Below are 53,937 nucleotides of genomic sequence, written 5' to 3'. Positions count from 1 at the left end.
TTCGCGAAGATATCGATATTCACAACAACGTCTTCGACGACCTGTCACAGGCGGCGCTGAAGGTCGACAGGCCGGCATCCGGCTCGTTCCACGACAATGTCATCGCCAGCGATGTCACGCCCTACAGCATCTCCCCCACCATCATCGCCGCGAACACCTTTCCCGTCAGCAACAACACGACGCTCGACGAGGCCCAGGCGACGATGCTTGCGAGCAGCGATAGTCTCGCGGTCGGCGATGTGACGCACACGGACACGGCGCCTGCGCTTGTCGCAACCCATGACAGCCTGAAAATCTCGTCCGATCTGGACGCCGCCCATTACGGCAATCTCCTCGAAAACGACAGCTCGGCCAACGGAACCCTGCTGCTTCGCCGCTTCGAGGGCGAATACGTCGACAAGGACGGCGTGACGCTCACCGGCCATTACGGCACCATCCATGTCGATAGTGATGGCGATTACACCTATACGGCCGACGCGGCGAAACTCGCCGGGCTCAGCGGAGAGGTGAGCGACACCTTCCACTACAAGATCTCGGATGGGACTTCGCTGCATTTCGACACGGATACGCTGAGCATCTCCATCCATGTGGATGACCTGCTGACCTGATGGGGCGTATCGCCCCGTTCGATGCCGCGGTGGGCGGCCATAACCTTATCGGCGGCGCTGAATCATCACGGCGATCCGCGCCGGCGCTTGCGAAGTCTCATTGATCGCCGAGCAGGATCCTGATGACGTCGACTTCGATTTCCGCGCAGATGATCTCGTATTCGGTGATGATTGCAGGATCGGCCGATCTATCCCGGCGCATGCGATCGAGGACCGCGCAGGCTTCGCCATAGGCGCCGCATAATTCGTAAAAATGGGGCTGGCTCGCCGCGGCCGATCTGATGGTTCCCCGCGTCGCAGGCAGCCTCATCATCAGCCTGGCCAGCCCCTGTTCCGCGGCTTGCCGGGTGATATGGGCTACGCCTTCTTTCCTGACCATGCCGTCATTCCTCGCTGCCTGTGTTTTCCCATTCAGGGGTACGCAAGACCCATCCCCTGAGTAGTACGCAGGAATGCTGCATCTGGTTTCATGCCGGATGAAGGATTAGCGTCGCAGTGCTGCGCATCTTCGACCGAGCTCGGCATTGCGGGACAATCGGCACGGCAATCCGACAGCCGGTGCTACCAGCGCAGGAGGCGGGGGCCGAGCAGCGCGCCGATCGCACCGGTCAGGAGGATGCCGAGCGAATACCAGAGGGTGACGAAGGGCAGGCCGTTTTCCGTGCAGAACCAGGAATAGACCCAGGCGCCGGATGCGCCGGCGGCAATGCCGGCGATGAAGCCTGTCACCCCGAGGTTGCTCGGCGCGCCGCCACGCAGCACCCAGGTATTTGCGATCAGGATCGGCATGGCAAAGGCAAAGATCAGCAGCGGGCAATGCAGGGCGGAGGAGCCGAGCACCAGCACGGGGTAGCTTGCGGCCGGCGACAAAGCGAGCTGGATGACCGCCATGACGGCGAGGGCGAGTACGATAGCCGCGGCAACCCCGAAAAAGCGGCCTTCCGAGCCATCCGGCCGGTATAGCCGGTAAACGGCTGCGAAGGCGGCGATTGCTAGTAGGGCGTTGTAGGCGGACTTGATCCAGAAGACCGGCAGCATCAGCGCCTGCGCCATGTCGGTGCGAAGGCCGACGACGACCAGCATAAGCAGCAGCGAGATTGCCAGAGCAGGCAGGATGGCGAGCGCGAAGCGGCGTTCGAGTGCATGCCTCGGCACCGGCTTCAGATCCCGGACAAGGCTGTCGATCACGTCCTCAGTCTCTCTCACATTCCACCTCGCAATCTTGCCGCCAGCGCCTTGATGCCTCTGTGAACACTGACCTTGACCGCCGATTCCGACTGTCCGGTGCGGCTTGCCGTATCGGCCACCGACTGCCCCTCGAGCTTGACCTGACGGATCAGATCCTGCTGGTGCTGCGGCAGGCCGCTCAACAGCCGTTCGACATCCATGCGCGCTGCAATCGCATCCTCCCTGAAATCGTCTTCGATCTCCTCGTCCAACTCCATTTCCGCCTTGTACCGGCCGCCATGCTTTCGGTGGTGGTCGATCAGCTTGTAGCGGGCAATCGAGAAGAACCACGCGGTGAACGGCCGCTCCCTGTCATAGGTCGCCCGGCGCGAATGCAGCGCCAGCAACGTCTCCTGCACGAGATCTTCCGTGTCGGATTTCGCGGTAGTGCCGATGCGTCCGCCGTAATAACCGACGAGCAGGGCCCGCAACGTCACGAGCAGACGTCGATAGGCCGCCTCGTCCCCGTCAAGGGAAAGAAGCATCAGCATCTTCAGTGCTTGTTCCGAATGGGCGCTCGTCATGTCGTCTGCAATGTCATTCGCGTGGATGACGCTTTGGTTACAGGTCGATTCAAAAATCTTCCGGCGGCAATTCAAAGTGTACAGCGTCCTTTGCGCGTCTCTAAAAGACGCGCGGCCCTGTAGCGCTATCACATAAGCGTGAGGGCTGTAACCGCCTTCGCAAGGGGATCGAATTCAGGACTGTGAGCCGTCGGCGGGTGCTGGCGGATATGTCAATCGATCGGAGGAGACCCTCATGACCAAGATCCTTTCCAGCCTTGCCGCCTGCACCTTCGTCATCGGCCTGTCGCTTGTCGGCGTCGCCAGCGCCCAAAGCAGCGATGCCATGAAGAAAGACAGCATGAAGACCGACACGATGTCGAAGGATGCGATGTCGAAGGATGCGATGAAGAAGGACAACATGGCGACCGGCAGCACTAAGGCCGACTGCATGCACAATGCGGGCATGGAGAAGGACACGATGAAGAAGGACACGATGATGAAGGCCTGCGATGCGATGAAGTAAGTTTAGCCGCGGCCGCTGAAACTTTATCGCCGGCGGCCGCGTCTTTTCTCGCGAAGACCTTTCACGCCGATCCGGAGGAATTACGATGGCCACGACCGATGCCGGCATGGCGAGCGGACGCACGCTCTTCTACCGCCATAGCCTGCTGGTGCGTCTGTCGCACTGGGTGAATGTGCTGTGCATGACGGTGCTGCTTTACAGCGGCCTGCAGATCTTCAACGCGCATCCGGCGCTCTATTGGGGCCAGTACGGCGCCGACGACGATCCGTCCTTCATTTCCATGGAGGCGGAGCAGGAAGGCGATGTGCTGAAGGGTGTGACGCACTTGGGCGGATTGAGCTTCGATACGACGGGTATTCTCGGGGTTTCGAATGTCGACGGCGAGGCTGCGGTACGCGGTTTTCCGAACTGGCTGACCTTGCCGAGTTACCAGGATCTGGCTTCTGGCCGGCGCTGGCATTTCTTCTTTGCCTGGCTGTTCGTCATCAATGGCTTCATCTATCTCGCCTATGGTTTTATCAGTCGGCATTTCCGCCGCGATCTGCTGCCGGCGGCCGAAGAGCTGAAGCCTTCGCATCTCGGCCATGAGATCGTCAGTCACGCCCGGCTGCGCTTTCCCAAGGGGCCCGAGGCACGCCACTACAATACACTGCAGAAACTCGCCTATGTCGCCGTAATCTTCGTGCTGCTGCCGCTGATGGTTGGAACCGGGCTTACCATGTCGCCGGGCTTCAATGCGGTTGCGCCCTGGCTGCTCGATCTGTTCGGCGGCCGGCAATCGGCCCGCACGCTGCATTTCCTGACCGCTTTCTCGCTCGTCGCCTTCGTCGCCGTGCATGTGGCGATGGTGCTGGTTTCGGGCGTGTTCAACAATCTGCGCTCGATGGTCACCGGAAATTACGACATCGGGCAGGGAGGAAACTCATGAGCCGCATCATTTCCAGGCGTCGTTTCCTGATCGGCGCGAGCATGACGGCATCGGCGCTGGGGCTTGCCGGCTGCGATGACCTCGTCGAAAGCGATCGGACGAAATCGGTGCTGAAGATCGCCGAAGGCTTGAGCATGAAGACGCAGCGCTTCCTGCTCGGCGACGACGCGCTTGCCCGCGAGTTCACGGAAGCCGATATCTCGCCGACCTTCCGCGCCAATGGCACGAGCATGCCTGATAATGCCCGGTATATCGACTGGATGAACCAGCGATTTTCAAGCTGGAAGCTCGATGTTGGCGGGCTGGTCGACAAGCCGATGCAGCTGTCGCTGGCGGAGCTGAGAGCGCTGCCGACGCGCACACAGATCACCAGGCATGACTGCGTGGAGGGCTGGAGCGCGATCGGCAAATGGACCGGCGTGCCGCTCGGCGCGCTGCTGCAGGCGGCCGGTCTGAAGCCCGAAGCCCGCTACATCGTCTTCCACTGCGCCGACGAATACGAAAAGACGCTGGATGGCAGTGGCTGGTACTATGAAAGCATTGATCTCGTCGATGCGTTCCACCCCCAGACGATCCTTGCCCACACCATGAACGGCCGCGATCTCGAAGTCGCCCATGGTGCGCCGCTCCGGCTCCGGGTCGAACGCCAACTCGGCTACAAGCAGGCAAAATACCTGACCGGCATCGAAGCGGTCGCCGATCTCGGCCAGCTTTACGGCGGCAATGGCGGCTTCTGGGAGGATCGCGGTTATGAATGGTATGCGGGCATATAGGTGGCGGTCACAGCGCCTGTCCCAGTTTTGTCGGGTTGAGAGCGAAAGCTTCTGTCTCGCACCGCCAGTGCTCGAAGTGGCCGCCGAGGTGCAGGCCCGGGCGGCAGCCGACGCGCACGACGGCGGCATTGAAGTTGCCGCCATCCAGGGCGATCTCGGGATCCAGCAAGGTCGTCATCCCCTCAAAAGATTCATTTGGACCCTGAGTTCAATATCTGCCGAACAATATCTGCATCAGTGCTGGTGCTTTCGAAAAAGAACGCAGCGGAACATGGCGCCCGCAGGACAGACAGGGAAGCCGGATCCGGGTCCGGAAGAATAGTGGCGGTGGCTCCTCGAAGTGGCGGCAGCGGTGAGCCTGAACTGCGCAAGGCTATAAGGTAGGAGGTAGGCGGCATAGTCTCGCTGAATGCGGTGTTATCCCAGGTCACGGTGACGGTATGAGGCGCCGTGCCACGCAGAACTTCCTCGACCGCGATCTGCAAGCGCGCATAATCAGTCATAAAACTGTTCGCCTTCCCGAGAAGTTCGCGGACTTTGCCACTACTGTGGGCGAGGAATTCCTGATGTCGTTTCCACGCCTCGGAGTCGAGAACCAACGTGTATTTCGTCACGCGACCAACGACCACGACGTCTGCATATGAAACATCGTGAAGGTCCATGGGAGCAATATCAATACAGGCACTGGTCGGCCCGGCTGCCAGCATGGCTCCGAGATTGAAGAGCGCAACAAACGCAAAGCCTCGCATGCTCATCCTCCACCGCTCAACACCTTAGTCTGAACCGGGGAAGCACCGATATCCCGCTTGACGCGAAGATTTTGTATCTTGTCTTAGTTAAATTGCAATGCGGCCTTCGCGGATGGCGATCTACAGCTCCGGCCATGCATTCCCGGCGTTATTTGCGCTCAGGCAGAGAGGCCGATCGTGATGGTGGCGGAAAGCACGCCGCCATCGAGCTTCTCGAAATCGAAGATGTGATCGGCGGCATCCTCGGGGATGATGCCGTCATCGTCATTGCGCGTATCGCGGGCAGGGCGTCCAATATAGTCCGGATGCTCGCCATAGATGATATCGCTCAGCGTATCGTCCAAATAGATCTGGCTGACGAGAAGCTCCTTGCCCTCGACAAGGATGCGGCAGTGAACATGCGGCGTGCGGCCCTGATACCATCCGGGATAGCCCGTCAGGAAGCTTGCCTGCCCGTTTTCATTCGTCAGCTGGCGGCCGCGAAAGGCAAGCCCGCTGATCGCCTCGGCATCGCCAAGTGTACACATCTGCGCAGCCTCGCGGCCGGAATAGATGCCGCGGTGATCGGTATGCCAGATTTCGATATCGGCGTTTTCGACCGGTCGGCAATCGGCCGCATGGACGATACGAACGGCCAGCCGCAGGGGCAGCCCAGCCTTTCCTTCCGAGACGTCCTGACGGGTCGGAATATTGTTGACATGGCAGGGGCCAACGGTCTGGACGACGGTCACGACGCAATTCGGACGGGTGCGAAAGAGCGGCGCTGGCAGCTTTTCCACGGCGATCGACTTTGTGCCGCCGCTTACGAAATCCGTTCCCTTCCAGTCGAATGTCCTGGCGGCAACAGTGATATGCCGCCGTGGCCAGATTGCCGCCGCAGTCACCGATGATGCGACAATGGCCGCACCTCCAAGCACAAGGGTTCGCCTTTTCATCTATCTTCCTTTGCCTCAAGACGCAGGATTTAAGGAGGGTAAACCAGAGATTCCAATTAAATCTGAGCAGAAGAGCTTTATGCCTGTCAGCTCAGCGAGCTTGTCCATGGGCCGGTCCTGGAAGGCCGGGTCCAGAACGTCGGCGGCGGGCCTGTGCCGTTCGCGGTGATACCAGTAGCCGCCGCTGGTTCTGGCGTGCGGTATCGTCGCTGACCGCGAGCCATGGGATCTTCCTTTCCTGTGGCCCTTGCTCCGGAGACTGAGGCCGGGAGGGCATGGCATCCATGTCTACGCGCTTCTACGGCCTTGGTCACTGACGCGTGCCGAGGATGATCGGCCTGCGACGGGGCGTGGCGATCTCGGACAGCGGGCATATTGATTGTTCCCGGACCGATTTTCATTGAACGTTATTGCTTCGAAATTTTTGGCACAGCCTGCTCGGCCTGACACCTGCTGTAGTTATCGAACCTGTAGGAAAGCAATATAACGGACCGATCTGGACCTGCGGCCGCAGCTCGAAGCACAATTTGGGCGATTCCGGCGCCGACCTTGCCACCCGACAAGCTTGGCCATCTCAATTCGTATTCACGTTCTCCTTGCTGAACCGCCATAAGCCAATCGTCGGGACGGGTCCAAAGAGCGTTCTTTCGCATGACGTCGTGCTTGACAAATGCCCCGTAAATATCGCGCAGACGCGAGCCCATAACGTCCATCTTTTCCCGAACGACGATGCCTTTGGGATCGTTTTCAAATTGGGGCGTTGCTGCCGAAATCATGCAGAGACCCGTTTGCTCTCCTACGGTCGCATAGTATCGAGTGAAATCTGAATCGGGCTTTGGCACCGATAGCACGGAATAATATTGAGAGCCCAGTAAATTCAACGGCAAGTTCATAGAACTTCTGGTCTGGCCTTCATGTAGGCCAAACGGTTCAGAGTTCATCCGCGCTTCTCTGAAATGGCTGCAAAGACTGAGTATGAACAAAAACAGAAGGGTCATTTGAAAAGTTAATTTGGGTTGTTAGCGTGAACTATTTTACGTTTTGCCTGCGTTTGCATTCGTGAATTCAATCATAGACCATGGTATTGGGAGACGCCACAGCTAAACTGCGCCAAGGACGGCGCGACGCGGCGTTGGTGACGTCGATGACGACGTCGGCTCCTGATATGGCCGACCTCAGGCCTTCTCCCGTCACGCTGTCGACTCCTGTGAGAGACGGGGATGCGCTGACCACTTCGATACCTGCCTGTGGAAGATCCTCGACGAGCCGCGTCCCGATGCGCCCGCTCGCTCCCATGACCGTGATTTTCATCTGCTTGCTCCATTTATTGTGCTGACCTGCGATCTGGACGCTTTGGCTGCCAAGGACGCCTCGGGGTTGCCGACAACCTCGCTCTTTACTCGACGTCATGCTCGGCCTTGTGCCTGACATTTGCTGCGCGGACAGCAGATGCTCAGGACAAGCCCGAGCATGACGAAAGAGCAGTTGGTCGCCTCAAGGACATCCGGGTTCGTCGCCACCCATCTGAATGTCACTTCACCGGCATGACAACCGGAGCGTCCTTCTTCTTCAGCAGCACGACGATGAACTTCGCCGGTTTGGACTTGCTCGCATTGCGGCTGACCAGGTGAATGTCGGAGGGACCTTCGTAAAAGGTCTCTCCCGGCGACAAAGTGACTTCCTTTTCGCCCTTGACCTGCATCACGATCGAGCCCTCCAGAACGTAGACGAATGCATTCGCCTCATGTTTGTGAATAGGCGAGGAGCCTCCCGGCCCATACTCGACCGATATCATCAGCCCTTCCTTGCCGGGATAATTCGGAAGGTCCTTTTTCATGAGCGGTGTGACGGCAGCGCCGTCTTCGGCGGCAACCGCCAAAGTGCCAAAAAGGCAAACCGTGGCCGACACGCATAGCGATAACAAAGCTGAATTCATTGTCGTAATCCCTCTGCTTGTTGAATGCCGATGTGGATTTGCCTGGACTTACGTCGGCCGTTGGGACTGTCGAAACCAATCCGCAAAGTCGATCTTGCCGAGCCTCGCGCCCTCGCCGGGCACAAGCGAGCGATCGTCCAGTTCAGACCCGAAGTAGCGCGCATGAGCGTCTGCCTGGACTCTCCTCGGATCGTTGATGGCCTTCAGATACCGGGCAACGATCTCGTGCATGTGACCGCGCTCAGGCCCGGCAATCTCGATCGTGCCGTTAAGCGGCTTTGAAAGCGCGACATCCGCCATCGCATCGGCAACATCATCCGATGCGATGGGCTGGAAAGCTGCGGGAGAAAGACGAGCGACGGTGCCGACGGTCGCTTCATCAGCGATGCCCTTCAGGAATTCCAGGAACTGCGTCGAATGGACGATCGTGTAGGGGATCGGCGATGACTTGATGAGTTTCTCCTGGGCGAGTTTGGCACGGAAGTAGCCGTTCTCAGGCAGGCGCTCCGTTCCGACGATGGAGAGCGCAATATGGTGCTTGACGCCGGCCTTGGCTTCCGCGGCGAGCAGATTGCGGCTCGAGGTTTCGAAGAATTCGAGAACCGCCTTGTCCTCCCACGATGGAGAGTTTGCAAGGTCGACGACGACATCGGCGCCGGCCAGCGCTTGCGCCAGGCCCTCGCCGGTGATGGTGTTGACGCCGGTGCTTGGCGAGACGGCCAGCACCTCGTGGCCTTTAGCGCGCAGACGCGCCGCGGTCTTGGACCCGATGAGCCCGGTGCCGCCGATAAGAACGATTTTCATGACGAACCTCCCTGTTGACGCCCCTTCGGGCCAGATGTCTCAGATCTAGATCACGCAAGTCGGAATGAGCCGCGAAAGACGTTTGAGGCTGGACAAGTCGAAGTCGCCTTAGATCGTCGCCATGGCTGAGGTCAGCCGAGACCGAACCTGGCATCGCGGTGCCGGGCAGAATCCTCCTTAATGCGATCAGGTGCAACTCAAATGGCGAGGGCGTGGAGATTCAGCGTCGCCACGTGACATGCGCCGGGCGGGTCATTGAGGCGTGATTGAGGTGAGGGTGGTTCCAAGCAAGATCAATACGGCTAGCCCTCAAGGAAATCGCTAGGTGCAGCCCCAGCGTTGATGACACAAAGCGAAAATTGTCTCCGGCTGCCTCTGGAGCAGCCGTTGCCAGGCCGGCGGCGTTTGCAGCGCCACGCGTCTGTTCAGATGTGCAAGAACGCTGTAACACTTTGAATTGCTGCATTCTTCCCTAGATCGATTTCGATTTAAGGAAGAATGCCGTAGGCATCCAAGATTAGTTTCCGAGCCGGGGCAGAGGCATATGGAACCAACCCACTTGTTCGAGCTCGTCATCGCGATGTTTCTTGCGATCATCGCGCTGCACTATGCGGCCCACAGGCTCGGATTGCCGCCGTCCGTGGCGTTGCTGACGGGTGGTGCTTCGCTGGCGTTTGTGCCGGGGCTGCCGGCGATATCAATTGATCCCGGGCTGGTGCTGGTCATCTTCCTGCCGCCGCTGTTGATGGATGGCGCCTGGTCCATTGCCGCCGGGCGGTTGCGGCGGCATGTGATCGGCATCGCCTCGCTTGCCGTCGGCGCGGTGTTCTTCACCTGCGCGGTCGTCGCCGTTGTGGCCCACCTCATCTTTCCGTCGCTTCCCTGGGCGGCGTGCGCTGCCCTTGGCGCGATCGTTGCGCCGCCTGATGCGGTTGCGGCGCGCGCTGTGCTGCAGCGGGTCAGGCTGCCGCGGCGGCTTCAGATTCTGCTGGAAGGCGAGAGCTTGCTCAACGATGCCAGCGGACTGGTTCTCTTCCGCTTTGCCGTTGCCGCTGCCGCAACGGGCGCCTTCAGCGCGGGGGAGGCGGCCGGCAGCTTCCTCGTGCTGGCGCTCGGCGGCGCGGTCGTCGGCATCGTTGTGGGAACGGCATGGTACAAACTTGTCCGGCGTCTCGGCGACGAATATCTCATCATCGCAGCCTCGGTGCTGCTCGGCTGGATTGCCTATCTGCTCGGCGAGCAGCTGCATGTTTCCGGCGTCATCGCCACGGTTACCGCCGGCCTGATCATGAGCTGGCACCAGCACACCGTGCTTTCAGCCGCAATGCGCATGCGCGGCATCTCGTTCTGGACGGTGATGATCTTCCTGATGGAAGCGGCGGTGTTCATCCTGATCGGGCTGTCGCTCCGGGATGTCGTCGAACGCGGCGGCGGCTTTGCCACCGTGATCGCGACCATGGGATTGCCGATGCTGGCGATCCTCGTGGCGCTCGTGCTCGCGCGTTTTGCCTGGGTCTTCGCCGCCGATTTCGTCATCAGGTTATGCACTGCCCTGGGGTTCACACGCGCCGCGCCGCTCGGCGTCGGCGGCGCCACCGTTCTCAGCTGGGCGGGCGTGCGCGGCGTGGTGACGCTTGCTTTGGCGCTGAGCTTGCCGGAAGGATTTCCCGGCCGCGACTTCATCCTCGTGACGGCCTTCGCCGTCATTCTCGGAACTGTGCTCATACAGGGCACGACATTGGGGCGGGTGATTGCCTGGGCGCGGCTGGTGGAGCCGGAGTCGGAAAGAGCGCGCCTGACGATGAGCCAGGCCGAAGCCGCCATGGCGCAGGCGCAGTTCGGGATCGTCCAGAGCCTGGCATATGATGCGGAGGGGAAACTCATCCATCCGCAATTGCTGGAGCGCTACCAGCGCCGGGCTACGTCGATCGTCGACTATGCCGAGAGAACCGAGCACTACATACCGGTGCTGCATGCGCACTTCGACGTCGTTCTCGAAGCAGTTGCCACGGGACGCCGGGAACTCATCCGCCTCCACCGCGCCGGCGAGATCGATGATGAGACGTTGCGCGAGCTGGAACGGGATCTCGATCTTGAGGAATTGAGCGCGATCTCGGCCAAAGCCTGATGTTCAGCGCCTCGCGCTTTCGCCATCATCGTCAACGCATTGCGATACCGGGGCTGATACCGGCGCGATCCTTATGTCGCCGAGCGGCGTCCTGACCTAAATGGCGATCTGTTCGCCGAGTTCGACGACGCGATTGGACGGCAAGTTGAAATAGTCGGAAGGATCAATCGCCAAGCCTTCCAGCGCCATGAATATGCGCTCCTGCCAGGCGGGCAGCCCGGTGTTCGGCGTCCTGACGAGGTTCCGGCGGCCGAGATAGAAGGAAGTCCTCATGATCTCGAACTTGAAGCCGCCCTCACGGCAGAGAGCCAGCGCCCTGGTGACATCAGGGTCGTCCATGAAGCCGAAGGTGATGTCGAGGCGGACGAAACGCGGCGAGAGCTGGCTGATCTTGATGCGGCGGCTGTCGGGGACATAAGGTTCGTCCTCGGTCCACACGGTGAGGATGACGTTCTGTTCGTGGAGCACGTGGTTGTGCTTGAGATTGTGGAGCAGCACGTTCGGCGTCCGGTCCGGAACGCTGGTCAGGAACACTGCCGTTCCCGGGACGGTGACCGGCGAATGGTCCGACTTTCGCTCGATCGACCTGATGAAGGAATCGAGCGGGATCTCGTTGTTGGCTCGCAGTCTCTTCAGATAGGCCTGGCCTCGTGTCCATGTCCACATCAGGATCATGATTGCCAGCGCAAGGGCGACCGGAACCCAGCCGCCATCGTAGATCTTCAGCAGATTGGCCGCCAGGAACATGACTTCGATGGTGAAGAGCGGCAGCAGCCAGGCGGCGGCGAGCACGAGGGAGTAGCCCCAGACGACCCGAAGGAACTGGAAGACCAGCATGGTCGAGATGACCATGGTTCCAGTCACGGAGATGCCATAGGCGGTCGCCAGCGACTCGGAGTCGCCGAAGGAAAAGATCAGCATCAGCACGCCGACCAGCAGGAGAAGATTGACGGCCGGCACGTAGATCTGGCCGGTGTTGGTCTCCGAGGTGAACTTGATCCTGAGCCTCGGCAGGAAGCCGAGGTGAACCGCCGAGCGGGACAGCGAAAATGCGCCTGTTATTACCGCCTGGCTGGCGATGATCGTCGCCATCGTCGCCAGGAGAACCATCGGCGGCAAGGCCCAGTCGGGATACATCAGAAAGAACGGGTTGCCGGCCGTTTCGGGATGGGCGAGAACCAGCGCACCTTGCCCGAGGTAGTTCAGCAACAATGCGGGAAAGACGAGTACGAACCATGCCATCTGGATCGGGCGGCGTCCGAAATGCCCGAGATCGGCATAGAGCGCCTCGGCACCCGTCACCGTCAGAAAAACGGCGCCGAGCACGATGAGGCCGACGCTGCCGGCATGGGTGAGGAACAGGAATGCATTGGCCGGATTGAGCGCAGCCAGAATCCTCCAGTCGTCGCCGATATGGATGAGGCCGCCGGCCGCCATGGCCAGAAACCACAACACCGTGATCGGTCCGAAAAGCCTGGAGACGGCGGCTGTTCCCCTCGACTGGACGGCAAAGAGGACGACCATGATCGCTGCCGACGCAAGCGGGACGTATTCGGCAAAGGCGGGTGTGATCAATTTCAGGCCCTCGAGCGCCGACATCACCGACAGGGCCGGCGTGATCATCGCATCGCCGATGAAGAGGGCAGCGCCGATCAGGCCGGCGAAGAAGAGCACCGGCACGTTACGTCCCATCTTCTTCATCAGGAGGGCAAGGAGCGAAAGCGCGCCGCCTTCGCCGTCATTGTCCGCCCTGAGAAGGAAGAGCACATATTTGAAGGTCACGATGATCGTCAGCGTCCAGACCATCAGCGAAATCAGACCGATGACCTCGGTCTCATGCACGCCATCGGCGGCAAAGGGCCTCAACGCCTCGCGAAAGGCATAGAGCGGGCTAGTGCCGATATCGCCATAGACGACGCCGACCGCGCCGATGACCAGTCCGACAAAGCCCTTCCGGCCGACGCCATCCCCCGTCTTATCCATATGCGTCGACGTCATGGTTCCCCGCTCATGCCACTTGCCTATGAGAACAAACATATGCCGCATTGCAGAACGGCAAGCAAATTGATGCGGGTGCGAGTATTTTTGTGGTGGGCGGATGCGGGGATGGGAGCGTTGCGATCCGTTCAATGTCGTCAGTTCGCATCCCCTTGCGATTGCGCTGTCGCATGGTAAAAAGGATGCATGACCTGCGCCCTGAACCTTTCGAGCTTCTATTACACGCTGCTCCCATAGAGCGGCGCAAGGTCATATTCCTGACACTCGAGACGCCGCACGGTCGGCGGCACGTGTGTCAACAGTAGGTCTCCGGCCTGATCGGCCCAAATGGAGACCCTCGTGATACTATCCTCTCAGCCCGCCGGACCTAGATCCGACTTTCTTCGCACTTTGAGCGAGCGCGGCTTCCTGCATCAATGCACCGACTTGGAAGCACTCGACAGCTGGCTTTGTTCAGGAGCCGGCACAGCCTATAACGGCTTCGATCTCACCGCCGACAGCCTTCATGTCGGGCATCTCATTCCGATCATGATGCTGCGATGGTTCCAGAAGACCGGCAACAAACCCATTGCGTTGCTCGGCGGTGCGACAAGCCGCCTGGGCGATCCGAGCTTCCGCGACACGTCGCGTCCCTTTCTCAGCGAAGAGCAGATCACGAAAAACCTGATCGGCATCCGGCGTGTCTTCGAGCGGTTCCTCGCTTTCGGGGACGGTCCGACAGATGCTGTCATGGTCAACAATGCCGACTGGTTGGGCGGGCTCAACTATCTCGATTTCCTGCGCGATATCGGGCCGCATTTTTCAGTCAACCGGATGCTTACATCGGAGAGTGTGCGCCAACGGTTGGAACGGGAGCAATCGCTGACATTACTGGAATTCAACTACATGGTCATGCAGGCCTACGACTTTCATGTCCTCGCAGAAAGCCGCGGCTGCCTGCTTCAACTTGGTGGCTCCGACCAGTGGGGCAATATCGTCAGCGGCGTCGAATTTGGACGGCGGATTGGCGGACGCGCCCTGTTTGGATTGACTGCCCCGCTGCTGACGACGTCGTCGGGCGCGAAGATGGGCAAGAGCGTTTCGGGGGCGGTTTGGCTAAACGCAGGCCGGTTGTCGCCCTATGAGTTCTGGCAATTCTGGAGAAACACCGGGGATGCGGATGTGGGTCGTTTTCTCAGGCTGTTCACCGAGTTACCCTTAGGTGAAATTGCACGCCTCGATGTGCTTCGGGATTCCGAGATCAACGAAGCGAAAAAGATCCTTGCCGACCAAATCACCAGCCTCTGCCACGGGGCAGATGCGGCAGCGCAAGCTTCCGAAACCTCCCGGCGCGCCTTCGAGGCGGGCGAGGTGCCGGCCGGTCTCCCGACGGTTAGGCTGCCGGATAGCCTTCGCGGCAATTTTCCGCTTGTCGACGCCATGGTTGTTGCCGGGCTCGCCAAGTCGAAAAGCGAAGCACGGCGGTTGATCGTCGGCGGCGGGGTTCGGGTGAACGGTGGCGGTGTAAACGACGAGGCAATGCGGCTTTGCGACTCCGACATCCAGGACGGCGTGATCCGGCTATCAGTTGGCAAGAAGCGACACGTCCTCCTTCAGTCGGTTTAGTGTGGTGTCTTCAACTCGGGGAGCGGGCCAAGTCGACCACTTCGTCGCGCTCCCCATTGTTACAAGCTTGATGTGGCAAGCGGTCTTCATGCAACGAGAAAGAAATGTCCGGCAGCAGGACACCTGAGACGTGGGGCGTTCATTATTTCGGAGAACGCCCTCTTCACCCGGACGACCACGAACCGTCTGTTCAAACCGCTCCAGGCTGTTTCAGCACTTCGTAGCGAGCCCGGCTCAGGCTGACCAGGCTCGCTATTGCTGCGCAGCCGCCCGCCGTGACGACCGCAAATTCGAGCGCGTTCGACAACGGCAATGTTGCGAAGATGATCGACATGCAGATTCCACCCAGGGTTTGGCCGAGAAGCCGCGCGGTGCCCTGCATGGCGCCGGCGGCGCCGCTTCTGGCTTTCGGTGCCGACAGAAGGAGAATTCGGTTGTTCGGCGTCTGGAACAGTCCGAAACCGAGGCCGGCGATCACAGTACCGACGAGAAACGCGATGCCTCTCGGGTCGGGCGGGGTGAATCCGACCATCAGGAGGCCTAGGGCGAGCAGCGCGCCGCCGATGGCGCAAAGCCATGCCGTCTTGACGCGGTTTGCCAAACGTCCCGAAATGGGCGCGATGATCGCGGTCGCGGCAGGCCAGGGCATCATGTACAGACCGGCCAAAACCGGCGTCATGTGCAACGTGTGTTGAAGGTAAAAGGGTAGCGCGATGTAGCTCAGCATCTGGCCGCAGAAGCACGATATCGAGGCGATGATCGCCACGCGGAATGCCGGTTCCGCCAGCAGGTCCGTGGGAACGATTGGTGCGTCACTGGTCCGTTCAAGGCGCAGCAGGACGAAAAGGCAGGCCAGCGAGGCGGCGATGAGGACGGCACCGCTTATCGGCGCGATCGCTATCCGGTCGGCGCCGCAGAAGAAAAGGATGAACATCAGCGTGTTGGCCAGCATCACTTTTGCGTTCAGCTTTCGCTTTGCACCCTGAATTTGCCCGAGCAGACCGCCGCCGAGCAGAACGATGGCGCCGAGTGGTATATTGACTGCAAACAGCCAAGGCCAGGTCGTGACGGAAAGGATGGCGCCGGCAATGCCGGGGCCGGCAGCGGAAGAAATGGCGATGACCATGGCGTTGATGCCGATGATCGGACCCAGCATGTGCTGCGGGACGGCCGAGCGCAGGTTCATCATGGCAAGCGCCATGATCGCGCCACCTCCCAAGCCCTGCGCGAAACGAGCAAGGATCAGTAAGGGAAGGTCGCCCGCGAAGGCGCAGGCTGCGGAAGCCGCGGTGAACAGCGCGACGCCGATCAGGAAGACCCGCCGCGCGCCGTAGATTTCACCCAGCGCACCACATGGAAGAATGGCAACAAGCACGGCCAGCTGATAGGCCGAGACGACCCATACGGTGTTACCCGCCTCCGCGTGCAGCGAGACCGCGATCGAGGGTAAGGCGACATTGGCAATGGCTCCGTCCAAAACGACAAGAACAAGCGTAAGGAGCAACATGGCAATAGCCAGGTACCGTCGAGGCGACGCCAGGCCGTCCTGAGAAATTGGTGCGGTGTAGGTGAGGGACATGAGAACTCCTCGATGTTTGTTGGACGGTCGACTACTTAGGCTTTGCTGATTGCCCGCGCCAGACGCAACAAAATCAATCGACCGTTGCGTAATGCGCCATGCCTGAATAGAATTGAGCCATGTCTGATCTCGATCTTAACCTCTTGGTGGCACTGGATGCGTTGCTGCGCGAGCAGAGCGTATCGGCCGCCGCCCGTCGGCTTGGCCTCAGCACGTCCGCCATGAGCCGGACGCTGTCACGGTTGAGGACCGCGCTGGGTGATCCGATTCTTGTGCCGGCCGGGCGCGGCATGGTTGCGACGCCTCATGCCCTGGCGATTGGTGCCCAGGTACATTTGTTGAAAGAAGCCGTGCAAGCCGTCCTTAGTCCGCCATCGACCGTGGAGATTCGGGAGGTGCGGCGCCACTTCACGATCCGTGCCAATGAAGCATTCGTGCTTCTCTACGCCGCGGGTCTGAGCGCCGCTGTGACGAACGCTGCGCCGGGGATAAGGCTTCGCTTTGCGCCGAGATCGGACAAGGACGTTCAGGCTTTGAGGGACGCGGCGATAGATTTGGACATCGGTGTCCTCCCGCGAGATAGCGGGGAGCTGCGTTGCCAAACTCTTTTCGAGGATCAGTATGTCGGTCTCGCAAGGGTAGGGCACCCGATCTTCGATGCTGATCGGATAACGGCCGAGCGCTATGCCGCCTGGGGTCACGTGCTCTTCTCGATGCAAGCGGATTTCGCCGGTCCGATCGACAGGGCGCTCGCCGAATTGGGCCATTCCCGTGATGTCAGACTGATCGTGCCAAGCTTTCCGGCGGTGATAGCAGTTGCGGCGGCATCCGATTTGGTCGGCTCGATTCCGAAATCATATTGCAAGTCCGCCGCGATAAGCCATATCAAAACCTTTGACCTGCCCGTGGCCGTGTCGGGTTTCAACATCGTGCAGGCGTGGCACCCCCGCATGGACGCAGATCCCGTGCATCGCTGGCTGAGGGCGCTGATTTTTGAGACGTTCCACTCGATGAATTGAGTGCGTGGCCCGTCAAATCAAGCGCTTCGTTCCCATTCCGCAGACGTGATCCGCGATCTTATGCAGTGCAGCCTCTCGTTGATGCAGGGAGCGAGAATTGCTGCTCGGCACCGCCGAATGGTGATCGCTGATGGCGCCAATAAGCGGACACCAGTCTTGAGCGGCTGCTGTGAAATTACCAGCGGCTGCATCATGCTGACACTGGCTGTCAGCAATGGTGGTCGATAATCCTGAGACCGCGGGTGTCCGAGCCAGTCGCCATTTCGTCGGAATGTCCGACTATGCCGTCGGATCCCTGGGCTTCAATCCCGCCCCAATCGGAGCAGAGTCCCCGAGATGAAGCCGCACCACCGTATTTTCTTCATTCAGTTTGCCGTGGCCCTTTCCCTGGGGGCGTTTGTTTCGCGGCTGCCCGACCTTCAGCTTAAGTTCAGCCTTACGGAAGGGGAGCTTGGCCTGCTGCTCGCCGTCATGTCCTCCGGGGTTCTCTGCGGGTTGACGTTCTCGGTGAGGTTCATCGAGAGGCTCGGTGCGCGCACCACCGCTTTCGTCACCGTCTTCGGTGCGTCGTTGTTTTTCGCGCTGATCCCCTGGATGCCTTCAGCTCTTCTGGCGGTGCCATTGTTCTTCATTGCCGGCGTTTTCACCGGAGCATTCGAGATCAACGCCAATATCGAAACCGATCGCCATGAGGCGCTGCTTGGGTACCGCATCATGAGCCGGGCTCACGGTATGTGGAGCCTCGGCTTCTGCATCACCGCCCTTGTTGCCGCCGGCATGCGGCAGGCTGCCGTCTCCATCGAACTCCATACCTTCATCGTCCTCGTGACGGTCTTGATTGCCGGGTCGATCGTCTTCGCCGGGATCGAGAATGCGCCCCGGCGGCAGGACGCTCACTCCGGAGATACGCCGATCATCGCTTTTCCCACGATCGGACTGCTCCCCCTTTGCCTTGTCGCCGCAGCTCCGCTTCTTGCCGAAGGCGCAAGCGTCGATTGGTCGGCTATCTATATGCGGGACGTGTTCGCGGTCGAACCCTTCGTCGGCGGGCTCAGCGTGACCATTTTCTCCTCGTTCATCGCCATCGGGCGGCTCGGCATGGACCCTGTCATCGACCGCTTCAATCCGCGCCCTGTCGCAATCACTCTGCTTGGGATCGCGGCCATCGGTGTTGTCATGGTTGCGACGGCGACACACCCTGTTGTCGCGCTCGCAGGCTTTGGCCTGACAGGTATCGGCTGCTCTTCAGTTTATCCGCTTGCCATCTCGGCTGCGGCCCGACGCACCGATCGACCCGCACCCGTCAACGTTGCAGCGCTTGGGCAGACGACGTTCCTTGTGTTTTTCGCCGGGCCGCCACTGCTCGGTTTCGTTGCCGAACACTTCGGCATCCGCTTTTCGTACTGGGCGGTCGTCCCTGTTCTCGCCGCAGCATTGCTGGTCACCAGGGCACTTGCCGCTGATCCTGCCCCGGTCACAGGCCAACCCGAACCGGCGCAACCACACGGTTGACACGCCACGCTGGCCTCCGCTGTCCTAAGCTCGTTCACGTCCGCACCGGAGGGGCAACCTCCGGCTTTCGCTGGTGAATTGGGCGAGGGCAATGTATTTCCCGTCACGTTTAAGTATTATGAGCAGCCATCGGAAATATAGCTCGTATAGGTGAGGAGCTAATTCCGCGCGCTGTCGTCAACTCTTGGCGAATGGTTTTGCTGCTCAAGCATTGCGGACACCGTCCATCTCGTCTGAATGGACCTGATTGGGATGGCGAAACTCCAGCCTTTCGGCCCCGAAAAACATATGTTTTGCGGGGTTTGTGATGGCCGTGTCCGGCCCCAAAGGGAGGCTCGCCGACAGAGTTCTGCGCCTCGCTTCGGACAAATTTCCGCCGCCAAAATGCCAGTATTAGTTGTTTCTAAATCACGCCATAATTCGCATCTACGTTGCCGCGCCTGTTTTATTCTTCGCCACATTTCGGAATTTCCAACATTATACAAACAATGGTGGGTAACTATGAAGGTTATTCTCGTCATCGTCCTCACGGTGCTTGCCGTGCCCTGTGAGGCGGACATGCTCGGCACGGCGTCCAAGTACAAGAGCATGCATGAACGCTCCATCTCATTCCTCAGCATCAATCCGCGCAGGGTGTCGTGGTGCGGGGCGTTTCTGGCCTTTGTCGCCAAGCGATCTTCGCGGGAACCGCCGCCCAACCCCAATATGGCGGCGTCTTGGAGAAAGTTCGGCAAGCCGGTGTTCTTCCGCGCCGCCAGGCGAGGGGATGTCGTGGTGATCCGCACCGGTCGACGCTTTCATGTCAGCCTGTTCGATCACATCGACCAGCGCCGGCAGTACGTCTACCTGTTTGGCGGCAATCAATCCAACCGGGTGCAGCTGTCGCGCTATCGCGCCAGCTCGGTGGTCGCCGTGCGACGATGATGTCGGGTGAGAACTCACCCTCCTTCCAAACCTAGATGGCGGCGGGAAAACAGGCCTTACGCCTTGCGCGCCCTGACGTGGAGGAAGATCGGTGCGATGCGGGTATCTGCGACCATTGGCTCGGCGAGAGCCACCTCGACTGACGCCATGGGCTCGCCGAAAGCTTCGATCATCAGTCCCGCTTCGACGATCATCGACACCCAGGTCGACAGCGTCCGGTGAAAGCGCGGGACGGCAAACGGCGTCAGCGTCGCCCGTTCGGCCTCGGGATGGAGGAGAAGATCCAGCGATCGATCCGGCCGTCGCTCTCGTCGAAATAATCGGCGATCTCCACCGCGACGGGCTCGCCGGCCTGATTGCGGATATTGCGGCGTGTCGGCGGCACGAAACAGGGGTGCAGGATCGAAAACTGCAGGAAGCCGCCCGGCTTCAGGACCCGGTGGATGCCCTTCAGCACTCCGCGCTGGTCGGCCATGTCCATCATCGACATGAAGGCGGTGACGAAATCGAAGCTCGCCTCCGGGAAATCGATGCTCTGGCCGTCGCCGAGCACATAGTCGATGCCGAGCGGCGCTTCTGCCTCGCTCTCGCCGGCATAGCGAATGAAGGTCGGGGCTATGTCGAGCCCGGTCATGCGGGCGCCGAGGCGGGCGACGGCGCGAGTATTGGAGCCTTCGCCGCAGCCTAGGTCGAGCCCCGCTAAGCCGGTGACCGGCGGCAGCATCTCCAGAAAGGCCGGCGTGTTCAGCGCGTCGCGGTATTTGTCGTAGCCGGCGCGGCTGTAGATCGTCCAGGTCTCGGCATTGCTCTCCCAATGGGCGGCGACATCATTGGCGTTCATGGCTGTCCTCCAATGAAAGAACGCAAGGGGTAGAACACCAGCATTTGGCGGCTTTTCCTTGGGTTCGGTTAAGTTTTGACCGGCATTCGTACCGATCGGCAAAGTCTCTCTTTCCGCCGGACAGATCGCTTTGCTGTCCTTCGGTTCTTGAACCAGTCTCCAATGCGTGACCTGATGCCTGGGGCTTCGGTCACAGAGTGGCGTTCGGCTCCCGGTTTCCCATTCTCCTTGAGAAGCGCAACCCAGTTCTACCGGGCTCGCTAGACTGCCATCAGGACAACCGGGATATCGTCGACGCGCCTTCCATGGTGGCGGTGCCGCGCGGCTCGTAGGCGCGCTGGTCACGCAGGATCTGGAAGGCGATCGTCAGAAGCTTGCGCGCGATGGCAACCCGCGCCTTGTTTATTCCTTTGATCTTCAGATGCTCGTATTGGGCGCGCAGCTGTGGATCGCTGGCGATGGCAGGTGTTACCGCCTCGACGAAGGCCCAGCGCAGCCACTTGTTGCCCTGCTTGATGATCTTGCCGTGGAAGGTCTTGCCGCCGGAGGAATAGGTCGAGGGCACAAGCCCGGCATAGGCGGCAAGCTTCTTCGGTTGGCGGAACCGCGATATGTCGTCGATCTCCGCATCGATCAGCCGGGCGAAGAACTCGCCGATGCCGGGGATCGTCTTCAACAGCTTGACGTTGGCATTGGCCTTGGTCATCGCCCGGATCGTTGCTTCCGACTGTTTGATCCGCATGTCGATGTCGCCGATGAAGGCGAGACCACGGTCAATCTGGATCTCAGAGACGTTCACTTGAGCCAGCTGGACGCGGCCGGCCTTGCCAAACAGGTCGCCAAGCTTCTTCAATTGCGCCGTCTGCTCCGGATAGCGGTCGAACACCGTGGCGATCCGGTTCTTCGTCATCGTGCGCAGCCGCACGTAAAACATCCGTTCGCGTAGCGCGACGCGAAGGTCCCGCGATCTCTCGCTTGGCGCCCAGGCTTCGGGTACCAGATCGGCTCTGAGCAGATGTGCCAGCACCGTCGCGTCGATCTTGTCGGTCTTGATCTTGGCGTCGGCGATCGCCTTAACCTTCAGCGGATGGGCGAGAACGACATCATCACAAATGTCGTCGAGCCAGTCGTACATCACCATCCAGTTGCGCGTCGCCTCGACAACCGCATGCGAGTTCTCTCGATAGCGTTCGAGAAACCCGCCGAGCGACTGTCGGTCGTTCTTCACCCGGCCGGATCTCAGCGTCTTGCCGCTGCTGTCCTGAACCACCAGGTGGCTGTAGGATTTGTGGTAGTCGACCCCGATATGGTATTCATAAGAGGCAGTCATGCTTCCAACTCCCTTATTGAGATCTTCGAAACCCCAATAAGATAAGCCGAAAGGCTGGAAGTGTGACTGTCCCTCGATCATCATCTGCATCTCAGTGATCCGTTCTCTCAACGGCCGCGGCCTCTTTCATGCCACCTCCTTGTGCGATCGGAACGGGCGGGGAGCTATAAGCGGAGCGTGTGGCAATGGGAAGACGGGCGGGTCCACTGTAGGCGGTTCACGCCTATGGATCATGACCAAGTTCGCGTGCACTATCATTCGATCGAGAGGATAGGGGGCTGCTGTGTCCGACGAAGTGATCATCCGCGAGCTGGTCGGCCTCGATCAGACGATGACAATTTTCCCGCTGTACAGCCAGGTTAGTCGTCTGAGTGAGGCCGTGGTTTGCCAACGACTTTCAGCCATGTTTGCACAGAGCAACTACCGCTGCATAGCAGCATACATCGACGAACGGATGGTGGGTGCGTCGGGTTTCTGGACCGGCACTCAGTTGTGGTGCGGCAAGTATGTCGAGGCGGACAACGTGGTGGTAGACAGCGCCCTGCGCAGTCAGGGCATCGGCGGCAAGATGATGGCGTGGATCGAGGCGGAGGCGGAGCGGACTGAATGCGCGGTGATCCGTATCGCCATGGTGCTGGGCAGGGAGCGTACGCACCAGTTCTACGCCAGAAACGGCTACTTCGACGACGGCCTGTTGATGGTGAAAGCTCTAAGTCGCGGTGCGGCCGAGTTTCCCGAATATGTCTCTCAACAAGTTTAACCACCGGCCCCGCAGCTTGGCCGCAAGTGCAACGGTCGCATGAACAGGCTTAGAGATGCCGGGGCACCTTTGCCTTCAGCAGCTGCACGAGCGCGGGGTCCATGAAATCGTAATCATCAGGAATATGAAGGCAGATCAACCGCTTGTCCTTGAGAGCTGACCGGTACTTGCCCTGGACTTTCGCACGGTGAGCCTTCTCCATGACAAAGACGATATCGGCCCATTCGACCAGCTCGTTCGATAACGGATTTTCGGCATCCTTGTTCGTACCTGCCGAGGAGACTTCGATTTCAGGCCAGTTCGCGAAGACCTGTTCGGCCGTCGGGCTGCGAAGGTTGTTCTGACTGCAGACGAACAGCACGTTTTTCACGTTTCTATCTCTCTTCAAGTGAATAGGGCCGGCGATAGCACAATTCCGTGTCCGGGCGAACCAAGGGAGTTGATGCATCACCCTCGGCTGACACTCTTGAACGCAGCGATGATGCTTTGTGCGGCGAGTTGCGCCTCATCTGACGTCGTCTGGAAATTGGTGACGGAGAGGCGCAGGACGTCGCGGCCGCGCCATTTGGCGCCGCCGGCGAAGATCATGCCGTCCGCCTGGATCTTTTCGATCGTCTTTCGCGTCAGCGCGTCGCCTTCTTCGGAGGGCGGGTCCGTTCCGAAGCGGATGACGAGCTGGTTCAGCACGACGTCGTTCAATATGCCGATGCCCGGTTGCAGCGACAGGAGATCTGCGATCAGCCGCGCTGAGGTGCAGCACTGATCGATGAGGGTGGTGATGCCGTCGCGGCCGAGATGTTTCAGCATCGCCCAGGTGGCAAAGCCGCGTGCTCTTCTCGAAAGCTCGGGCACGTAATGGGAGGGATCGCGTTCGCCTTGGCCGGCGAGCGGCAGATAGCTCGCGGCAATCGTCATGGCGCGGCGATGAGCGAGTTCGTCGCGGACGATGGCATAGCCGCAATCATAGGGCGTCTGCAGCCATTTGTGGCCGTCGGTCGCCCAGCTGTCGGCCGCTTCGATGCCGCGGCTGAGGTGGCTGGTCTTCATCGATGCCTGCGCCCAGAGGCCAAAGGCACCATCGACATGCACCCAGGCGCCTTTTGCCTTCAACAGCGGGATGATGGCGGCGAAATCGTCGAAGGCGCCAGTATTGATCTGCCCCGCCTGGAGAATGGCGATGGCGGGACCGGAGACCGTATCGAGCGCGCCCGCCAGCGCGGCCGGGTCTATCCGGCCTACCGGATCGGTACGCACGCGCAGCACGCGATCGTGGCCGAGGCCTAGGAATTGCAGCGCGGAGAATACCGTCGTGTGGGCATCGTCGCCAATCAGCACGGTAATCTCGGGCGCGCCGAACAGGCCGTTGGCATCGGCATCCCAGCCCACCTGGCGCAGCACCTCGCCGCGCGCGGCGGCAAGGCAGGTGAAGTTCGCCACCGTCGCACCCGTGACAAAACCGACCGAGCTTTCGGCCGGCAGCTGCAAGAGATCGAGAAGCCATCTCGCCGCGATGGTCTCGACGGCGGACGCGGCCGGGGCAACGGCATGGTTTCCGGCATTCTGGCCCCAGGCGCTGGTGAGGAAATCAGCCGCGACGCCGACCGGATGGGAGCCGCCGATGACCCAGCCGAAAAAGCGCGGCCCTGTGGTTGCATGCAGCCCGGGTTCGGCGCCGTCCGACAGACGCCTGATGACATCAAGCATATCGGAACCGGCCGGCGGCAGCGGTTCGTCGAAACAGGCAAGCGAGGCTGCGTAGTCGTGGGTGGGCACGTGGCGGGCGGGCGCTGCCTGCCGGAATCCCGCCGCAAGGCGGGCGGCTTCCTGAAACAGAGATGCAATTGCCGTCATGCGGATCCCCCCTGCCGCCATCGATCCTGGAGGGGCACACCCTCGAAAGCAGGCTGCCGGCACACGCAATCTAGCCGATATCGCCGGGGCTGTCTTCGCCGTGGGCGATCCCGGATATGGGCTCCGGGGCCTTCCTTGGGCTTGCCGAGACCTCAAGATAAATTGAGCATCGGGGATGCGCTTCCTAAATATCTACAATAACTACCTTATCCCGTTCTGTCCATTTTTGAAATTTCGTGGCTCTTGTTGAAAATGATTGCCTTTTTTGAAGTATCGTTCAATAATGAGGAAATATCATTTGCACCATTGTCAAGTTGGTGCTGCCAATTAGTGGGGGATGTGCACTGAAATATTTCCTTCTCTACGCGCTGACGTGCACGTTGGTCGGGATAGTTCTTCTCTTCATTATCCGTGAAGTTGTGCCATTCGCGATCGACAAGCCAACCGAGCAATCAGCGGCCGGACCAACCGGTGAGCCGTTGAACGCGGCAACCGGCGAGCCGGCGCCCGCGGCAACCGGGGAGTCGGTGCCCGGGCCAACAACCGATCAATCCGCCGTCCAGCCAGCCGATCCCTTGGTCGTCCGGTCTACCGGCCAGCCGGTCGACGGGCCAGCCCGTGAACCGGTGGTCGGGCCAACCGGTGAACCGGCTACGGGGCCGACCGATCAATTGAGGGGCGGTCCAAGCGGTGAACCGGCCGTCCGGAAGGGCGGTCGGCTGGGGAGCCCGGCGCAGTGATCGGCGCTTGAGATGATTGATTTCCGTTCGATCTCGTAACTCCGAGCATTGGCTGAAGTACGAAGCTTGCTGACACCGGTTGACGGCTGGAGCCATCTGTATTGAGAGTAGCTCTCATCTTGCAGGAGGTCCCGATGGATGGAAGCGGCACGATCAGGCATATCCAGGCAGACGAAGTGGAGGCTTTCCGGCGCATCCGTCTGGAAGCGCTTCGCACCGAACCGTCTCTCTTTGCAAGCCGCTACGAAGACTGGGCGGCTCTTTCTCTCGAGGAGTGGCGCAACCGCCTGAACGAACCGGTTTTCATCGCCTTTCAGGATGGCGAACCCGTCGGCATAACAGGCCTGCTCCGGCAGCGGTCGAGCAAGATGGCTCATCGCGCGACGATCATCATGGTCTACGTCAGACGGAGCCTGCGTGGAACGGGGCTTGCCGCGAGGCTGCTCAGCGCGGCTGCCCACCATGCGCGCGATATCGGCATCCTGCAGCTGGAGCTCTTTGTCAGCGCGGAGAACCCGGCGGCAATACGGTTCTATCAGCGGGAAGGCTTTTCCGAGATCGGCAGAATTCCCGGCGGGGTTCTGGAGGAGGGCAGGGAGATCGACGACGTTATGATGGCTCGGCGTCTGGTCGGTTAGCTCTCACGCGATGTTTCGGCGCATATCGGTTTGCCTGAGCTATTGACCTCAAGCGGGGTTGGGGTTGCAGGATGCCGGTATGGGCTGGAGGGTTGGCTGTGACGAAAATCCTGAAAGACGAGGATCTGGTCGGCAGCGGGTTGATGGCGGTCGCGATCGATGCGCTCGAGACCGCTTTTCTCGCGAGAGCCGGCAATCGGCTGATCTCTCCGCCCCGGCATCATGTCTCGTTTCCCGATCGGGGCGATCTCGTCTTCACCGTCGGTGGCATCCTTGGCGAGAAACCGCTCGCGGGCTTTCGGGTCTATGAAACATTCGACGGGGTGGAGCATTCGCAGATCGTCGCTGTGTGGTCGGCCGACGACGCCAGGCTCAAAGGCATCGTTCTCGGAGAGCGCCTCGGTAGCCTCAGAACCGGTGCGATCGGAGGTCTCGCCATCCGCCACCTCAGCGCGCCGGATGCCAGGACCGTCGGGATCCTCGGTAGCGGAGCCCAAGCGCGAACCCAGCTTGCCGCCGCTGCCACCGTTCGGAAACTGGACCGCGCTCGCGTCTATAGCCGCGACGCAAAAAAACGAACCGCCTTCGCAGCTGAGATGCAGCGGGCCTTGGGCATTGAGGTGGAGCCTGCCGGCAGCGCCTCTGAAGCCGTTGATGACGCCGACATCGTCATCTGCGCGACGACGAGCCAAACACCAATCATCCATGCGCGGGATTTGAAGCCCGGGATGCACGTCAACACCGTTGGCCCGAAAACACATCAGGGATACGAACTGGGCCTGGATATCGCCGATGTCGCAGCCGTGATCGCGACGGACTCTCCCGAACAGACGCGCGCCTATGCTTCGCCCTTTTTCCTCGCCGGCTCCGGCAATGAGCATCGCATGGCCGATCTTGCCGATATCATTGCCGGGAAAGCGGCCGGTCGGGGATCGCCTGGCGATACGACCCTGTTCTGCTCCGTCGGGCTGGCCGGAACCGAAGTCGTCGTCGCCTCGGCAATCCTTGATAGCTTATAGGCCAGTTTCTCAGGCCAGCCCGAGAACATCTCCCATTGTGTATTCGCCGGGTGCGCGCCCTGCGACCCAGCGGGCGGCGGCAAGTGCGCCGCGGGCGAACATGCCGCGATCGAGAGCCGAATGGGAGAGCGTCACGACTTCCTCGGCGGCGGCAAACAGGACGCTGTGTTCTCCGACGATCCCGCCGGCGCGCAAGACGGCGAAGCCAATTTCGCCGGTCGGGCGCTCACCGGTGATGCCGTCACGCCCGCGCCGCTCGACGGATGCGAGGGAAACCCCGCGGCCCTCGGCGGCGGCTTCGCCGAGCATCAGCGCCGTACCGGACGGCGCGTCGATCTTCCTGTTGTGATGGGCTTCGAGGATTTCGATATCCCAGGCATGCGCGGGAAGGGCGCGGGCCGCCTGGGCGACGAGGCCGACCAGCATGTTGACGCCGATGGAGAAATTGCCGGAGCGCAGGATCGGAATCGTGCGAGCAGCCTCTGCGATCCGTTCGAGTTCATCCGGTTCGAAACCCGTCGCCCCGATCACCAGGGCCGGTCCACCGGCCAAAGCGCACAAGCCGGCAAGTTCGGCGGCAGCGTTTCCCGTCGTGAAATCCAGGATCACGTCGGCCGCTCCGATCGCGGCCGACCGGTCGATCAGCCCGGCGCCGATGGCGCCCTCACGGCCGATGCCGCCGACGAACGCAAAATCCGGATCGGCCGCCAGCAGCGGCAGGATGGCGCGCCCCATGCGACCGTTCGCGCCGGCGACGGCTATATTGATTGGTGATATCACGGTCTTTCCTTGGCTCGCGATGTTTTCGGCTGAGCGGCTATTTACATCCAGCATTCGTGCCGGAGAAGGCGACCTGCAACTATTGCATTCCGCTCCCGGCGCAAAACCGTATCTCCTGTGGTCCGTTTGGTCGTCTGCCGCTTACCAGTTGCCGGGATCGGCTGTGTGATCGATGCTGGCGAATTCGTCGGCCTTGTGCCGGTCCAGCTTCACCTCCGTTGTCGCCTTCGTCTCGTCGGTGACGGAGTAGCGGTCAGGGATCGGTCCCGTTGATAGTTCCTGATACATGAGCAAGGCGGCCTCCTCGGCGGTATCGGCCTCGATCTCTCGAGTGATTGATACGGTGAACTTGTGCATGGCTTCAGCCCTCTCGATCGATGCGGCGGCGTGCGCAGTTTGCATAGTCTGACACGAGTTTTGTGTCGATGACACTAAAACTGCTCGCTTAGAATTTGATTCATGCGATGGCTTCAGGTCTTTGTTTTTATGAATGTCGTGGTGCCCGGCCGCCAGACAGTTTCGGGCGAAGTCAGCTGAGGGGGGGATAGGTCATGCGCCTAAATCAAGTAACCGTTACGATGCCTGACCTTGATGCGGGCTGGAACTTCTACTGCATTCTCGGTCTCAGGCCCGTCGTCGACGCCCGTCCCCGGTATGCGCGCTTTGTCTGCCCGGACGGAAACAGCACCTTCTCCTTGCATCAGGGCGTAAGTGGTGGTGGCGGAACCACGGTGTATTTCGAGTGCGAGAACCTGGACGAGACGGTCGGCAGTCTCAGCGAAGCCGGTCTTCGTTTCGTGAGCGGGCCGGAGGACAAGAGTTGGCTCTGGCGTGAAGCGGAGCTGTTCGACCCCGGCGGCAACCGCATCATTCTCTATTTCGCCGGTTCGAACCGCCTCGATCCGCCGTGGCGGGTGGATCAAGGTCGGCCCGCTTGAGGTAGTGCTCGGCCGCCGATTCCGGCCATTCCCCGAATTGACGAATCGCGGCCGCCTCGGCATCTTTGCATCGGCGTGGCCCACCGCCGAACCTCTCCAGACCTTCCCCAGCAGGGTCTTCAACCGGAGGCAAAGGGACTTTCGTCTCGGGTCGTGATCTTGGTCCTGATGTTTTGGGCTGTTGCTGGGGAACGATGTCCGGAACGTGAGAGGCCCTGATATGACTGAGAATGGAAATTTCAAACGGCGGGTGCGCGCGCGCGCCGCCAAGACGGGTGAATCCTACACCACCGCCCGCATGCATGTTCTCCCCAAGTCGACGAACGACGCAGCGCCTGAGGCAAGACGCCTGCGTCTGGCCGTGGCGCAGACTACCTATGCGGACGATCCCCGCGATATCGACAAGCTTCGCCAAAGCGGACAGGAGATGCGCCTGCTGATGCGGCAGGCGCGGGAGGCAGGCGCGCGGCTCGTCCATTTTCCCGAAGGGGCGACATCATCTCCGAACAAACGCATCATGTCGGAAATCGGGCCGCGGGAGATCGGGCCCTCCGATTGGCGGCGGTTCGAATGGGCCGTGCTTCGCGAGGAGTTGGATTCAACGCGCAGGCTGGCGCACGAGTTGGGGCTCTGGGCGGTCATCGGCTCGGTGCATCCGCTGACGGCGCCGCACCGGCCGCACAACAGCCTCTATGTCGTCTCCGACCGCGGCGAACTGGTGACGCGCTACGACGAGCGCCTACTGTCGAACACCAAGATCTCCTTCATGTACACGCCGGGTTCGATCCCCGTGACCTTCGAGGTCGACGGCATCCGCTTTGGTTGCTCGCTCGGTATGGAGTGCCACTATCCGGAGATTTTTAGCGAATATGAGCGGCTCGACGTCCATTGCGTGCTGTTCTCGACAACGGGCGGTTCGCCGGCCAACGAGCCGTCCTTCGCCGCCGAGGCACAAGGGCATGCGGCGAGCAACAGCTACTGGGTCAGTTTCTCGATCCTTGCTCATCCCGGTCAGGCTGATCCGGCCTCTTCCGGGATCGTCGCGCCCGGCGGCCGATGGGCGGCGCAATGCCCTGCGGAAGGAACGGCGGCGATATCGCTCGCCGATATCGACGATAATCCCGGCGATCTTTCCCGGCCGTGGCGGCGCAAGGCGCGGAGCGGCCTCTACGAGCCGCACCGCGTGGCCGGCGACCCGCGCAGCGATGCGCGGGATAGGTTTTAGAGCCGTATCAAACCTCATCCATGCGACGCGTTTGCCCAATGATTTTCCTGTGACACAGGCGCGTTAAATTTTATCACCGGTGGCTCGACTCCATCGGTGATGCAGCACCAAAAGAGCCTTGTTCTGAGGGCGTAGAGGTTGATGGTCGCAAGTCGAGGTGTCAATCTCTGGCATTGAGCCGCGTTATAATCAGCAATGACGTTTGGCGACCGGAGCCGTCACTCAGGGATGTACCCTTCCTAAGCGACAACGTCGGATATTATATCAGCCGAAGCGCTTACCAGGCTGAACTCACCGTCGGAAAGACGATAAAACCCGTCTTGGGGAACGGGCAGTTCCAACATTTCCAGCTTCGATAGGCCGGCATATACACCACGAACCAATCTGCCGAACAGCCCATGAGAAATCGCAATTGTCGGTTCATGAATGTCTGCGATCCAGTTCTTTGCTCGCGCACAGGCAGCATCGAAGCTCTCCCCGTCTGGAGATTTGAAATACCAATCAAAAGCGTTGGACCCGTCCAGCGTTCCTGGAAACTCGTTGTCGATCTCGAACTTGGTCATGCCGTCCCAAGAACCGACGGTCACCTCCATTAGCCGCGATTCCGGACGAGTCGTCAGCGGTAATACACGTTCGATGCGAGCCGCAGTCTCCTGCGTTCTGCCGAGGGGGCTGACGTGAAGTTGGAACGATCGCTCGCTGTCCGCAATTTCCTTCTTCAGAAGTTTTGCCATTTGTTCGGCTTGTACGATGCCGCGCTCCGTCAGCGGTGAATCCATTTGGCCCTGGAACCGACCTAAGGTGTTCCAAATGGTCTCGCCGTGGCGAAGCAGGTAAATCATTGGTGTGTCCTAGATGTATGCAACAATTCGATGAACTACGGGCCGAAGGGGTGCTTGTAGCAGCTAAGTGATGCGACAGATTAATGATGACCGCAATTGATGCGATTCAGATGAGCCTGGTCTTCTGCTGCCGGCCGAAGCGGGCACTTCGACCACTTAGCAGCGTTCGGCAGTGCCGGCGTGAAATCGCTCGGACTGGGCTGGAGAAAGACGGTTTGCCTCTTATTTCATTGAGAAATGCGAAACGAAGAGCGAGAGGACCGCGCAATGGCAAAGAACACGATCTGCGTATGGTACGACAAGGATGCTGAGGCGGCTGCCCGCTTCTATGCCGCGACTTTTCCCGATAGCGCCGTGGGTGCCGTTATTCGTGCACCGGGAGATTATCCTGACGGCAAGCAGGGAGACGTACTGGTCGTGGAATTCACCGTTGCGGGCATTCCTTGCATCGGCCTGAATGGCGGCCCTGTATTCAAACACAACGAAGCCTTCTCATTTCAGATCGCGACCGACGATCAGGAGGAAACCGATCGCTATTGGAACGCCATCGTCGGCAATGGCGGCCAGGAAAGTGAGTGCGGCTGGTGTAAAGACAAGTGGGGCGTGTCCTGGCAGATTACGCCGCGGGTCCTCTCCGAAGCCCTCTCGGCAGGCGGTGGCCAGGCAAAGCGCGCTTTTGACGCGATGATGACCATGAGGAAGATCGACATTGCGGCGATCGAGGCGGCGCGGCATGGCTGAGGTGGTCTTGCGCAGAACGATCCTTTGCCAGGGCTCGGATCTGGTGTGATCCGGCCCGATGGCGATCTTCGCAGTCGGCTCAGAACCAGAGATCGCGTACGCAGCGCCCTTTGGAAGGCAGGTCCTCAAACGTGTCCAGGCCGTCGAAATGATCGATTGGCAGATCGTGAACGAGATCCGGCGGCGCAAGCCGCATGTTGACGGCCATGCGCCGACGGCCATCCTTTCGAAGCCGCAGGCCGCGCCAGCTCAAGACACAGGCGCAGGATGGGCAGAACAAGATCTCGAGAGACGGCTCGTCCCTGTCTGTGCGGGTGTAGGAGGCGGTCTCACCGGTGAGAGCGATGCGCTCTCCTTCGTAGTCATAAGCCCACAGTGTGCCGTATCGTCTGCAGAGCGTGCAGTTGCAGGCGGTGATCGAGCCGGGATCACCCTCAAGTGTCCAGCCCGCCTTGCCGCAATGACATGAGCCCGTCAGCATGAGCGTAGGTTCCGTCCTGTACCATACAACGATCGCAATCTGCCCCAATCCCTTGACGACCGCAATTGGCGCTTTTCGCCGCCGCCTGCTTCCTGCGCTTGCGACCGATACCTCCTGGCGGCAGATTTTCTGAAATTTCTAATTGAGATGGCAGCCGGAAGATGGTTTTCTGCGACCCAGCGTAGCTGAGTCCACGCCTCCTCCCGATTTTTGATCCGAGCGGCCCATGTCGATTTCAGATGCGATCTATCGTCCCTTCGAAACCTTGATCCGGCCGCTCGACATCCCCTACCGGCCGATGCCCACCAAGGGGCCCGTGGCAGTCCTCATACACTTCATCGCGATGTTTCGGGGCGTCATCATCACCATGGCGCTGACCTCGATGGCCATCGAAGCCATCAACCTTACGATCATCTGGGGTCTTTCAGTCATTGTCGACGGAGTGACGACACAAGGCGTAGAACTCTTCGTCGACAGTAATTTCCGGCTGCTGGCAGTCCTTGCCTTTCTGCTTTTTCCGGTGATGCCCATTCTCTTCTACATCACCAATATTCTCAATTCGCACACGATCGGCATCAGCCTGCCCGTTGCGATTCAATGGCAGGGGCACAAGGCCGTCGAGCGGCAGGACCTCGCCTTCTTCCATGATCTTTTCGCCGGCCAGGTCGCATCCCGGCTCGGTCAGGTCGCCAATGCCGTTCAGCAACAGATCCTGATCGCATTCCAGACGGCACCGCGCTTTCTGCTTCAGATCATCGGCTCCGTTGTTCTTCTGCTCGCGCTCTCCTGGCAGCTTGCGCTGCCAGTCATCGTCTGGGTTGCCTTCAACGTGCTCTTTGCGATCAAGGTCGTTCCGGATTTTACGGAGCGCGCCCGCCGCTCGGCAAAGCAGAACGGCCTCATCTCCGGTGCCCTGACGGACATCTACGGCAACATCCAGATGGTCAAGCAGTTTGCAGCTGAAGACAGCGAGGCAGGTGCGCTAAGAAAGATCATGTCCAAGGGGGTCGATACGCTTCACCACGAACAGCGCATCTACCGGACAACCGAACTCGTCGTCATCAGCCTCAACATGGTGCTCTGGCTCGTCATGCTCGGCATTGGTTTCTGGGGGCTGTTTGACCGATTCCTGACCGTGGGCGATTTCGCCGCAACGGTTTACATCCTCCAACGCCTCTCGGCTGGGTCCTTCACCTTCCTGCAAATGGGACAGCAGATCTTCCGCGCGCTCGGCACGATCAAGGATGCCATGCCGGTCATGACAACACCGCCCACCATCACCGATCGGCCGGATGCGGCCGAACTGACGGTCAGCCGTGGGGAAATCCATTTCGAGAACGTCCGCTTCGCCTACAAGTCCGGCAAACCTGTCATCGATGACCTGTCGCTGACGGTTCGGCCCGGCGAAAAGGTAGGGCTCGTCGGCCTCTCAGGTGCCGGCAAGACGACGCTGGTCAGCCTGCTGCTGCGTTTTTACGACATAGAGGACGGCGCGATCCTGATCGACGGGCAGGACATCCGCGCGGTCACACAGGCAAGCCTTCGCCGCGCCATCGGCGTCATCGCGCAGGACGTCGCGCTGCTGCATCGTTCGGTCGGCGACAATATCCGCTACGGCCGGCCGGAGGCGACGACGGACGAGATCGAAGCGGTGGCGAAGATGGCCAGCGCCGATGCCTTCATAGCCGATCTCTCCGACGGCGAAGGCCGCAGGGGCTATGATGCCTTCGTCGGCGACCGCGGCATAAAACTTTCCGGCGGCCAGCGCCAGCGTGTGGCGATCGCCCGCGTTCTCCTGAAGGACGCGCCGATCCTCGTGCTGGACGAGGCGACCTCTGCCCTCGACAGCGAATCCGAAGCCGCCATCCAGGAAAGGCTGAACCTCGTCATGGAGGGAAAGACGGTGATCGCCATCGCCCACCGCCTGTCGACCATTGCCAGGATGGACCGGATCGTCGTGCTCGATCACGGGCGCATCGTGGAGGAGGGCAGCCCGGACGAACTGGTCGAACGCGACGGCTTGTTTGCCCGCCTGTGGAAACGCCAGACCGGCGGCTTCATTCCAGAAGATATCGACGAACCCTTGCCGGTCTCGCCTGCGACCTGACCGAGTGGCTGGCCCTCCCGTAAGCTGGGGTGACGTCAGCGAACTAAGAGCAGGCGGCCGCCGATCAAGATGAGGCCGGCGCCCATCACGCATTTGATGTTAGCCTTGAACCGCAGGAAGCTGGCGGATACGCGCCGCCCCTCCTTAGCGAAGGCGCATGCCGACGAGATCGCCCATTTTGCGCGGCCGACTGAACAGGCCGGCGCCGAAAGCGTACGGGATCGTCACTTTATCGGTCGCCGCACCCTTGACGACCGCGGCGAGCGTCCTGCCTATTGCCGGCAAGGGAACCGAGGGGCAGGGTGGTCGTGAGCAATCCGTCGAGCAGGTCGGGCAGACGCGACCCCGATGTCACCATCCGTCGCATTCTCAAGGTCAACCATGCGGGCGAGTTCGGCGCTATCAGGATCTATGGTGCCCAGATCCTGGTGGCCCGGCGGCTGTTCCCGGACATCGTGCCGACGCTTGAAGAGATGCGTAAGGACGAGATCGACCATTGCCGCCTGTTTCGCGAGGCCATGCCTGCAAGGGGTGCCAAGCCTTGTCGCGTCATGTCATTCTGGAGCCTCGGCGGTTCTGTGCTCGGCCTAATGACGGCGCTTAGTGGGCGCAACATGATCTGGATCTGTACCGAGGCGGTCGAAAGCACGGTCCAGCGCCATCTCGAAGACCAATTGGCTTTCCTTCAGAAGCGCGATCCCGAGCTTCATGCCCTCATCGGGTCAATTCAGGAACAGGAACTGGCGCACCTCAGGAAGGCCGAAAACAGCCAGACAAGGCGGGGCTTGAGCCACGCCCTGTTCCTGCCCGTCGTTGGTGTCCTTACCGACGTGATGATCTGGCTCTCGGCTTGGGGAGACTCGAGCTGGATGCGCGCCGAAATGGCGCGTGTGAGGAGAGGCTAGTCTCGCCGTGCAAACGACGATTGCTGCTGTCGGGCCTTTGGCCAAATGCGAGTGCGCTACTCGACAAGCCCAAAGATAGGGCCGTAGCCGCCGTGCCAGGACCAGTCGTTGCGGCCCATTGCCGGATTGTAAAGTCCGACGCCTCGTCCGCCGTCGAGAAATAAGGCATCCGCGCATTTCAGGTGGTCGCGGAAGAGCCGTGCGAAATCGTGGAAGTTCACACCGTCTTCGCTGATCGCGAAACGAACCGCGCCGCGCTCGCAGGTTCCGACACCGCTGCGGCGGGTCCGGTCTGTCGAGCCGACGATGAGGATCGGGTTCAGCTTGTTGGCGATGACAAGCATTGGGCCGGATTGGGTGGCGAACCGCGCCTTGGGCCGGCGTTTCAGAAATTCATCGGTCGGGAGTATTCCAGCACCTGCTTGACCCAGAAAGAACACGCCGTTCGGCTTCTTATAAAAATTCGGCACCTGACCCGAGGAGCTTTCGGCCTCTGTCATATTGGCGGGCTGCAATTCCCTGCCGTTCTCGACATAAAGTCCCATCGGCGAAAAATCGGCCCGATACATCCCGGCGTTGACGGCGAAAGTCAGCGTTCGCCCTTCGGCGCGAACGGCTTCGGCTAGGCTTGAAAAAGCGCGGTATGGCGCGCCATCGACGTTCTTCCAGAACAATTGCAGGTCGGCGTTGCCCGGTTCCAGAGTGCAAATGACGTATTTCGCCTCTTCGAAGCTTTCCTGCTCGCATGGTTGCGCATGCGCCTGATGCAGGGATGTCATCGTTGCTGCCAGCATGATGACGGCGGCGAGCACGCTGTGTTTGAGACAGGTCATTGGTGCTACGTCCTCGAGCTGCTCACCATGTGCCTGACAAAGCCGTGCAGGCGAGCAGCACCCCGGTCAGGATATTCGCCAGGAACAGGCGATAATTCATGTCCGGGCGGGCAAGATCGATCCGCCGGGTCTGCCAGGCAAGATGGACGGCGATCACCAGCATTCCGACAGCATAAGGCGGCGACATTTCCAACAGCCAGCCCCCGAGCGACCACGCGCCGACCGCCAGAGCATAGAATAGGCCGATAAAGGTCTTGCCGTGCCGGCCGAACAGAATTGCCGTCGATTTCAGGCCAAGACGGGTGTCATCCTTCAGATCGACATAGGCATAGATCGTATCATAGCCGATCTGCCAGGCGATGGCCCCGGCCCACATCAGCACGGCGCCGACAGGGATATGTCCGGCAGCCTCGGCCCATGCCATCAGCATCCCCCAATTGAACGCCGCGCCCAGGACGGCCTGCGGCCAGTGGGTGAAGCGCTTGCAGAGCGGATAGACAAAGACGAGCGGCAGCACATATATCGCGATGAGGCGGGTGTGAGGCGTCAGGAAAAACAGAAGCGAAGCTGCCAGTGCGAGTTCAACGGTCAGGAAGATAAAGGCCGGCAGCGTGGCGATCTCTCCGCTTGCCAAGGGCCGAAAGCGGGTCCGCTCGACATGGCCGTCAAACTTCCGATCAGCGATGTCGTTGACCGTGGAACCGGCGCTTCTCATCAGAAGAGCGCCGAGAGAGAAGATCGCCAATTGCCTGAGGTCTGGGAGACCGTGGGATGCTTGGATAAGGGCGGCCCAGCACGGGAAGAGCGTCAGCCATATTCCGACCGGGCGATCCAGCCGCGCCAACCGCGTATATGGCCGCCATGCGATGGGCAGCCGGCGATCCACCCAGTCGCCACGGTGGATATCGCTGAGATCGGGGCGGCTCAGAGTCGTCATGATGTGATCCAAATTTCCTGTCGCAAATAGCCGTGAAGCCTCAGGTTTTAGTCGCCATCGGCGTTGCCCGGAATAGGAATTTTTGCAGACTCGGCAATAACCGTCCGTTTGCGATTGGTCGCTGACCTTCTGCGGAAAACGCAGCTATATGTTCTTGTTGTGTTCACATGCTTGCGATATGAATTCTCCCGATCTTGGAGCAGCGAAAGGGAAGATCATGAGTGTCTACGCAACCGTCGGCGCAATCGATTCCGTCAAATCGAATGGCTTCTATGATGCGAGCTTGGCAACGATCGGATGGAGCAAACATCGAGAGTTTCCCGGGTGGAGCGCCTATTCCGAAGGCGGGAAGGGTGAAGGTTTCGTTCTATGGGTTTGCACGCCGTTCGACGGCGAACCGGCGAGCGCCGGAAATGGCTCGATGGTTGGTTTCATGGCCAAGTCACGCGCCGAGGTGGACGCTTTTTACGACGCTGCCATGACCAACGGCGGAACGGACGAGGGCGCGCCTGGTCTACGTCCGCACTACGGACCGAACTGGTATTCCGCTTACGTGCGTGACCCCGCCGGAAACAAGATTGCTGTCGTCTACGACGGCTGAGGCCAGCTCGATTGCCGTAACTCGACATCTCGGGGATTTCCCTATTTCCCGGCGAATATGACGTGGGGACCGGCGCCGCGACCCGGCGCATCCCTGGGGAGGCCGAAGAAGCGTTTTGCCATTTCGGTCGGACCGATATCCTCCAGGGATGTGAAGCCCAAGCTCAGCAATCGGTTCGCAAGGTCCTCGGGATCGAAGTGCGTCAGCCATGGCTCGCCGGCCGCGGCTGTGCGCGCTCCCATTTCCGCGGCGCGGGCACGGCGTTCGGGCGAATAGTTTTCGAGGGGTTCGCTATAGTCGAAGACGATGGATGCGCTCGGCAGGCCGACGACGAAGCGTAGCAAGGCAAAGACCGACGCCTCCCTGAGATAGGGCACGACGCCAAGCCAGATGAAGAAGGACGGCGTCACGGGCTCGAGGCCGGAATCGATGAGACGCGCTTTCAAATCCTCATGTTCGAAATCGACAGGAACGAATGTTGGTAGGCTCTGCGTCAGTCCGGTCTCGTCAAGCCGCATCTGCTTCCAGCTTTGCGTGGCGGGATGATCGACTTCGAAGACCTTCAGGCCGGCATGGGGATTGCGCAGCGCAAAGGTGTCGAGCCCGGCGCCGAGGATGACGGCTTGCCTGACTCCCCTTGTAAAGGAGAGGGCAAGGCAATCTTCGGCATATCGGCTTCGCGCCGCCATAAACAGGCGAAAGGATCGTGTAGAGGGGTCCTGGGCTTTCAGGTCTGCCTCGGCGCAGGCCTCCTCGCCGAGGATCCGGCGGGCATAGGGGTCTAAGAAGATGGCGCCGCCATCCACGCTCTGGTGCGCTGCTCGATAGGCGGCCGCGCCGATCGCGGTGCGGCTTGGTTCCGATGCTCGCATGAAAGCCTCTTTCTCTGTAAATCTGCCGCTGGCGCGGGCAGGAAGCTTGCCGGAACCCGAACCGCGGCGGATACCTTGTCATCGCGGGAAGGCTAGGGCATGATTTTAACGATGTAAAGATTAGATCGAGACATGGCCACGCACGACGGATCGACCCGCTACCATCATGGCAACCTACGCCCCACGCTGCTGTCCGTGGCGAGGGCGCTGCTGGAGGAGGGAGGCCCGGCTGCGCTGAGCATACGGGAGATCGGTCGCCGCTCCGGCGTCTCGGCTCCGGCGGCGTATCACTATTTCAACAGCCTGGATGCCATCGCGGCAGCACTCGCCGAACAAGGGTTTGTCGAACTCAGCGAAAGCATCGATGCCGCCCTAGCCGGTCCTCGGCGCAATCTGCTTGCCGGCGGCATCGCCTATGTCGCCTTTGCCCGCGCGAATCCCGGTCTCTACCGGCTGATGTTCGGGGAGGGTTTTCAGGCCTATTCCAAGGGAAACGAGGCAATACGCGCCCTGCGAATGCAGGTCTACCGGCAGATGAAGGACGACCTGGAAGAGCGCCTGACGCCCGAGGACGTGCCGAACGCCGCGCTCTTTCTCTGGTCTCTGACGCATGGCCTTGCCTTGCTGATGATAGACGGCCAGGTCGAACCCGGCGCCGATCCCGACGCAAAGGTCGAGGATATCCTGAAGCTCGCCGGCATGGGGCTGCCTGCCGCGAGATAAGCTGTCGACGCGCTCGGCTTCATCCATCTCCGCGTGGGCGATCCAGCCAGGATTGCTTCGATCCTATTGTCGACGGCGATGCGGCGACATTAATCCCTACCAGGCGGTACGGGCGGTGCCGAGCGCTGTTGTATGAGAGGATGAGACCTGGGCGACGTGCGCCTTGAGCGACACGACGCAGTTTCCCGGAAAGCTGAGATTGTGCAACGTCAAGTGTTTCAGCAATGTCTCCGCATCGCGCTTTTCGGTTAGCGGAAATGTCACAGTCATGTGAGTTCTCCAACGAATAAACTGAGCATCCGAAAAAATTAATGTCTAAATTCTTGTGCGCCGCAACAAGAAAATTTTAACGATAAAATTAAAATCGATTAGCTTGCCGAGCTGCTTTTTTAAAATCGTTTGAAATTGGATTCGCGCTTCTCCGTGGATGCCTTGACTGCCCGGTCAGCCACGAAAGGAAGGTGCCGTCAATGGGGGCATTAGTCGTGAGCGTTAGTGCGCTGAAGATCGAGCGGTCATCTGCTGTTGCGGGCCGCCCAGCTCCTGAGCCGCAATCCGTTGAGCCTGATGAAGCCTTCGGCATCATGATGATCGTAGGCGATGGCGCTTTCCTCGAAGGTGACGAGGTCGGCGGAGTAGAGTGACAAGGGGGAGGTGCGCGAGATGACCGAAGCGCTTCCCTTGTAGAGCCTTACCATCACTTCGCCGCTGACGAAGGTTTGGCTTTGGTCGATCAAGGCTTGCAGCATTTCCCGCTCGGGCGCGAACCAGAAGCCGTTATAGATCAGCTCGGCGTAGCGGGGCATGATCTCGTCCTTTAGATGCGCTGCGGCACGATCGAGCGTGATCGATTCAATGCCGCGATGCGCAGCGAGCAGGATCGTCCCTCCCGGCGTTTCGTAAATTCCCCTCGACTTCATGCCGATGAAACGGTTTTCGACCAGATCGAGCCGCCCGATGCCATGCCGGCCGCCCAGTCCATTGAGTTCGGTCAGCAATGCGGCCGGTGTCATGGACTTGCCGTTCACCGAAACCGGATCGCCCCTCTCGAAACCGATGGTGATGATCTCGGGCGTGTCGGGAGCGTCGACGGGATCGACCGTGCGCTGATACACATGATCGGGCACGACCTCCGCCGGATTTTCGAGAATCTTGCCCTCGGTCGAGGTATGCAGCAGGTTGGCGTCGATCGAGAACGGCGCCTCGCCGCGCTTGTCACTCGGCACCGGGATATGATGCTTCTCGGCATATTCCAGAAGCTGCATGCGGGAGCGGATGTTCCATTGGCGCCATGGAGCAATGATCTTAATCGACGGGTCGAGCGCATTGACGGCCAGCTCGAACCGGACCTGATCATTGCCCTTGCCTGTCGCACCGTGGGCAACTGCATGCGCGCCAACCTCCCGGGCTATGCCGACCAGATGCTTGGCAATTAGCGGCCGTGCGATGGAACTGCCCAGCAGATATTGCCCCTCATAGAGCGCGTTCGCCCGCAGCATTGGAAAGACGAAATCGCTGACGAACTCCTCACGCAGATCAACGATACGGATGTCCTTGACCCCTGACATCTCCGCTTTGGCGCGTGCCGGCTCGAGCTCCTCGCCCTGGCCGAGATCGGCGGTGAAAGTCACCACCTCGCATCCGTAGGTTTCCTGCAACCATTTGAGGATGATCGAGGTATCCAGCCCGCCCGAATAAGAAAGCACAATTTTTTCTATTTTCGTCATTTACCCATCTCCATCTCAATGCTGGAACGATAGGCCAAGTCCTGCGCAATGAGCTTGCGAAGCATCCGTAAAATTGCGAAAGTTTGGCATATTATGCCATTGTGGAATCAATCGGAGCTATAAAATGCCAGTCATCCTGGACCCGATCGACCGTCATATCCTGCGCGTGCTTCAGCGTGACGGACGTATTTCGAACGTCGATCTGGCGAAGGAGGTAGGCCTATCGCCTTCGCCCTGCCTGCGTCGCGTCCGGCTGCTGGAAGAGGCCGGAATCATCGATCGCTACGTCGCCGTGCTGGATCCTGCAAAGGTCGGGGCGGGGCTGACGGTTTTTGCTCGCGTGTGGTTCAAGACCCAGGACGCCGAGGTGACGCTCCGGTTCGCCGAAGCCGTCAGGCGGTTTCCCGAGGTGATGGAATGCTACCTGACGACAGGGGAATGCGATGCCGTGCTTCGGATTGTCACCGCCGACCTGCACAGCTACTGGCGTTTTCAGGCCGATCACCTGACGCGCATCCCGAGCGTCCTCAGCGTCAAGACCGACGTGCCGATGGAAACGCTGAAGCGAAGCTTCGAGCTGCCGTTGGGATAGGCGTCGTGGCTTGATCCCTATCCTAGGGGAGAGGCGTTCCGGTTCCTTGCCAGCCAGGCGAGGCTGGTGACCAGGAGCAGGATCATCACGGCATGGGTTATATAGTCGAGCGTGGTTCGCGGGCCGACGCCGACGGCGATGGTGAAGGCGCCAACGAGGGTGCCGAGGAGGGCGAAGGACTGGGCCGAGATCGCAGCCATTCGGCTCCACGGTCGGTCAAGATTGAGCGAGATCAGGCCGAGGAGAAGGACGGCTGATATCACCGCTTCGGCGATCATCGCCTGCCGATGTTCGTGGCCTTCGAGGACGAACCCGGCATGGGTGAGGGAGGCAACGGCATAAAGACAGGTTTCGATCAGGAAGAGGATCGCGATGGCTGAACGCATGGCATGGCTCCTTAGCAAGGTGGAAGCGCAATGGGCTTTCCGGGGGAAGTCGCCAATAAGATTTGATTGATACGATAATTTGAGTAATAAAACTACTTTTCAAGTGCGCTTACGAGGATATTTGATGCCTTCCGCCCCCGACCGTCATGCCAGAGCCGCCGCCTCGGTGTGGCGGATGATGTTCGATCTGTTGATGAAATCGGCGCCGCAGCGGCTGGAAAGCCTTCAGAGAAGGGGGCTGACGCCAAACGATTCCAGGGCGCTGTTCACTTTGCACGACGAGGGGGAGCCGATCAGCGCGCTTGCCCGCCGATGGGGGTGCGACGCCTCGACCGCGACGTGGCTGGTCGATCGACTGGAGCGGGCGGGCCTTGCCGAACGGGTGACGCCGGCACGCGACCGCCGCGTCAAGTTGGTGCGACTGACCGGGAAGGGTGCGGCCACCAAGGACGAGCTGTTGACGGAGCATTATCGCCCGCCGGCCGAACTTCGGCACCTTTCGGCCGGAGAGCTCGAAGAGCTGGCCAGGCTGCTTGCCAAGACCGAAGGAGAGGGGTGACGGGGTTTTCGGGACCGATTGCCGTTTCCCGTGCTCTGGACGATCGCATAGAGATGAGGGCTGTTCATTGGAGTGCTTTGAATTGACAGGATCAATTATCTGACTAAAGTCAGACAATATGACTTGCGATCCTATCTCTCGTGTCCGTCGCTTCAACCGTGCCGTCACCTCCGAAGTCGGCGCTCTCGATACGTCTTTTCTCGGACGCGGCCGTCCGCTGGGTGCTGCGCGCGTCCTCAATTCGATCGGCCGGGGGCAATCGGATGTTGCGGTGATCCGCGATTATCTCGGTCTCGACTCTGGCTTGATGAGCCGTCTGCTGCGCAGTCTGGAAGAGGAGGGGCTCATCGAGACGGTGTCGAACGCTCAGGACGCGCGTCGCCGCGTTGCCAGGCTGACTGAAACCGGCCGTTCCGAGTTTCAGGCTTATGAAGCGCTTTCCAATGCGCAGGCGAAATCGCTTCTGGCGCGCCATCGTCGCCCGGACGAACTGCTGCGCGCCATGGATATCGTCGCTTCCTCGCTGAGACGTGAGCAGATCGTGCTCGAGGAGAAAGACCCTCGGCACGAGGACGCCAGCTATTGTCTTAACGAATACTACGGCGAACTTGCACGCCGCTTCGAGAAGGGTTTCGATGTGGCGCTTTCTCGCGATCCCGACGCCAAGGATATGATCCGTCCGCACGGTGCGTTCCTGGTGGCCATGTCGGATGGCCTGCCGATCGGCTGTGTCGGGCTGAAGGGCAATGGCGGTGAAGTCGCGGAGATCAAAAGGCTCTGGGTCGCCCCATCCGCGCGTGGCCTTGAGCTCGCAACGCGCCTTATGACGGCCGCCGAGAACATCGCGCGCGAGCTGTCCATCAAGCTCCTGCGTCTGGATACGAATAGCGCTCTGCCCGAGGCAACACGGCTTTATCGCGGAACTGGCTGGAGCGAGATCGACCGTTTCAATGATGACCCATACCCGGACACGTTCTTTGAGAAGCGCCTTTAAGCGAAGGTCACTTTGTGCTGCCCAAATGTCGATCGTGCGAACATCCGTGTTTTTGGCCCTTCGGCAATTTGAAACGGAACACCAGTCAAGGTGATAGCAGATGTTCCCCATTCTCCTCCCTCCTTCCTGTCGCGAGCACAGGAAGGAGGGAGGAAGGCGCCGCTGCCTGGCCCTTCGCATGGCTCAGGGCGTTCGGCTCTGCGATCGATTCACTGGATCGATCGCTCCTGCTTCGCAGGACCGGGCCTCGCCCCCTGAGGATCAGGCGGCGAAGCGCTCTGTTATCGGGCGGCGGCGCAGGTTGGGCTGCGTTACCGCAGGCGGGTTGTAGGCTGCCTCCAGCGGGCCGGTGTCGGTGCCGGGCGGGACGATCGCGTCGATCCGGTCGAGGATTTCGTCCGTCAGGCTCACCCCGGCGCCGGCAAGCAGATCGTCGAAGTGCTCCATCGTGCGCGGGCCGATGATTGCCGAGGTGACGGCGGGATGGGCGATAGCGAAGGCCATCGCCATGTGTGCCAGCGAAAGCCCTGCCTGCTGCGCGAGCGGGATGAGCCGTTCGACCGCGTCCAGCCGGCGCTCGTCGTTCATCTGCCTGGGGAAGCGTTTGGCGCGGGCGCTTTCGGGTTGCGGTGCACCCTTGCGATACTTGCCGGTGAGCATGCCCATCGCCAGCGGGCTCCACACCATCGCACCCATTCCGTAACGCTCGCAGGCGGGCAGAACCTCGCGTTCGATACCGCGGTTGAGGATCGAATAGGGCGGCTGCTCGACGCGGAAGCGGGCCAGCCCGCGGCGCTCGGAAACCCATTGCGCCTCGACGATTTCCGAAACGGGAAAGGTCGACGATCCCAGCGCCCGCACCTTTCCCGCCCGCATGAGGTCGGTGAGTGCAGACAGCGTCTCCTCGATGTCGGTATCGGGGGCTGGCCGGTGGATCAGGTAGAGATCGATATGGTCGGTCTGCAGGCGGCGGAGCGAATCCTCGACCGCGCGAGTCAGCCAGCGGCGTGAATTGCCCTGCCGGTTCGGGTCGTCGCCCATCGGCAGATGCGCCTTGGTGGCGAGCACAACGTCGTCGCGCCGTCCCTTGAGCGCCTTGCCGACGATCTCCTCGGATTCGCCGCGGCTGTAGATATCGGCGGTGTCGATGAAGTTTATGCCGGCATCGAGCGCCTTGTGGATGATCCGGATCGAATCCTCGTGGTCGGGATTGCCAGCGGCGCCGAACATCATCGCGCCGAGGCAATAGGGGCTGACCTTGATGCCGGTTCTTCCAAGCGTGCGGTATTGCATGGTCTGTTCCTTTTATTGGGGAGGCGGACTTCGTGCGCGTCGATGTGGCCAACACCGTCACGCCATGTTACATAAGCGGAACCGCATTCCGTTTATATACGGAACAATGTTCCGTTTCGCAAGTGAGTGAATGATGAGCGACGAGAGAAAAGAGCAGGAGGACGGCCGGCGAGCTGGGGAAAGAGCGGAGAAGCCCGTGCGCGCCGACGCCAAACGCAATCTCGACGGACTGCTTCAGGCGGCAATGGCGGTATTTGCGACCTCTGGCGTCGACGCCCCAGTGCGCGAGATTGCGGAGAAGGCCGGCGTCGGCATCGGCACCGTCTACCGGCATTTCCCCGAGCGTTCCGATCTTGTCGTCGCTGTCTTCCGCCGCGAAATCGATGCCTGCGCCGACGCCGCGCCGATCCTTGCAGCCGAACATGCGCCGGGCGAGGCACTGGCCAGATGGATGCAGCGGTTCGTGGATTTCATCGCGGCCAAGCGCGGGCTTGCGGCGGCCCTGCACTCCGGCAACCCGGCCTTCGATCCCTTACCCGCCTACTTCCAGCAGCGACTGCATCCCGCCCTTCGCTCGCTTCTCGACGCCGCCGCTGCCGCCGGCGAGGTGCGCACCGATATCGCTGCCGAGGATCTTCTGAATGCGGCTGCGAGCCTCAGCATGCACGCCTACGCCCAAGGGCCTGAACATGCCCGGCTCATGGTTTCCCTGCTGGTCGATGGGCTGCGCTACGGCGCGGTTCCGAGATGAAGATGCGCCGATGAAACGGGCTGTCGCCCGCCGCCGCTATGCGTTGGGGCGGGCGACAGCCTGGGATCATCAGGTCCGCATCGACAGCTCAATATCTTCTTCGAATGGCGTCGAGAGGTAGCCGGCTGCGGGCGAGCGTACGCGGGCGAGGTATTCCGGGCAGAGGTCGGCATTGTCGGCGACGATAAGGGCGCCTGGCCTCAGGCGGTCTTCGACCAGTTCCAGGATATCGCGATAGAGCGCCTTGGCGCCATCGAGGAAGAGCAGGTCGATCGTCTCCGGGAGATCGGTGCTCAGGGTCTTAAGGGCATCGCCTTCGCGGATCTCGACGAGGTCGATGAGGCCGCCCGCCGTCAGGTTGGCGCGGGCGCGGACCAGCTTCGACGGCTCGAACTCGCTGGTGATCAGCCGGCCGCCGCCATTGTCGCGCAGCGCGGCTGCGAGATGGAGGGTCGAGATGCCGAAGGATGTGCCGAATTCGACGATCGTACGTGCGCGGCTGCTTCGCGCCAGCATGTAGAGCAGCGCGCCGGCCTCCCTGGAGACGGGAAGCCAGAGATCCCTGAGGCGCCCGTAAAGGTCGAGATATTCGGTCTTGCTGCCGATCAGGCGCATTCGCTCATCACCTGACAGGGCCGACATTGCCGGGCTCGTCGCCGTGGCGGCCTCTTCGAATAGGCCATCGAGCAGGGGCGCCAGCGGGGCGGTGGTCAGTGTCGTCATGTCATATCTCCTTGGTGACAGGTTCTTGTGTGGAGTGAAAAATACGAGTAATTCGTCGCATCTGCTATTCGCATTGCGGAGCGCTGCCATGACCGATCGCCCAAGAGCCCGGATTTCCTCGCGAAAACAGCCCAAGCAGGCCCGCTCGGCGGAACTCGTGGCGGCGATCCTGGATGCCGCTGCTCAGGTTTTGGCGCGGGAAGGCGCGCAACGCTTCACCACGGCGCGGGTGGCCGAAAGGGCGGGCGTCAGCATCGGATCGCTCTACCAGTATTTCCCCAACAAGGCGGCGATCCTCTTCCGGCTGCAGAGCGACGAATGGCGGCAGACAACGGACATGCTCGGCGGCATCCTCGCCGATGCGCAAAGGCCGCCGCTCGAACGGCTACGCCGCCTCGTCCATGCCTTCCTCCGCTCGGAGTGCGAGGAGGCGGCGATGCGCGTGGCGCTCCATGACGCAGCATCCCTTTATCGCGATGCGCCGGAGGCGCAGGCGGCGAGGGCATCGGGGGACCGCATCGTCGAGCTATTCATGCAGGAGACTTTACCCTACGCGCCGGAGGCGACCCGGACCCTTGCCGGCGACCTGATCACCACGACGCTCGGCACGGTGGGCAAGCAGTTCTCGGAGGCACCCCGAAGCGCTGCCGAGATCGACGCCTATGCCGACGCCATGGCCGATATGTTCTGTGCCTACCTCGAACAGCTTGGGGCTGGCCGGGACGGGGCATGATGTTCCGGCTGCGCTCCATTGGGCCCGGTGCTCCCAACACCCTGGTACTCCGGGGCGCTGGCGCGAGGTGGCGGTGTGAGGGGATGGCAAGCGAAAGCGCTGCATTCCAGCGCCTGTCATCGCAGAATGCTATGGTGCCTCAATGGATGGAGTAGGTCCTACTGGTGGTCCAGTTGCTTCGACAGCGCGGCAAAAAGCCTGTCGCAGTCGGTGTTCATCTGGACAAGATCGACGGCGACGGTGATGGCGTGGCGTCCTTCGATGCTGTCGATGTCGAGCTTCCTCTCGCAGCACCATTGCCGAACTGCATCGGTGACGATGGTTATTTCATCATCATTGAGCGAGATGAGCGACAGGAGCATCTTCGTACCCTCCATGAAGCGGCAAGAGCACCTATGGTCTCTCAAGCGGTCGTGTCGATGTTCCGATGGCGTTTACTCTACGCTCATTCCGCGGCAATGCCACGGCCATTTTGACACGGCTTGGTGACAGCCGAACGATCCCGGCAGGCGGCCGTGAGCGGGTCACCTGCCAGGATTGTTTGATCTTCTGCAATGGGATTTTCGTCTTGATGTTGCGGACGCCTTCGATGCGGCCGAGGTATTCCATCTGGACGCGCCTAGGATACCGACCGGGGCGCGTTTATTTCGCGAGCACGATATGCGTGGCGTATTCGGTTGCGACATGCTCGGCAACGCGGAAGCCGAGGGCCGGGAGGTCGATGCCCGTGAACATCGCTTCGCCCTTGCCGAGGACGACCGGCGAGATGGCGAAATGAAATTCGTCGATCAGGCCAGCCTGCAGATATTGGCGGACGGTGCTGACGCCGCCACCGATTTTCACGTCCTTGTCGCCGGCCGCAGCCACCGCCTTGTCAAGCGCTTCCTCGATGCCGCCGGTGACGAAGTGAAACGTCGTGCCGCCCTCCATGGCGATCGGTTCGCGGGGATAATGCGTCAGGATATAGGTCGGCGCGTGATAGGGCGGGTTCGGTCCCCACCAGCCTTTCCAGGCGTCATCCGGCCACTCGCCGCGGATGGGGCCGAACATGTTGCGCCCGAGAATGAAGGCGCCGAAATTGGCCATGCCGCGAGCCGCATAATCCTCGTCAACGCCTTCAGAACCGCCGTCCTTTCTGATCATCGCGCGGAAGGTGCGGGTGCGGAAAAACCATTCGAACATCTCCGTCCCCCGCTTGCCCAGCGGATCGCTCATGCTTTGCTCCGGCCCGGCGCCGAAACCATCTACGGAAAGGGAAAATGCTGCGACACGAACCTTGGGCATGCTCTCCTCCATATGATTGCAATTTGAAACTGGTTGCGTTGTCGCATAAGTGATCCTATATTGCAACCAGTTTTTAATAGGAGAATATCGTGGATATTGAACTGCGGTCGGGTTGCCCGATCAACCTGACGATGGAAGTGCTGGGCGACCGGTGGAGCCTCATCATCATCAGGGACATCATGTTTGGCAATCGCCGCCATTTCCGCGATCTTCTGACTCATTCGGAGGAGGGGATCGCCTCCAACATTCTCGCCGCCAGGCTGAAGCGTCTGCTTTCGCTAGGGTTCATCAGCAAGCGGGACGATCCGAGCCACAGTCAGAAAGCGATCTACAGCCTCCTGGAGCCGGCGATTCAGCTCGTTCCCGTCTTCGCCATGATCGGCGCTTGGGGGCGGCGCCATCTACCTGTGAGCGAGGAACTGAGCATCCGCGCGCAGCTTCTCGAAGAAGGCGGGCCGCCGCTCTGGGACGAGTTCATGGACGATCTCAGGCAGATCCACATCGTCGATCCGATCGGTGGCGCCAACGGAACATGCACCTCGCCCGTACTGGCGAAGCTGACGGCGGCATTCCTAGAGGTTCGCGCGAGATCGTTGTCACAGGCATTCTGAATATACAGGAAAGTAGTCAGCCCGATCAGCCTCCGGCGCCCTGGTATTTGCCTGTGGCGTAGCGCCAATGAGCGATTGCTATCAACACCCAAATTGGGCCGGCCACAAGAGATGCTGGCCCGGCCCAATTCCCGAGGATCGGGATGGGCTTGCCGAGCAGGGCGCCGACAGGGACGGAACTGGTCAGGGCGAGCGGAACCGCGGTTATGAGGATGGTTTGTATGCCGCCGGGGAAAATGTTGAGCGGGTAGCGCGTCAATTCCCAAAAGCCGAAGAAGATCGAGAACAGGTGGTTGGAGCGTACCCAGATCAGCGCCGTGGCGCCGATCATGGTAATAAGGGCAGCGGTCAGCAGCGTTGCGCTGATGAGCGCAGCAACGAGGAACGACACGGACCAGACCGACCAGGCGAAGTCGACGGACAGGACCGCCCAGCCCATCAGCACCACCGCGAGGATGACGTGGCCGGTATAGCCGATATTGAGGCCGGAAAAGACCAGATAGGCCCAGGGGCTGAAAGGCTTGACCAACAGTGTGTCGAAAGTGCCGAGCCGCACCAGTTCTTCGAGATCGCGCAGTTGCACGAAACTCATCGCGGCGCCGAGCGAATAAGCGAGCAGCTGGAAACTAAAGAGCAGGGCAAGCTCCGGCCAGGTCCAGCCTCCGAGCGTGTCGAAGCGGGCGAGCAGGATGCCGATGGTGGCGAAGACGCTGCCATAGGAAAGGATCTGCGCAAGACGGTCGAGCCAGAAGGCGCCGCGATATTCCATCTGGGAGCGGACATGCATCCGGACCAGCAGCGGAAGGACGCGCAGGTGACGAATGAGCACAATCAACCTCCCTGCACGGTGATGCGGCCGGAGGCCCGGCGCCACAGCCAGAGGACGCCGGCAAGGAACAACGCGGCCCAGGCAAGGCCTAGGCCGAAATGAAGCCAGACATCGGCCATGGAAAGCCTGCCGAGATAGACCGCATTGGGATAATAGACCACCCAGGCGAAGGGCAGGTGGCGGGCAATTGTGGCCAGCGGTTCGGGGAAGAACCAGAACGGTATCAGCAGGCCCGAGAATAATTGAAGCAGGGCGCCCAGGATCCAGTCCAGCGAGAAGCTCGTCATCAGCCAGAAGGCGACGAGGCCGAAGAGCGCCGACATCAGGAACAGCAGCGTAAAGGATAGCGCCCAGAAGGCGATGAACATCAGGCCATCGAACAGGCTTGCCGGCGGCAGCATGCCGTAAAACAACGCGGTGAAGGCGACGGTCGGAATGACCTGGCTCATCAGGCGATAACCAAAGCTGCCGCATTCGTTGGCGAAGAGATAGAGCGGATAGGATAAGGGCTTGAGCAGCCAGACTGCGACATCGCCCGTTTTGAGCGACCGGCCGATCTCGCCGATGATCCTTTCGGGGCGGGTTGCGCCCATCACAGCGCCGCCGAGCAGCGCATAGGTCACCATCTGCTGCAGGGAGACCCCGTCGACCACGATTGCGCCGACGCCGGCATAGGCCGCCTGCCAGATGGCGACACGCGCGAAAACCTGCACGAGTTTGCCGAAGATATTGGCCCATACTTCGTTGCGGTAGGCGAGTTGCGAATGGAAGGAACTGCGCGCGAAGGCGAAATAGGCGCTCATGATGCCCGGGCCTTGGCATTGCTACGCTGGTCGGCGTTGCGGCGCTGGTAGAAGGTGCGGATGACCTCTTCGATGTCGGGCTCGTGCAGCGCCACGTCCTTGAGGTCGCGCCCGCTGCCGACCTCCGACAGGATTGCGACCAGCGAGATGTCTTCACGCTCGATGAGATAGTTCTTGCGCAAGCCCTCGTCGCTGACGAGGGCCGCTGTGCGCAATGGGAGCGGTCCAGGGTCACTGGCAAATTCGAGTGTCAGCCGCCGGGCAGAGCCCAATGCCGCGCGCAGGCTCTTCAACTCGCCGTCGAAGATGAGCCTGCTGTGATCGACCATGATCAGCCGCGGGCAGATGGTCTCGATGTCCTGCAGGTCATGGGTGGTGAGAATGATGGTGACGCCGCGCTCGCGGTTAATTTCGGCGAGAAAGCGCCGAACCGCATCCTTGGCGACCACATCAAGACCGATGGTCGGTTCGTCCAGAAAGAGGATCTTGGGGTCGTGCAGCAGTGACATCACGATCTCGGCGCGCATGCGCTGACCGAGGCTGAGCTGGCGCACCGCGCGGTCGAGAAAGGGCGTCAACTCGAGCAATTCGCTGAATCGCCGGAGATTATCCGCATAACGCGCGACGGGGATATCATAGATGCGCTGGTGCAAGGTAAAACTGTCGACCAACGGCAGGTCCCACCACAGCTGGCTGCGTTGGCCGAAGACAACGCCGATCTCGCGCGCATTGTCCATCCGCTTGAGATGCGGCGTCCGGCCGAGCACCGAGAGCGTGCCGGCGCTCGGCACCAGGATGCCGGTCATCATCTTGATCATCGTGGATTTGCCGGCGCCATTGGGGCCGAGATAGCCCACAGCTTCGCCCGCCACGATGTCGAAACCGATGTCGGAAACGGCCAGGACTTCCGTATATTCGTTGGTCACCAACGTCTTCAGGGCGCCGAGCAGCCCGGAAATCGCTTGTGCTGCCGGAAGCGTTTGCTGACGCCCCGCGCCTCGATCAAAGCCGTCATGTGTGTTTCCTCGAGGGTAATTCCAGCCGATTCGGCAGCAGCATCCAGGCTAACGCGGGGTTCGGCCAGTTCAAGCAAAAGTCGCTTTTTTGGCGTTACTCAATCGAACCTGGCCTTTTGCGTTGACAGCCATGATCAATCGATTCCTGTTAGGATCATGAGGATTCTCGCAATATCCGGCAGCGCCCGGCTCAATTCCACCAATACGGCTATGCTGCGGGCGATCCGTGCCATAGCGCCCAGTGATATCGAGGTTTCGATCTTCGATGGCGTCGGACGGTTGCCGGTATTCTCGCCTGACCTCGAGGGAGAATCTCTACCGGAGGCGGTGCGGGATTTCATAGATGTGATCGCCAAGAGCGACGGGGTGATCATTGCCAGCCCGGAATATGTGCGATCCATCCCCGGCGGCCTCAAGAATGCGATCGACTGGCTCGTATCGGGAGATGAGATCGTCCATAAGCCGATCGCCTTGCTGCACGCCTCGCATCGAGGTGATGAGATGCTGGCGGGTCTTCGCACCGTTCTTGCGACCATCACCGACCGTTTCGCGGAGGATATCTTCCTCCGGCTCCCTTTAATGAAACTGGATCCAGCCGAGGTGCTTCGAAGCATCGAGACAGCGGAGAACCGTTCCAGAGTGCAGGCCTATCTCCACGCATTCTCGGCCTATTGCAGGGCAGACGCCGAGACTGCCTGAGGCTCGCCTCTCCATCATCGAACCTCCATCAGAAGGCCCCTCTCGAACGCCGATTTGTCGTGAAGCGTGTGCAGAATGACGAGTGGGGCAGCGAGCAGTGCAGCGAGGATGAAGGCGGAGAGGAAGTGTCTCGTCAGGAGACGAAGGATAGGTCGGATCATCTTGATCTCCAGCTGCCGCGAATATTCCTTGTGCTGGACCTCAACAATTGCAGCAGCATGACCGGCTGCCTTGCAAGCTCCGCAATGCTGCTGCAACCCTTGTGGCAGACAGAGGGGGTGAGCGAGACAATGGACGGGCGATGCGGATACTGCTGATAGAGGATGAGAGGGAGCTGGCCGAGGCGCTGTCGGCCGCGCTCGGCAAACATGGGATCGTCACCGACCACACGATGCATCTGGCAGACGCCGTCGAGTTGACGCGGCAGAACCTCTACGATGCGATCCTGCTTGACCGGCGTCTGCCTGACGGGGAGGGGCTGAGCTTCATTCCGGAGCTCAGGCGGACGGGCAAGGATACGCCGATCATCGTGCTGACGGCGCGCAACGAACCGAAGGAGCGGATTGAAGGCCTCGACCTGGGGGCGGACGACTATCTCGGCAAGCCGTTTCTGGTCGAGGAGCTGATGGCGCGGTTGAGAGCCGTGCTGCGGCGATCGCCTGAACTGGCCGAACTCAAGATCACTGCCGGACGGATGGTGATCGACCCGCTGCATCTGAGCGTCACCGTCGATGCCGTGCCGCTGGACCTGCCCCGGCGCGAACTTCTGGTGCTGGCGGCACTCGCAAGGCGCAAGGAGAAGACCGTGCTGCGCTCGACGCTCGAAGCGGCTGTCTACAACTACGAAGAGGAAATCCAGTCGAACGCGCTCGACGCGCATATATCGCGGCTGCGCAAGCGGCTGATCGATGCTGGCGCCGGCGTCGCGATCCATAATATTCGCGGCGTCGGTTACCTCATGAAGGAAGAATGATGACCAAGGCGCAATACACCAATCCGTCGCTTTGGTGGCGGCTGAGCTGGCAACTCAGCATTGTATTCGTCGCCGTGGTGGCGGCGGTGATCTTCGGTCTCTGTGTTTATGGTGCGACGATCCTTTCTCCCAACGTCGCGCTGGAGGATCATGTCACCGCGGTACTGGCCCGGTCCGTCGCGCTCGATGCGCAGGGCCAGCTTGAAATACGCGATACGCCAGAGCTGGCGTCGCTCAAGGAGCAGTATGACGGGCTTTGGTATGTCGCTGCCACGACGAACGGTTCTTCGGTATCCTATGGCGCCATTCCTGCAGCCTATAGTGAACTTGCGCATCTCACCCATTTGTTCCAGGGCGCAGACATCAGGGGATCGGTCGGCACCAACGAGATCGCGTCCGTTGAAAACGTGGAGACTGCCATAGGCGAGCTCCGAGTTCTGTTTGGCGGCGTCGCCGACAAGGGTTGGCCCGTTCTTGTCCTTATGGGCGCCGTCTATCCGATCTATGTCTCGCTGCTCACCGTCGCCTTGCCGGCGGTTTTTCTTGCCGTTCCGCGAATTGTCAGGCGTGCCCTGGCCAGTGTCAGCGAGGTTGCCCGCAAGGCATCGGAGATCGAACCTCGCCGCTACGATGCACGCCTGCCTCTGGACGGCATCCCCAAGGAGGTGGCCCCGCTGGTGATTGCCTTCAACGAGGCGCTTGACCGGCTGGAAAATGAATTCCGCAAACGGCAACACTTCCTTATCGATGCCGCGCATGAACTCAGGACGCCGATCGCGATCATGCAGACGCGGATCGACGGAACACCCGAGGGCCAGGACCGCAGGCGATTGCTCGATGACGTCGCGCGCCTCGCCGAGACTGCCGAACAACTGCTCGATTTCGAGCGTAACAATCAGGCGATCGATCCGCACGAAACGATCGATCTCGTCGAAGTCGCCCGAACGGTCGTTGCCGATCTCGCGCCGCTGGCGATTGCCGACGGCTATCAAATCTCATTTCTATGCGAGGCGGAGAGCCTTGAACGCCGGGGCAGCCCTTCCGCG

60 protein-coding genes and 3 pseudogenes (2 of these 63 running past the window's edge) are annotated in these 53,937 nt (G+C 60.6%); 29 read left to right on the top strand and 34 right to left on the bottom strand.

All coding sequences use genetic code 11. The annotated features are described in order from the left end of the window. Positions 1-608, top strand: the 3' portion of a protein-coding gene (locus U5G49_RS12910; protein ID WP_193443663.1) for a right-handed parallel beta-helix repeat-containing protein. The gene continues 886 nt to the left of window position 1, outside the view; only the last 608 of its 1,494 coding nucleotides appear in the window; its start codon lies off the left edge, out of view; the stop codon is at positions 606-608. 97 nt (positions 609-705) lie between these two features. Here the strand turns inward: U5G49_RS12910 and U5G49_RS12905 are convergent, their stop codons facing one another. The 3 genes from U5G49_RS12905 to U5G49_RS12895 form a co-directional block, all read right to left on the bottom strand. Then, the gene (locus U5G49_RS12905) at positions 706-987 is read right to left on the bottom strand and encodes a nodulation protein (RefSeq protein ID WP_193443666.1); all 282 of its coding nucleotides are present in this window, start codon (positions 985-987) and stop codon (positions 706-708) included. A 182-nt stretch (positions 988-1,169) separates the two neighbouring features. Beyond that, the gene (locus U5G49_RS12900) at positions 1,170-1,814 is read right to left on the bottom strand and encodes an NrsF family protein (RefSeq protein ID WP_018242603.1); all 645 of its coding nucleotides are present in this window, start codon (positions 1,812-1,814) and stop codon (positions 1,170-1,172) included. Further along, complete coding sequence (locus tag U5G49_RS12895; RefSeq protein WP_193443668.1) at positions 1,811-2,359, bottom strand: sigma-70 family RNA polymerase sigma factor; 549 nt, start codon at positions 2,357-2,359, stop codon at positions 1,811-1,813. Before U5G49_RS12895 ends, U5G49_RS12900 begins: the two co-directional genes overlap by 4 nt. A 235-nt stretch (positions 2,360-2,594) precedes the next feature. Here U5G49_RS12895 and U5G49_RS12890 point away from each other — a divergent pair, with 235 nt between their 5' ends. From U5G49_RS12890 to U5G49_RS12880, 3 genes are all read left to right on the top strand, one after another. Then, complete coding sequence (locus U5G49_RS12890) at positions 2,595-2,864, top strand: pentapeptide MXKDX repeat protein (RefSeq protein ID WP_193443670.1); 270 nt, start codon at positions 2,595-2,597, stop codon at positions 2,862-2,864. A gap of 85 nt (positions 2,865-2,949) precedes the next feature. Further along, a complete protein-coding gene (locus U5G49_RS12885; protein WP_193443673.1) occupies positions 2,950-3,792 on the top strand; it encodes a cytochrome b/b6 domain-containing protein in 843 nt (280 codons plus the stop codon). Beyond that, entirely contained in the window at positions 3,789-4,565 is a 777-nt protein-coding gene (locus U5G49_RS12880; protein ID WP_193443675.1) for a molybdopterin-binding protein, read from the top strand. The genes U5G49_RS12885 and U5G49_RS12880 overlap by 4 nt, the downstream gene beginning before the upstream one ends. A gap of 7 nt (positions 4,566-4,572) precedes the next feature. Here the strand turns inward: U5G49_RS12880 and U5G49_RS12875 are convergent, their stop codons facing one another. The 7 genes and pseudogenes from U5G49_RS12875 to U5G49_RS12840 all read right to left on the bottom strand — a co-directional run bounded on the left by U5G49_RS12875 (position 4,573) and on the right by U5G49_RS12840 (position 8,989). Then, positions 4,573-4,743, bottom strand: a complete 171-nt coding sequence (locus U5G49_RS12875) for a hypothetical protein (protein WP_193443677.1) — start codon at positions 4,741-4,743, stop codon at positions 4,573-4,575. 13 nt (positions 4,744-4,756) lie between these two features. Beyond that, positions 4,757-5,314, bottom strand: a complete 558-nt coding sequence (locus tag U5G49_RS12870; protein ID WP_193443680.1) for a hypothetical protein — start codon at positions 5,312-5,314, stop codon at positions 4,757-4,759. Between the two features lie 158 nt (positions 5,315-5,472). Then, positions 5,473-6,249 carry a dioxygenase family protein gene (locus tag U5G49_RS12865; RefSeq protein ID WP_193443682.1) on the bottom strand — a complete coding sequence of 259 codons (777 nt, stop codon included), beginning with the start codon at positions 6,247-6,249 and terminating at the stop codon, positions 5,473-5,475. A gap of 407 nt (positions 6,250-6,656) precedes the next feature. Then, positions 6,657-7,190 carry a hypothetical protein gene (locus U5G49_RS12855; protein ID WP_193443684.1) on the bottom strand — a complete coding sequence of 178 codons (534 nt, stop codon included), beginning with the start codon at positions 7,188-7,190 and terminating at the stop codon, positions 6,657-6,659. Positions 7,191-7,371: 181 nt separating this feature from the next. Further along, positions 7,372-7,560: pseudogene (locus U5G49_RS12850) on the bottom strand (LysR family transcriptional regulator); the annotation flags it as partial. 220 nt (positions 7,561-7,780) lie between these two features. Beyond that, the gene (locus U5G49_RS12845) at positions 7,781-8,185 is read right to left on the bottom strand and encodes a cupin domain-containing protein (protein ID WP_157213656.1); all 405 of its coding nucleotides are present in this window, start codon (positions 8,183-8,185) and stop codon (positions 7,781-7,783) included. Positions 8,186-8,233: 48 nt separating this feature from the next. Continuing rightward, on the bottom strand, positions 8,234-8,989 hold the full coding sequence (locus tag U5G49_RS12840) for an SDR family oxidoreductase (protein WP_018242596.1): 756 nt from the start codon (positions 8,987-8,989) through the stop codon (positions 8,234-8,236). Between the two features lie 544 nt (positions 8,990-9,533). On the opposite strand from U5G49_RS12840, the gene U5G49_RS12835 reads away from it, so the two are divergent. Continuing rightward, positions 9,534-11,117 (top strand): Na+/H+ antiporter, encoded by a 1,584-nt coding sequence (locus U5G49_RS12835; protein ID WP_018242595.1) that lies wholly within the window; start codon positions 9,534-9,536, stop codon positions 11,115-11,117. Positions 11,118-11,213: 96 nt separating this feature from the next. On the opposite strand, the gene U5G49_RS12830 is transcribed toward U5G49_RS12835, so the two are convergent. Continuing rightward, positions 11,214-13,115 (bottom strand): potassium transporter Kup, encoded by a 1,902-nt coding sequence (locus U5G49_RS12830; RefSeq protein WP_130652644.1) that lies wholly within the window; start codon positions 13,113-13,115, stop codon positions 11,214-11,216. A gap of 339 nt (positions 13,116-13,454) precedes the next feature. On the opposite strand from U5G49_RS12830, the gene tyrS reads away from it, so the two are divergent. Continuing rightward, positions 13,455-14,720 (top strand): tyrosine--tRNA ligase, encoded by a 1,266-nt coding sequence (tyrS, locus tag U5G49_RS12825; protein WP_193443688.1) that lies wholly within the window; start codon positions 13,455-13,457, stop codon positions 14,718-14,720. 190 nt (positions 14,721-14,910) lie between these two features. Here the strand turns inward: tyrS and U5G49_RS12820 are convergent, their stop codons facing one another. Next, positions 14,911-16,227 carry an MFS transporter gene (locus U5G49_RS12820; protein WP_193443690.1) on the bottom strand — a complete coding sequence of 439 codons (1,317 nt, stop codon included), beginning with the start codon at positions 16,225-16,227 and terminating at the stop codon, positions 14,911-14,913. A gap of 191 nt (positions 16,228-16,418) precedes the next feature. Between U5G49_RS12820 and U5G49_RS12815 the strand changes: the two genes are divergently transcribed. From U5G49_RS12815 to U5G49_RS12805, 3 genes are all read left to right on the top strand, one after another. After that, the gene (locus U5G49_RS12815; RefSeq protein WP_193443692.1) at positions 16,419-17,318 is read left to right on the top strand and encodes a LysR family transcriptional regulator; all 900 of its coding nucleotides are present in this window, start codon (positions 16,419-16,421) and stop codon (positions 17,316-17,318) included. Positions 17,319-17,654: 336 nt separating this feature from the next. Further along, on the top strand, positions 17,655-18,830 hold the full coding sequence (locus tag U5G49_RS12810) for an MFS transporter (RefSeq protein WP_113543582.1): 1,176 nt from the start codon (positions 17,655-17,657) through the stop codon (positions 18,828-18,830). 501 nt (positions 18,831-19,331) lie between these two features. Continuing rightward, positions 19,332-19,754, top strand: coding sequence for a TIGR02594 family protein (locus U5G49_RS12805; RefSeq protein ID WP_018242589.1), 423 nt, complete (start codon positions 19,332-19,334; stop codon positions 19,752-19,754). Between the two features lie 56 nt (positions 19,755-19,810). On the opposite strand, the pseudogene U5G49_RS12800 reads toward U5G49_RS12805, so the two are convergent. Both U5G49_RS12800 and U5G49_RS12795 read right to left on the bottom strand, forming a co-directional pair. Beyond that, positions 19,811-20,595 (bottom strand): annotated as a pseudogene (locus U5G49_RS12800) (class I SAM-dependent methyltransferase). A gap of 271 nt (positions 20,596-20,866) precedes the next feature. Further along, the gene (locus U5G49_RS12795) at positions 20,867-21,925 is read right to left on the bottom strand and encodes an IS110 family RNA-guided transposase (protein ID WP_322790890.1); all 1,059 of its coding nucleotides are present in this window, start codon (positions 21,923-21,925) and stop codon (positions 20,867-20,869) included. Positions 21,926-22,208: 283 nt separating this feature from the next. On the opposite strand from U5G49_RS12795, the gene U5G49_RS12790 reads away from it, so the two are divergent. Further along, positions 22,209-22,685: a GNAT family N-acetyltransferase gene (locus U5G49_RS12790; RefSeq protein ID WP_113543583.1), complete on the top strand. Its 477-nt coding sequence runs from the start codon at positions 22,209-22,211 to the stop codon at positions 22,683-22,685. Positions 22,686-22,734: 49 nt separating this feature from the next. Here the strand turns inward: U5G49_RS12790 and U5G49_RS12785 are convergent, their stop codons facing one another. Continuing rightward, positions 22,735-23,055: a low molecular weight protein tyrosine phosphatase family protein gene (locus tag U5G49_RS12785; protein WP_193446631.1), complete on the bottom strand. Its 321-nt coding sequence runs from the start codon at positions 23,053-23,055 to the stop codon at positions 22,735-22,737. Between the two features lie 77 nt (positions 23,056-23,132). After that, positions 23,133-24,536 (bottom strand): pyridoxal phosphate-dependent decarboxylase family protein, encoded by a 1,404-nt coding sequence (locus U5G49_RS12780; RefSeq protein ID WP_193446630.1) that lies wholly within the window; start codon positions 24,534-24,536, stop codon positions 23,133-23,135. Positions 24,537-24,850: 314 nt separating this feature from the next. On the opposite strand from U5G49_RS12780, the gene U5G49_RS12775 reads away from it, so the two are divergent. The 3 genes from U5G49_RS12775 (at position 24,851) to U5G49_RS12765 (ending at position 26,933) form a co-directional block, all read left to right on the top strand. Further along, the gene (locus U5G49_RS12775; protein WP_168332109.1) at positions 24,851-25,276 is read left to right on the top strand and encodes a hypothetical protein; all 426 of its coding nucleotides are present in this window, start codon (positions 24,851-24,853) and stop codon (positions 25,274-25,276) included. A gap of 134 nt (positions 25,277-25,410) precedes the next feature. Then, positions 25,411-25,914: a GNAT family N-acetyltransferase gene (locus U5G49_RS12770; protein WP_193446629.1), complete on the top strand. Its 504-nt coding sequence runs from the start codon at positions 25,411-25,413 to the stop codon at positions 25,912-25,914. A gap of 98 nt (positions 25,915-26,012) precedes the next feature. Further along, complete coding sequence (locus U5G49_RS12765; protein WP_193446628.1) at positions 26,013-26,933, top strand: ornithine cyclodeaminase family protein; 921 nt, start codon at positions 26,013-26,015, stop codon at positions 26,931-26,933. Between the two features lie 9 nt (positions 26,934-26,942). Here the strand turns inward: U5G49_RS12765 and dapB are convergent, their stop codons facing one another. Together dapB and U5G49_RS12755 are read right to left on the bottom strand one after the other, a co-directional pair. Next, positions 26,943-27,767, bottom strand: coding sequence for a 4-hydroxy-tetrahydrodipicolinate reductase (gene dapB / locus U5G49_RS12760; protein WP_193446627.1), 825 nt, complete (start codon positions 27,765-27,767; stop codon positions 26,943-26,945). A gap of 87 nt (positions 27,768-27,854) precedes the next feature. Continuing rightward, positions 27,855-28,070 carry a hypothetical protein gene (locus U5G49_RS12755; protein WP_028733211.1) on the bottom strand — a complete coding sequence of 72 codons (216 nt, stop codon included), beginning with the start codon at positions 28,068-28,070 and terminating at the stop codon, positions 27,855-27,857. Positions 28,071-28,264: 194 nt separating this feature from the next. On the opposite strand from U5G49_RS12755, the gene U5G49_RS12750 reads away from it, so the two are divergent. Next, complete coding sequence (locus U5G49_RS12750; protein ID WP_130748859.1) at positions 28,265-28,651, top strand: VOC family protein; 387 nt, start codon at positions 28,265-28,267, stop codon at positions 28,649-28,651. A gap of 220 nt (positions 28,652-28,871) precedes the next feature. Beyond that, positions 28,872-29,876 (top strand): carbon-nitrogen hydrolase family protein, encoded by a 1,005-nt coding sequence (locus U5G49_RS12745; protein ID WP_193446626.1) that lies wholly within the window; start codon positions 28,872-28,874, stop codon positions 29,874-29,876. Positions 29,877-30,115: 239 nt separating this feature from the next. On the opposite strand, the gene U5G49_RS12740 is transcribed toward U5G49_RS12745, so the two are convergent. After that, the gene (locus U5G49_RS12740; protein WP_193446625.1) at positions 30,116-30,718 is read right to left on the bottom strand and encodes a histidine phosphatase family protein; all 603 of its coding nucleotides are present in this window, start codon (positions 30,716-30,718) and stop codon (positions 30,116-30,118) included. 267 nt (positions 30,719-30,985) lie between these two features. Here U5G49_RS12740 and U5G49_RS12735 point away from each other — a divergent pair, with 267 nt between their 5' ends. Next, entirely contained in the window at positions 30,986-31,459 is a 474-nt protein-coding gene (locus tag U5G49_RS12735; protein ID WP_018447152.1) for a VOC family protein, read from the top strand. A gap of 79 nt (positions 31,460-31,538) precedes the next feature. Here U5G49_RS12735 and U5G49_RS12730 read toward each other — a convergent pair whose 3' ends face one another. Next, complete coding sequence (locus U5G49_RS12730) at positions 31,539-31,940, bottom strand: GFA family protein (protein ID WP_193446624.1); 402 nt, start codon at positions 31,938-31,940, stop codon at positions 31,539-31,541. A gap of 226 nt (positions 31,941-32,166) precedes the next feature. Here U5G49_RS12730 and U5G49_RS12725 point away from each other — a divergent pair, with 226 nt between their 5' ends. Together U5G49_RS12725 and U5G49_RS12720 are read left to right on the top strand one after the other, a co-directional pair. After that, positions 32,167-34,047 carry an ABC transporter ATP-binding protein gene (locus U5G49_RS12725; RefSeq protein WP_193446623.1) on the top strand — a complete coding sequence of 627 codons (1,881 nt, stop codon included), beginning with the start codon at positions 32,167-32,169 and terminating at the stop codon, positions 34,045-34,047. A 308-nt stretch (positions 34,048-34,355) separates the two neighbouring features. Beyond that, positions 34,356-34,952 (top strand): demethoxyubiquinone hydroxylase family protein, encoded by a 597-nt coding sequence (locus U5G49_RS12720; RefSeq protein WP_193446622.1) that lies wholly within the window; start codon positions 34,356-34,358, stop codon positions 34,950-34,952. Positions 34,953-35,008: 56 nt separating this feature from the next. Here the strand turns inward: U5G49_RS12720 and U5G49_RS12715 are convergent, their stop codons facing one another. After that, complete coding sequence (locus U5G49_RS12715; RefSeq protein ID WP_193446621.1) at positions 35,009-35,785, bottom strand: phosphodiester glycosidase family protein; 777 nt, start codon at positions 35,783-35,785, stop codon at positions 35,009-35,011. A gap of 22 nt (positions 35,786-35,807) precedes the next feature. Continuing rightward, positions 35,808-36,722, bottom strand: a complete 915-nt coding sequence (gene ubiA, locus U5G49_RS12710; RefSeq protein WP_193446620.1) for a 4-hydroxybenzoate octaprenyltransferase — start codon at positions 36,720-36,722, stop codon at positions 35,808-35,810. Between the two features lie 217 nt (positions 36,723-36,939). On the opposite strand from ubiA, the gene U5G49_RS12705 reads away from it, so the two are divergent. Beyond that, positions 36,940-37,323 (top strand): VOC family protein, encoded by a 384-nt coding sequence (locus U5G49_RS12705; protein ID WP_047621102.1) that lies wholly within the window; start codon positions 36,940-36,942, stop codon positions 37,321-37,323. Positions 37,324-37,364: 41 nt separating this feature from the next. On the opposite strand, the gene U5G49_RS12700 is transcribed toward U5G49_RS12705, so the two are convergent. Then, positions 37,365-38,195, bottom strand: a complete 831-nt coding sequence (locus tag U5G49_RS12700) for a class I SAM-dependent methyltransferase (protein WP_130729136.1) — start codon at positions 38,193-38,195, stop codon at positions 37,365-37,367. Positions 38,196-38,327: 132 nt separating this feature from the next. On the opposite strand from U5G49_RS12700, the gene U5G49_RS12695 reads away from it, so the two are divergent. After that, positions 38,328-38,918: a TetR/AcrR family transcriptional regulator gene (locus tag U5G49_RS12695; protein WP_193446619.1), complete on the top strand. Its 591-nt coding sequence runs from the start codon at positions 38,328-38,330 to the stop codon at positions 38,916-38,918. A 96-nt stretch (positions 38,919-39,014) separates the two neighbouring features. On the opposite strand, the gene U5G49_RS12690 is transcribed toward U5G49_RS12695, so the two are convergent. Together U5G49_RS12690 and U5G49_RS12685 are read right to left on the bottom strand one after the other, a co-directional pair. Continuing rightward, entirely contained in the window at positions 39,015-39,188 is a 174-nt protein-coding gene (locus tag U5G49_RS12690; protein ID WP_018242568.1) for a hypothetical protein, read from the bottom strand. Positions 39,189-39,433: 245 nt separating this feature from the next. Continuing rightward, positions 39,434-40,645, bottom strand: coding sequence for an argininosuccinate synthase (locus U5G49_RS12685; protein WP_018242567.1), 1,212 nt, complete (start codon positions 40,643-40,645; stop codon positions 39,434-39,436). A gap of 124 nt (positions 40,646-40,769) precedes the next feature. Here U5G49_RS12685 and U5G49_RS12680 point away from each other — a divergent pair, with 124 nt between their 5' ends. Next, positions 40,770-41,237: an Lrp/AsnC family transcriptional regulator gene (locus U5G49_RS12680; protein WP_018242566.1), complete on the top strand. Its 468-nt coding sequence runs from the start codon at positions 40,770-40,772 to the stop codon at positions 41,235-41,237. A gap of 17 nt (positions 41,238-41,254) precedes the next feature. On the opposite strand, the gene U5G49_RS12675 is transcribed toward U5G49_RS12680, so the two are convergent. After that, a complete protein-coding gene (locus U5G49_RS12675) occupies positions 41,255-41,623 on the bottom strand; it encodes a hypothetical protein (protein ID WP_193446618.1) in 369 nt (122 codons plus the stop codon). A gap of 124 nt (positions 41,624-41,747) precedes the next feature. On the opposite strand from U5G49_RS12675, the gene U5G49_RS12670 reads away from it, so the two are divergent. Then, positions 41,748-42,182, top strand: a complete 435-nt coding sequence (locus U5G49_RS12670) for a MarR family winged helix-turn-helix transcriptional regulator (RefSeq protein WP_130729134.1) — start codon at positions 41,748-41,750, stop codon at positions 42,180-42,182. 118 nt (positions 42,183-42,300) lie between these two features. Next, on the top strand, positions 42,301-43,176 hold the full coding sequence (locus tag U5G49_RS12665) for a bifunctional helix-turn-helix transcriptional regulator/GNAT family N-acetyltransferase (RefSeq protein WP_193446617.1): 876 nt from the start codon (positions 42,301-42,303) through the stop codon (positions 43,174-43,176). Positions 43,177-43,437: 261 nt separating this feature from the next. Here U5G49_RS12665 and U5G49_RS12660 read toward each other — a convergent pair whose 3' ends face one another. After that, positions 43,438-44,469, bottom strand: coding sequence for an aldo/keto reductase (locus tag U5G49_RS12660; protein ID WP_130716915.1), 1,032 nt, complete (start codon positions 44,467-44,469; stop codon positions 43,438-43,440). A gap of 130 nt (positions 44,470-44,599) precedes the next feature. Here U5G49_RS12660 and U5G49_RS12655 point away from each other — a divergent pair, with 130 nt between their 5' ends. Continuing rightward, positions 44,600-45,220: a TetR/AcrR family transcriptional regulator gene (locus U5G49_RS12655; RefSeq protein ID WP_130729132.1), complete on the top strand. Its 621-nt coding sequence runs from the start codon at positions 44,600-44,602 to the stop codon at positions 45,218-45,220. 69 nt (positions 45,221-45,289) lie between these two features. On the opposite strand, the gene U5G49_RS12650 is transcribed toward U5G49_RS12655, so the two are convergent. Further along, on the bottom strand, positions 45,290-45,943 hold the full coding sequence (locus tag U5G49_RS12650) for an O-methyltransferase (protein ID WP_018516424.1): 654 nt from the start codon (positions 45,941-45,943) through the stop codon (positions 45,290-45,292). A gap of 88 nt (positions 45,944-46,031) precedes the next feature. Here U5G49_RS12650 and U5G49_RS12645 point away from each other — a divergent pair, with 88 nt between their 5' ends. Further along, positions 46,032-46,676, top strand: coding sequence for a TetR family transcriptional regulator (locus tag U5G49_RS12645; protein WP_193446616.1), 645 nt, complete (start codon positions 46,032-46,034; stop codon positions 46,674-46,676). Positions 46,677-46,834: 158 nt separating this feature from the next. Here the strand turns inward: U5G49_RS12645 and U5G49_RS12640 are convergent, their stop codons facing one another. Both U5G49_RS12640 and U5G49_RS12635 read right to left on the bottom strand, forming a co-directional pair. After that, entirely contained in the window at positions 46,835-47,038 is a 204-nt protein-coding gene (locus U5G49_RS12640) for a hypothetical protein (protein ID WP_047621227.1), read from the bottom strand. Between the two features lie 280 nt (positions 47,039-47,318). Next, positions 47,319-47,960: a dihydrofolate reductase family protein gene (locus U5G49_RS12635; RefSeq protein WP_193446615.1), complete on the bottom strand. Its 642-nt coding sequence runs from the start codon at positions 47,958-47,960 to the stop codon at positions 47,319-47,321. 89 nt (positions 47,961-48,049) lie between these two features. Between U5G49_RS12635 and U5G49_RS12630 the strand changes: the two genes are divergently transcribed. Next, positions 48,050-48,571, top strand: a complete 522-nt coding sequence (locus tag U5G49_RS12630) for a winged helix-turn-helix transcriptional regulator (protein ID WP_018242555.1) — start codon at positions 48,050-48,052, stop codon at positions 48,569-48,571. Between the two features lie 25 nt (positions 48,572-48,596). Here the strand turns inward: U5G49_RS12630 and U5G49_RS12625 are convergent, their stop codons facing one another. From U5G49_RS12625 to U5G49_RS12615, 3 genes and pseudogenes are all read right to left on the bottom strand, one after another. Beyond that, positions 48,597-49,400: an ABC transporter permease gene (locus U5G49_RS12625; protein ID WP_193446614.1), complete on the bottom strand. Its 804-nt coding sequence runs from the start codon at positions 49,398-49,400 to the stop codon at positions 48,597-48,599. Between the two features lie 2 nt (positions 49,401-49,402). Then, positions 49,403-50,203: an ABC transporter permease gene (locus U5G49_RS12620; protein ID WP_193446613.1), complete on the bottom strand. Its 801-nt coding sequence runs from the start codon at positions 50,201-50,203 to the stop codon at positions 49,403-49,405. Then, positions 50,200-51,218: pseudogene (locus tag U5G49_RS12615) on the bottom strand (ABC transporter ATP-binding protein). The gene U5G49_RS12620 and the pseudogene U5G49_RS12615 overlap by 4 nt, the downstream one beginning before the upstream one ends. A 157-nt stretch (positions 51,219-51,375) precedes the next feature. Between U5G49_RS12615 and U5G49_RS12610 the strand changes: the two are divergent. Then, positions 51,376-51,918 (top strand): NADPH-dependent FMN reductase, encoded by a 543-nt coding sequence (locus U5G49_RS12610; protein ID WP_193446612.1) that lies wholly within the window; start codon positions 51,376-51,378, stop codon positions 51,916-51,918. Positions 51,919-51,932: 14 nt separating this feature from the next. On the opposite strand, the gene U5G49_RS12605 is transcribed toward U5G49_RS12610, so the two are convergent. Beyond that, positions 51,933-52,079 (bottom strand): hypothetical protein, encoded by a 147-nt coding sequence (locus U5G49_RS12605; RefSeq protein ID WP_193446611.1) that lies wholly within the window; start codon positions 52,077-52,079, stop codon positions 51,933-51,935. Positions 52,080-52,219: 140 nt separating this feature from the next. Here U5G49_RS12605 and U5G49_RS12600 point away from each other — a divergent pair, with 140 nt between their 5' ends. Next, positions 52,220-52,891, top strand: a complete 672-nt coding sequence (locus tag U5G49_RS12600) for a response regulator transcription factor (protein WP_018242549.1) — start codon at positions 52,220-52,222, stop codon at positions 52,889-52,891. Beyond that, on the top strand, positions 52,888-53,937 hold the 5' portion of the coding sequence (locus U5G49_RS12595; RefSeq protein ID WP_193446610.1) for a sensor histidine kinase. 306 nt of this gene lie beyond the right edge of the window; the window shows 1,050 of its 1,356 coding nt (coding positions 1-1,050); it begins with the start codon at positions 52,888-52,890; the stop codon falls past the right edge of the window. The genes U5G49_RS12600 and U5G49_RS12595 overlap by 4 nt, the downstream gene beginning before the upstream one ends.

The organism is Rhizobium indigoferae (assembly GCF_034554815.1).
In the GTDB taxonomy this organism is placed as follows: Bacteria; Pseudomonadota; Alphaproteobacteria; order Rhizobiales; family Rhizobiaceae; genus Rhizobium; species Rhizobium leguminosarum.
Note: the sequence above shows the minus strand (reverse complement) of the source record. Positions and strands in the feature narration are given on the sequence as shown.

What these genes read in the sequence shown, in the direction of transcription:
- U5G49_RS12650 (WP_018516424.1), bottom strand. Translation starts at nt 45,943, where the DNA reads ATGACGACACTGACCACCGCCCCGCTGGCGCCCCTGCTCGATGGCCTA.
- U5G49_RS12705 (WP_047621102.1), top strand. Translation starts at nt 36,940, where the DNA reads ATGAGTGTCTACGCAACCGTCGGCGCAATCGATTCCGTCAAATCGAAT.
- U5G49_RS12830 (WP_130652644.1), bottom strand. Translation starts at nt 13,115, where the DNA reads ATGACGTCGACGCATATGGATAAGACGGGGGATGGCGTCGGCCGGAAG.
- U5G49_RS12890 (WP_193443670.1), top strand. Translation starts at nt 2,595, where the DNA reads ATGACCAAGATCCTTTCCAGCCTTGCCGCCTGCACCTTCGTCATCGGC.
- U5G49_RS12655 (WP_130729132.1), top strand. Translation starts at nt 44,600, where the DNA reads ATGATGAGCGACGAGAGAAAAGAGCAGGAGGACGGCCGGCGAGCTGGG.
- U5G49_RS12660 (WP_130716915.1), bottom strand. Translation starts at nt 44,469, where the DNA reads ATGCAATACCGCACGCTTGGAAGAACCGGCATCAAGGTCAGCCCCTAT.
- U5G49_RS12725 (WP_193446623.1), top strand. Translation starts at nt 32,167, where the DNA reads ATGTCGATTTCAGATGCGATCTATCGTCCCTTCGAAACCTTGATCCGG.
- dapB (WP_193446627.1), bottom strand. Translation starts at nt 27,767, where the DNA reads ATGCTGGATGTAAATAGCCGCTCAGCCGAAAACATCGCGAGCCAAGGA.
- ubiA (WP_193446620.1), bottom strand. Translation starts at nt 36,722, where the DNA reads ATGACGACTCTGAGCCGCCCCGATCTCAGCGATATCCACCGTGGCGAC.
- U5G49_RS12750 (WP_130748859.1), top strand. Translation starts at nt 28,265, where the DNA reads ATGCGCCTAAATCAAGTAACCGTTACGATGCCTGACCTTGATGCGGGC.
- U5G49_RS12820 (WP_193443690.1), bottom strand. Translation starts at nt 16,227, where the DNA reads ATGTTGCTCCTTACGCTTGTTCTTGTCGTTTTGGACGGAGCCATTGCC.
- U5G49_RS12845 (WP_157213656.1), bottom strand. Translation starts at nt 8,185, where the DNA reads ATGAATTCAGCTTTGTTATCGCTATGCGTGTCGGCCACGGTTTGCCTT.
- U5G49_RS12770 (WP_193446629.1), top strand. Translation starts at nt 25,411, where the DNA reads ATGGATGGAAGCGGCACGATCAGGCATATCCAGGCAGACGAAGTGGAG.
- U5G49_RS12810 (WP_113543582.1), top strand. Translation starts at nt 17,655, where the DNA reads ATGAAGCCGCACCACCGTATTTTCTTCATTCAGTTTGCCGTGGCCCTT.
- U5G49_RS12895 (WP_193443668.1), bottom strand. Translation starts at nt 2,359, where the DNA reads ATGACGAGCGCCCATTCGGAACAAGCACTGAAGATGCTGATGCTTCTT.
- U5G49_RS12665 (WP_193446617.1), top strand. Translation starts at nt 42,301, where the DNA reads ATGACTTGCGATCCTATCTCTCGTGTCCGTCGCTTCAACCGTGCCGTC.
- U5G49_RS12675 (WP_193446618.1), bottom strand. Translation starts at nt 41,623, where the DNA reads ATGCGTTCAGCCATCGCGATCCTCTTCCTGATCGAAACCTGTCTTTAT.
- U5G49_RS12740 (WP_193446625.1), bottom strand. Translation starts at nt 30,718, where the DNA reads ATGATTTACCTGCTTCGCCACGGCGAGACCATTTGGAACACCTTAGGT.
- U5G49_RS12690 (WP_018242568.1), bottom strand. Translation starts at nt 39,188, where the DNA reads ATGACTGTGACATTTCCGCTAACCGAAAAGCGCGATGCGGAGACATTG.
- U5G49_RS12780 (WP_193446630.1), bottom strand. Translation starts at nt 24,536, where the DNA reads ATGACGGCAATTGCATCTCTGTTTCAGGAAGCCGCCCGCCTTGCGGCG.
- U5G49_RS12755 (WP_028733211.1), bottom strand. Translation starts at nt 28,070, where the DNA reads ATGCACAAGTTCACCGTATCAATCACTCGAGAGATCGAGGCCGATACC.
- U5G49_RS12855 (WP_193443684.1), bottom strand. Translation starts at nt 7,190, where the DNA reads ATGAACTCTGAACCGTTTGGCCTACATGAAGGCCAGACCAGAAGTTCT.
- U5G49_RS12685 (WP_018242567.1), bottom strand. Translation starts at nt 40,645, where the DNA reads ATGACGAAAATAGAAAAAATTGTGCTTTCTTATTCGGGCGGGCTGGAT.
- U5G49_RS12905 (WP_193443666.1), bottom strand. Translation starts at nt 987, where the DNA reads ATGGTCAGGAAAGAAGGCGTAGCCCATATCACCCGGCAAGCCGCGGAA.
- U5G49_RS12840 (WP_018242596.1), bottom strand. Translation starts at nt 8,989, where the DNA reads ATGAAAATCGTTCTTATCGGCGGCACCGGGCTCATCGGGTCCAAGACC.
- U5G49_RS12815 (WP_193443692.1), top strand. Translation starts at nt 16,419, where the DNA reads ATGTCTGATCTCGATCTTAACCTCTTGGTGGCACTGGATGCGTTGCTG.
- U5G49_RS12875 (WP_193443677.1), bottom strand. Translation starts at nt 4,743, where the DNA reads ATGACGACCTTGCTGGATCCCGAGATCGCCCTGGATGGCGGCAACTTC.
- U5G49_RS12730 (WP_193446624.1), bottom strand. Translation starts at nt 31,940, where the DNA reads ATGCTGACGGGCTCATGTCATTGCGGCAAGGCGGGCTGGACACTTGAG.
- U5G49_RS12635 (WP_193446615.1), bottom strand. Translation starts at nt 47,960, where the DNA reads ATGCCCAAGGTTCGTGTCGCAGCATTTTCCCTTTCCGTAGATGGTTTC.
- U5G49_RS12835 (WP_018242595.1), top strand. Translation starts at nt 9,534, where the DNA reads ATGGAACCAACCCACTTGTTCGAGCTCGTCATCGCGATGTTTCTTGCG.
- U5G49_RS12680 (WP_018242566.1), top strand. Translation starts at nt 40,770, where the DNA reads ATGCCAGTCATCCTGGACCCGATCGACCGTCATATCCTGCGCGTGCTT.
- U5G49_RS12670 (WP_130729134.1), top strand. Translation starts at nt 41,748, where the DNA reads ATGCCTTCCGCCCCCGACCGTCATGCCAGAGCCGCCGCCTCGGTGTGG.
- U5G49_RS12620 (WP_193446613.1), bottom strand. Translation starts at nt 50,203, where the DNA reads ATGAGCGCCTATTTCGCCTTCGCGCGCAGTTCCTTCCATTCGCAACTC.
- U5G49_RS12880 (WP_193443675.1), top strand. Translation starts at nt 3,789, where the DNA reads ATGAGCCGCATCATTTCCAGGCGTCGTTTCCTGATCGGCGCGAGCATG.
- U5G49_RS12695 (WP_193446619.1), top strand. Translation starts at nt 38,328, where the DNA reads ATGGCCACGCACGACGGATCGACCCGCTACCATCATGGCAACCTACGC.
- U5G49_RS12805 (WP_018242589.1), top strand. Translation starts at nt 19,332, where the DNA reads ATGAAGGTTATTCTCGTCATCGTCCTCACGGTGCTTGCCGTGCCCTGT.
- U5G49_RS12745 (WP_193446626.1), top strand. Translation starts at nt 28,872, where the DNA reads ATGACTGAGAATGGAAATTTCAAACGGCGGGTGCGCGCGCGCGCCGCC.
- U5G49_RS12865 (WP_193443682.1), bottom strand. Translation starts at nt 6,249, where the DNA reads ATGAAAAGGCGAACCCTTGTGCTTGGAGGTGCGGCCATTGTCGCATCA.
- U5G49_RS12605 (WP_193446611.1), bottom strand. Translation starts at nt 52,079, where the DNA reads ATGATCCGACCTATCCTTCGTCTCCTGACGAGACACTTCCTCTCCGCC.
- U5G49_RS12640 (WP_047621227.1), bottom strand. Translation starts at nt 47,038, where the DNA reads ATGCTCCTGTCGCTCATCTCGCTCAATGATGATGAAATAACCATCGTC.
- U5G49_RS12715 (WP_193446621.1), bottom strand. Translation starts at nt 35,785, where the DNA reads ATGACCTGTCTCAAACACAGCGTGCTCGCCGCCGTCATCATGCTGGCA.
- U5G49_RS12870 (WP_193443680.1), bottom strand. Translation starts at nt 5,314, where the DNA reads ATGCGAGGCTTTGCGTTTGTTGCGCTCTTCAATCTCGGAGCCATGCTG.
- U5G49_RS12600 (WP_018242549.1), top strand. Translation starts at nt 52,220, where the DNA reads ATGCGGATACTGCTGATAGAGGATGAGAGGGAGCTGGCCGAGGCGCTG.
- U5G49_RS12735 (WP_018447152.1), top strand. Translation starts at nt 30,986, where the DNA reads ATGGCAAAGAACACGATCTGCGTATGGTACGACAAGGATGCTGAGGCG.
- U5G49_RS12885 (WP_193443673.1), top strand. Translation starts at nt 2,950, where the DNA reads ATGGCCACGACCGATGCCGGCATGGCGAGCGGACGCACGCTCTTCTAC.
- U5G49_RS12610 (WP_193446612.1), top strand. Translation starts at nt 51,376, where the DNA reads ATGAGGATTCTCGCAATATCCGGCAGCGCCCGGCTCAATTCCACCAAT.
- U5G49_RS12645 (WP_193446616.1), top strand. Translation starts at nt 46,032, where the DNA reads ATGACCGATCGCCCAAGAGCCCGGATTTCCTCGCGAAAACAGCCCAAG.
- U5G49_RS12795 (WP_322790890.1), bottom strand. Translation starts at nt 21,925, where the DNA reads ATGACTGCCTCTTATGAATACCATATCGGGGTCGACTACCACAAATCC.
- U5G49_RS12700 (WP_130729136.1), bottom strand. Translation starts at nt 38,195, where the DNA reads ATGCGAGCATCGGAACCAAGCCGCACCGCGATCGGCGCGGCCGCCTAT.